General features: G+C 55.4%; 62 protein-coding genes and 1 pseudogene. 13 read left to right on the top strand and 50 right to left on the bottom strand.

Going from position 1 to position 55,321, the window contains the following annotated elements:
• The first annotated feature begins 557 nt into the window (after positions 1 to 557).
• The 5 genes from AWM69_RS10495 (at position 558) to AWM69_RS10475 (ending at position 5,723) form a co-directional block, all read left to right on the top strand.
• The gene (locus AWM69_RS10495) at positions 558 to 758 is read left to right on the top strand and encodes a hypothetical protein (protein ID WP_169889003.1); all 201 of its coding nucleotides are present in this window, start codon (positions 558 to 560) and stop codon (positions 756 to 758) included.
• A 10-nt stretch (positions 759 to 768) separates the two neighbouring features.
• Positions 769 to 1,692, top strand: coding sequence for an efflux RND transporter periplasmic adaptor subunit (locus tag AWM69_RS10490; RefSeq protein WP_218726661.1), 924 nt, complete (start codon positions 769 to 771; stop codon positions 1,690 to 1,692).
• A gap of 60 nt (positions 1,693 to 1,752) precedes the next feature.
• Positions 1,753 to 3,762 (top strand): FUSC family protein, encoded by a 2,010-nt coding sequence (locus tag AWM69_RS10485; RefSeq protein ID WP_169889001.1) that lies wholly within the window; start codon positions 1,753 to 1,755, stop codon positions 3,760 to 3,762.
• Between the two features lie 29 nt (positions 3,763 to 3,791).
• The gene (locus AWM69_RS10480; protein ID WP_169888999.1) at positions 3,792 to 4,736 is read left to right on the top strand and encodes a LysR family transcriptional regulator; all 945 of its coding nucleotides are present in this window, start codon (positions 3,792 to 3,794) and stop codon (positions 4,734 to 4,736) included.
• A 69-nt stretch (positions 4,737 to 4,805) separates the two neighbouring features.
• Complete coding sequence (locus AWM69_RS10475) at positions 4,806 to 5,723, top strand: LysR family transcriptional regulator (RefSeq protein WP_218726660.1); 918 nt, start codon at positions 4,806 to 4,808, stop codon at positions 5,721 to 5,723.
• A 305-nt stretch (positions 5,724 to 6,028) separates the two neighbouring features.
• On the opposite strand, the gene AWM69_RS10470 is transcribed toward AWM69_RS10475, so the two are convergent.
• From AWM69_RS10470 to AWM69_RS10420, 11 genes are all read right to left on the bottom strand, one after another.
• Entirely contained in the window at positions 6,029 to 6,793 is a 765-nt protein-coding gene (locus AWM69_RS10470; protein ID WP_218726659.1) for a glucose 1-dehydrogenase, read from the bottom strand.
• A gap of 286 nt (positions 6,794 to 7,079) precedes the next feature.
• Positions 7,080 to 8,012 (bottom strand): LysR family transcriptional regulator, encoded by a 933-nt coding sequence (locus tag AWM69_RS10465; protein WP_169888993.1) that lies wholly within the window; start codon positions 8,010 to 8,012, stop codon positions 7,080 to 7,082.
• A gap of 95 nt (positions 8,013 to 8,107) precedes the next feature.
• On the bottom strand, positions 8,108 to 10,030 hold the full coding sequence (locus AWM69_RS10460) for an NAD(P)/FAD-dependent oxidoreductase (protein WP_218726658.1): 1,923 nt from the start codon (positions 10,028 to 10,030) through the stop codon (positions 8,108 to 8,110).
• Between the two features lie 52 nt (positions 10,031 to 10,082).
• Complete coding sequence (locus tag AWM69_RS10455; RefSeq protein ID WP_169888989.1) at positions 10,083 to 10,997, bottom strand: alpha/beta hydrolase; 915 nt, start codon at positions 10,995 to 10,997, stop codon at positions 10,083 to 10,085.
• Positions 10,994 to 11,377 carry a Rieske 2Fe-2S domain-containing protein gene (locus tag AWM69_RS10450; protein WP_169888987.1) on the bottom strand — a complete coding sequence of 128 codons (384 nt, stop codon included), beginning with the start codon at positions 11,375 to 11,377 and terminating at the stop codon, positions 10,994 to 10,996. Before AWM69_RS10450 ends, AWM69_RS10455 begins: the two co-directional genes overlap by 4 nt.
• Positions 11,378 to 11,380: 3 nt before the next feature.
• A complete protein-coding gene (locus AWM69_RS10445; protein ID WP_169888985.1) occupies positions 11,381 to 11,692 on the bottom strand; it encodes a YciI family protein in 312 nt (103 codons plus the stop codon).
• Positions 11,689 to 12,564 (bottom strand): dioxygenase, encoded by an 876-nt coding sequence (locus AWM69_RS10440; protein ID WP_169888983.1) that lies wholly within the window; start codon positions 12,562 to 12,564, stop codon positions 11,689 to 11,691. The genes AWM69_RS10445 and AWM69_RS10440 overlap by 4 nt, the downstream gene beginning before the upstream one ends.
• Before the next feature lie 43 nt (positions 12,565 to 12,607).
• Positions 12,608 to 13,675: a maleylacetate reductase gene (locus AWM69_RS10435; RefSeq protein ID WP_169888981.1), complete on the bottom strand. Its 1,068-nt coding sequence runs from the start codon at positions 13,673 to 13,675 to the stop codon at positions 12,608 to 12,610.
• Between the two features lie 9 nt (positions 13,676 to 13,684).
• The gene (locus AWM69_RS10430) at positions 13,685 to 15,148 is read right to left on the bottom strand and encodes an aldehyde dehydrogenase family protein (protein ID WP_169888979.1); all 1,464 of its coding nucleotides are present in this window, start codon (positions 15,146 to 15,148) and stop codon (positions 13,685 to 13,687) included.
• Between the two features lie 91 nt (positions 15,149 to 15,239).
• Positions 15,240 to 16,265 carry a hydroxyquinol 1,2-dioxygenase gene (locus AWM69_RS10425; protein ID WP_218726657.1) on the bottom strand — a complete coding sequence of 342 codons (1,026 nt, stop codon included), beginning with the start codon at positions 16,263 to 16,265 and terminating at the stop codon, positions 15,240 to 15,242.
• Positions 16,266 to 16,312: 47 nt separating this feature from the next.
• On the bottom strand, positions 16,313 to 16,810 hold the full coding sequence (locus tag AWM69_RS10420; RefSeq protein ID WP_169888977.1) for a hydroxyquinol 1,2-dioxygenase: 498 nt from the start codon (positions 16,808 to 16,810) through the stop codon (positions 16,313 to 16,315).
• Between the two features lie 280 nt (positions 16,811 to 17,090).
• Here AWM69_RS10420 and AWM69_RS10415 point away from each other — a divergent pair, with 280 nt between their 5' ends.
• Both AWM69_RS10415 and AWM69_RS10410 read left to right on the top strand, forming a co-directional pair.
• A complete protein-coding gene (locus AWM69_RS10415; RefSeq protein ID WP_169888976.1) occupies positions 17,091 to 18,434 on the top strand; it encodes an outer membrane beta-barrel protein in 1,344 nt (447 codons plus the stop codon).
• A 902-nt stretch (positions 18,435 to 19,336) separates the two neighbouring features.
• On the top strand, positions 19,337 to 20,125 hold the full coding sequence (locus AWM69_RS10410) for a hypothetical protein (RefSeq protein ID WP_218726656.1): 789 nt from the start codon (positions 19,337 to 19,339) through the stop codon (positions 20,123 to 20,125).
• Positions 20,126 to 20,292: 167 nt separating this feature from the next.
• Here AWM69_RS10410 and AWM69_RS10405 read toward each other — a convergent pair whose 3' ends face one another.
• A complete protein-coding gene (locus AWM69_RS10405) occupies positions 20,293 to 20,796 on the bottom strand; it encodes a DUF2514 family protein (protein WP_218726655.1) in 504 nt (167 codons plus the stop codon).
• A complete protein-coding gene (locus AWM69_RS10400; RefSeq protein WP_218726654.1) occupies positions 20,793 to 21,461 on the bottom strand; it encodes a glycoside hydrolase family 19 protein in 669 nt (222 codons plus the stop codon). The genes AWM69_RS10405 and AWM69_RS10400 overlap by 4 nt, the downstream gene beginning before the upstream one ends.
• Before the next feature lie 128 nt (positions 21,462 to 21,589).
• Here AWM69_RS10400 and AWM69_RS10395 point away from each other — a divergent pair, with 128 nt between their 5' ends.
• Entirely contained in the window at positions 21,590 to 21,748 is a 159-nt protein-coding gene (locus tag AWM69_RS10395; RefSeq protein WP_218726653.1) for a hypothetical protein, read from the top strand.
• Between the two features lie 59 nt (positions 21,749 to 21,807).
• On the opposite strand, the gene AWM69_RS10390 is transcribed toward AWM69_RS10395, so the two are convergent.
• The 10 genes from AWM69_RS10390 to AWM69_RS10350 all read right to left on the bottom strand — a co-directional run bounded on the left by AWM69_RS10390 (position 21,808) and on the right by AWM69_RS10350 (position 34,811).
• Complete coding sequence (locus AWM69_RS10390; protein WP_218726652.1) at positions 21,808 to 23,016, bottom strand: tetratricopeptide repeat protein; 1,209 nt, start codon at positions 23,014 to 23,016, stop codon at positions 21,808 to 21,810.
• 139 nt (positions 23,017 to 23,155) lie between these two features.
• Entirely contained in the window at positions 23,156 to 23,971 is an 816-nt protein-coding gene (locus AWM69_RS10385; RefSeq protein WP_218726651.1) for a hypothetical protein, read from the bottom strand.
• A 17-nt stretch (positions 23,972 to 23,988) separates the two neighbouring features.
• On the bottom strand, positions 23,989 to 25,926 hold the full coding sequence (locus AWM69_RS10380) for a hypothetical protein (protein WP_218726650.1): 1,938 nt from the start codon (positions 25,924 to 25,926) through the stop codon (positions 23,989 to 23,991).
• Between the two features lie 73 nt (positions 25,927 to 25,999).
• Positions 26,000 to 26,476 (bottom strand): hypothetical protein, encoded by a 477-nt coding sequence (locus tag AWM69_RS10375; RefSeq protein ID WP_218726649.1) that lies wholly within the window; start codon positions 26,474 to 26,476, stop codon positions 26,000 to 26,002.
• Entirely contained in the window at positions 26,476 to 29,544 is a 3,069-nt protein-coding gene (locus tag AWM69_RS10370; RefSeq protein ID WP_218726648.1) for a host specificity factor TipJ family phage tail protein, read from the bottom strand. The genes AWM69_RS10375 and AWM69_RS10370 overlap by 1 nt, the downstream gene beginning before the upstream one ends.
• Positions 29,483 to 29,917: a hypothetical protein gene (locus AWM69_RS23035; protein ID WP_306299233.1), complete on the bottom strand. Its 435-nt coding sequence runs from the start codon at positions 29,915 to 29,917 to the stop codon at positions 29,483 to 29,485. The genes AWM69_RS10370 and AWM69_RS23035 overlap by 62 nt, the downstream gene beginning before the upstream one ends.
• A gap of 2 nt (positions 29,918 to 29,919) precedes the next feature.
• The gene (locus AWM69_RS10365; protein WP_218726647.1) at positions 29,920 to 30,399 is read right to left on the bottom strand and encodes a DUF1833 family protein; all 480 of its coding nucleotides are present in this window, start codon (positions 30,397 to 30,399) and stop codon (positions 29,920 to 29,922) included.
• A 10-nt stretch (positions 30,400 to 30,409) separates the two neighbouring features.
• Positions 30,410 to 34,027 carry a phage tail length tape measure family protein gene (locus AWM69_RS10360; protein WP_218726645.1) on the bottom strand — a complete coding sequence of 1,206 codons (3,618 nt, stop codon included), beginning with the start codon at positions 34,025 to 34,027 and terminating at the stop codon, positions 30,410 to 30,412.
• Between the two features lie 72 nt (positions 34,028 to 34,099).
• Complete coding sequence (locus tag AWM69_RS10355; RefSeq protein WP_218726644.1) at positions 34,100 to 34,444, bottom strand: hypothetical protein; 345 nt, start codon at positions 34,442 to 34,444, stop codon at positions 34,100 to 34,102.
• Between the two features lie 85 nt (positions 34,445 to 34,529).
• Positions 34,530 to 34,811, bottom strand: a complete 282-nt coding sequence (locus AWM69_RS10350; protein WP_218726642.1) for a DUF4236 domain-containing protein — start codon at positions 34,809 to 34,811, stop codon at positions 34,530 to 34,532.
• A gap of 154 nt (positions 34,812 to 34,965) precedes the next feature.
• Here AWM69_RS10350 and AWM69_RS10345 point away from each other — a divergent pair, with 154 nt between their 5' ends.
• On the top strand, positions 34,966 to 35,226 hold the full coding sequence (locus AWM69_RS10345; protein ID WP_218726640.1) for a protein L: 261 nt from the start codon (positions 34,966 to 34,968) through the stop codon (positions 35,224 to 35,226).
• Positions 35,227 to 35,360: 134 nt separating this feature from the next.
• Entirely contained in the window at positions 35,361 to 35,606 is a 246-nt protein-coding gene (locus tag AWM69_RS10340) for a hypothetical protein (protein WP_218726639.1), read from the top strand.
• A 345-nt stretch (positions 35,607 to 35,951) separates the two neighbouring features.
• On the opposite strand, the gene AWM69_RS10335 is transcribed toward AWM69_RS10340, so the two are convergent.
• The 14 genes and pseudogenes from AWM69_RS10335 to AWM69_RS10270 form a co-directional block, all read right to left on the bottom strand.
• Positions 35,952 to 36,434: a hypothetical protein gene (locus tag AWM69_RS10335; RefSeq protein WP_218726637.1), complete on the bottom strand. Its 483-nt coding sequence runs from the start codon at positions 36,432 to 36,434 to the stop codon at positions 35,952 to 35,954.
• An 80-nt stretch (positions 36,435 to 36,514) separates the two neighbouring features.
• The gene (locus tag AWM69_RS10330) at positions 36,515 to 37,678 is read right to left on the bottom strand and encodes a phage tail tube protein (RefSeq protein WP_218726635.1); all 1,164 of its coding nucleotides are present in this window, start codon (positions 37,676 to 37,678) and stop codon (positions 36,515 to 36,517) included.
• A gap of 64 nt (positions 37,679 to 37,742) precedes the next feature.
• Positions 37,743 to 38,144, bottom strand: coding sequence for a hypothetical protein (locus AWM69_RS10325; protein ID WP_218726634.1), 402 nt, complete (start codon positions 38,142 to 38,144; stop codon positions 37,743 to 37,745).
• A complete protein-coding gene (locus AWM69_RS10320; RefSeq protein WP_218726633.1) occupies positions 38,141 to 38,560 on the bottom strand; it encodes an HK97 gp10 family phage protein in 420 nt (139 codons plus the stop codon). Before AWM69_RS10320 ends, AWM69_RS10325 begins: the two co-directional genes overlap by 4 nt.
• Positions 38,560 to 38,916 (bottom strand): hypothetical protein, encoded by a 357-nt coding sequence (locus tag AWM69_RS10315; RefSeq protein ID WP_218726632.1) that lies wholly within the window; start codon positions 38,914 to 38,916, stop codon positions 38,560 to 38,562. The genes AWM69_RS10320 and AWM69_RS10315 overlap by 1 nt, the downstream gene beginning before the upstream one ends.
• A gap of 1 nt (position 38,917) precedes the next feature.
• A complete protein-coding gene (locus tag AWM69_RS10310) occupies positions 38,918 to 39,286 on the bottom strand; it encodes a hypothetical protein (RefSeq protein ID WP_218726631.1) in 369 nt (122 codons plus the stop codon).
• Positions 39,287 to 39,289: 3 nt separating this feature from the next.
• Positions 39,290 to 39,877 carry a hypothetical protein gene (locus AWM69_RS10305; RefSeq protein WP_218726630.1) on the bottom strand — a complete coding sequence of 196 codons (588 nt, stop codon included), beginning with the start codon at positions 39,875 to 39,877 and terminating at the stop codon, positions 39,290 to 39,292.
• A gap of 49 nt (positions 39,878 to 39,926) precedes the next feature.
• The gene (locus AWM69_RS10300) at positions 39,927 to 40,910 is read right to left on the bottom strand and encodes a major capsid protein (protein ID WP_218726629.1); all 984 of its coding nucleotides are present in this window, start codon (positions 40,908 to 40,910) and stop codon (positions 39,927 to 39,929) included.
• Positions 40,911 to 41,046: 136 nt separating this feature from the next.
• The gene (locus AWM69_RS10295) at positions 41,047 to 41,832 is read right to left on the bottom strand and encodes a DUF6651 domain-containing protein (protein WP_218726628.1); all 786 of its coding nucleotides are present in this window, start codon (positions 41,830 to 41,832) and stop codon (positions 41,047 to 41,049) included.
• Positions 41,833 to 42,033: 201 nt separating this feature from the next.
• Positions 42,034 to 43,146 (bottom strand): hypothetical protein, encoded by a 1,113-nt coding sequence (locus tag AWM69_RS10290; protein WP_218726627.1) that lies wholly within the window; start codon positions 43,144 to 43,146, stop codon positions 42,034 to 42,036.
• Positions 43,147 to 44,520: a DUF4055 domain-containing protein gene (locus AWM69_RS10285; RefSeq protein WP_218726626.1), complete on the bottom strand. Its 1,374-nt coding sequence runs from the start codon at positions 44,518 to 44,520 to the stop codon at positions 43,147 to 43,149.
• Between the two features lie 2 nt (positions 44,521 to 44,522).
• Entirely contained in the window at positions 44,523 to 45,848 is a 1,326-nt protein-coding gene (locus AWM69_RS10280) for a terminase (protein WP_256930277.1), read from the bottom strand.
• The gene (locus AWM69_RS10275; protein ID WP_218726625.1) at positions 45,817 to 46,293 is read right to left on the bottom strand and encodes a DUF2280 domain-containing protein; all 477 of its coding nucleotides are present in this window, start codon (positions 46,291 to 46,293) and stop codon (positions 45,817 to 45,819) included. The genes AWM69_RS10280 and AWM69_RS10275 overlap by 32 nt, the downstream gene beginning before the upstream one ends.
• Positions 46,294 to 46,324: 31 nt before the next feature.
• Positions 46,325 to 46,948, bottom strand: a pseudogene (locus tag AWM69_RS10270) (putative metallopeptidase).
• A gap of 73 nt (positions 46,949 to 47,021) precedes the next feature.
• Between AWM69_RS10270 and AWM69_RS10265 the strand changes: the two are divergent.
• Positions 47,022 to 47,210, top strand: a complete 189-nt coding sequence (locus AWM69_RS10265) for a hypothetical protein (RefSeq protein ID WP_218726623.1) — start codon at positions 47,022 to 47,024, stop codon at positions 47,208 to 47,210.
• A 30-nt stretch (positions 47,211 to 47,240) separates the two neighbouring features.
• Here AWM69_RS10265 and AWM69_RS10260 read toward each other — a convergent pair whose 3' ends face one another.
• The 13 genes from AWM69_RS10260 to AWM69_RS10200 form a co-directional block, all read right to left on the bottom strand.
• A complete protein-coding gene (locus AWM69_RS10260) occupies positions 47,241 to 47,495 on the bottom strand; it encodes a hypothetical protein (RefSeq protein WP_218726621.1) in 255 nt (84 codons plus the stop codon).
• 51 nt (positions 47,496 to 47,546) lie between these two features.
• Entirely contained in the window at positions 47,547 to 47,870 is a 324-nt protein-coding gene (locus AWM69_RS10255) for a phage holin family protein (RefSeq protein WP_095025706.1), read from the bottom strand.
• 390 nt (positions 47,871 to 48,260) lie between these two features.
• Positions 48,261 to 48,470, bottom strand: a complete 210-nt coding sequence (locus AWM69_RS10250; RefSeq protein ID WP_169870599.1) for a hypothetical protein — start codon at positions 48,468 to 48,470, stop codon at positions 48,261 to 48,263.
• A gap of 277 nt (positions 48,471 to 48,747) precedes the next feature.
• The gene (locus tag AWM69_RS10245) at positions 48,748 to 49,008 is read right to left on the bottom strand and encodes a hypothetical protein (RefSeq protein ID WP_218726620.1); all 261 of its coding nucleotides are present in this window, start codon (positions 49,006 to 49,008) and stop codon (positions 48,748 to 48,750) included.
• A 93-nt stretch (positions 49,009 to 49,101) separates the two neighbouring features.
• Positions 49,102 to 49,470 carry a hypothetical protein gene (locus AWM69_RS10240; RefSeq protein ID WP_218726618.1) on the bottom strand — a complete coding sequence of 123 codons (369 nt, stop codon included), beginning with the start codon at positions 49,468 to 49,470 and terminating at the stop codon, positions 49,102 to 49,104.
• Between the two features lie 176 nt (positions 49,471 to 49,646).
• Positions 49,647 to 50,228 (bottom strand): hypothetical protein, encoded by a 582-nt coding sequence (locus AWM69_RS10235; protein WP_218726616.1) that lies wholly within the window; start codon positions 50,226 to 50,228, stop codon positions 49,647 to 49,649.
• Positions 50,225 to 50,800, bottom strand: a complete 576-nt coding sequence (locus tag AWM69_RS10230) for a recombination protein NinG (protein ID WP_218726614.1) — start codon at positions 50,798 to 50,800, stop codon at positions 50,225 to 50,227. Before AWM69_RS10230 ends, AWM69_RS10235 begins: the two co-directional genes overlap by 4 nt.
• Complete coding sequence (locus AWM69_RS10225; RefSeq protein WP_095021065.1) at positions 50,797 to 51,267, bottom strand: hypothetical protein; 471 nt, start codon at positions 51,265 to 51,267, stop codon at positions 50,797 to 50,799. The genes AWM69_RS10230 and AWM69_RS10225 overlap by 4 nt, the downstream gene beginning before the upstream one ends.
• Positions 51,268 to 51,291: 24 nt before the next feature.
• The gene (locus AWM69_RS10220; protein ID WP_203008571.1) at positions 51,292 to 51,507 is read right to left on the bottom strand and encodes a TraR/DksA C4-type zinc finger protein; all 216 of its coding nucleotides are present in this window, start codon (positions 51,505 to 51,507) and stop codon (positions 51,292 to 51,294) included.
• Entirely contained in the window at positions 51,507 to 52,250 is a 744-nt protein-coding gene (locus AWM69_RS10215) for a replication protein P (protein ID WP_218726612.1), read from the bottom strand. Before AWM69_RS10215 ends, AWM69_RS10220 begins: the two co-directional genes overlap by 1 nt.
• The gene (locus AWM69_RS10210; RefSeq protein WP_218726610.1) at positions 52,247 to 53,101 is read right to left on the bottom strand and encodes a replication protein; all 855 of its coding nucleotides are present in this window, start codon (positions 53,099 to 53,101) and stop codon (positions 52,247 to 52,249) included. The genes AWM69_RS10215 and AWM69_RS10210 overlap by 4 nt, the downstream gene beginning before the upstream one ends.
• 169 nt (positions 53,102 to 53,270) lie before the next feature.
• Positions 53,271 to 53,684, bottom strand: a complete 414-nt coding sequence (locus AWM69_RS10205; protein WP_256930276.1) for a phage regulatory CII family protein — start codon at positions 53,682 to 53,684, stop codon at positions 53,271 to 53,273.
• Positions 53,685 to 53,820: 136 nt separating this feature from the next.
• Positions 53,821 to 54,066, bottom strand: a complete 246-nt coding sequence (locus AWM69_RS10200) for a YdaS family helix-turn-helix protein (RefSeq protein WP_218726607.1) — start codon at positions 54,064 to 54,066, stop codon at positions 53,821 to 53,823.
• A 98-nt stretch (positions 54,067 to 54,164) separates the two neighbouring features.
• Between AWM69_RS10200 and AWM69_RS10195 the strand changes: the two genes are divergently transcribed.
• Positions 54,165 to 54,881: a LexA family transcriptional regulator gene (locus tag AWM69_RS10195; RefSeq protein ID WP_218726605.1), complete on the top strand. Its 717-nt coding sequence runs from the start codon at positions 54,165 to 54,167 to the stop codon at positions 54,879 to 54,881.
• 65 nt (positions 54,882 to 54,946) lie between these two features.
• A complete protein-coding gene (locus AWM69_RS10190; RefSeq protein ID WP_218726603.1) occupies positions 54,947 to 55,174 on the top strand; it encodes a hypothetical protein in 228 nt (75 codons plus the stop codon).
• Positions 55,175 to 55,321 lie beyond the last annotated feature (147 nt).

Here is a 55,321-nt window from a genome sequence, read left to right as displayed (position 1 = left end):
ATAGCGCACGACCGGCTTTGTACCAGACTACGTCTGACTGGCGCCTCAGGCGGCGCCTCTCGACATTCTGACAGATCGCAGGATATCTCCGGCTGCGCCGAGCATGCCACTACCCCTCAGAGTCCCGGCTCGTTCGATCATTAAACTAGCCTTCCGCGCTCTTGCCACTTGATTTGACCTTCCCCGAAAGTCTCAGACCTGCCCATCAAGCACATAACCTCCTCCAAGCGGTCCGCACCATTTGGGCAGCTCGGGTGACTCTGATAACTATCGCTGCGCGTTCAGTTTGAAGGGCCCTGTTCATCACCAACGTCGATAGACCTGGGCCATATGCGGGGTTCTTACGCACGCGTACCCCTCGGACGACAGGATGCCCATTCCGTCATTGTCTCGCATCGCGGAATACTGTATCGTTATACGAGATGGTCAAATCCTGCTCCTTTCCGCGCAAATGCTTTCGAGGCAAACCGTGTTCTTGGATGGCGGCTGGTTGGCAGAAGCCCGGAAATAGGATCAGCCAGTTCTGCTTATGCAGCCAAACGAGAGGATCACGTGTCATGCCCCTGCACGAAGTGAGTTTTCAGGGATTACTCTTTAGCCCGTTATTCCTGATGGTGCTGATTGCCGTTGCCTTGACCAGTTTTACCGCCCGAGTCGTGGACCGAATCATCCCGTACTCCATGCAGCGCAATGAAAGCCTCATGTGCATGCTGATGTTCATGCTCATTCTCGCCGGGCTGGTGCGTTTTACTTTCTGAGAGACGAAAAATGAAAAGAGCTGCAAACGTTGCCATGACGTTGGTTCTGATTGGCGCCATTGTCGTATGCATAAGTTATGTATGGGACAACTACATGTATACACCTTGGACCCGTGACGGCCGTGTCCGCGCGGAAGTGGTTAATATTGCGCCTGACGTTTCTGGCTGGGTTGACGAACTGCATGCAGAAAATGCACGTAAAGTTAATTCAGGTGACATCTTGTTTACCGTGGATCGAGCGAGATACCAAGTTGCGGCGGAATTGGCACAGGCTGAAATGGAAAGCGCCAAAGTCGCTTGGGACCGAGCGACGAACGTGTACAAGCGGCGGCTACAAATGAGTAAAGATGCGGTAAGCCGAGAAGAAGTTGATACCTTACGTCTGGACATGCTGGAGAAGCAGGCTAACTACAAACAGTCTGTTGCCAAGCTTGATAGCGCAAAGCTTGATCTAGCCCGGACCGCTTATAGCTCTCCTGCTACGGGCAGAATTATCAATCTTGAAATGGAAAAAGGTGATTATGTAAACCGAGGGGTAAATCGCCTGGCGCTAGTCAAGGACGGTAGTTACTACGTCACGGGGTACTTCGAAGAAACTAAAATTCCGGGGATTCGTATCGGTGACAAAGTTGAGATTTGGCTGATGGCCGGAACGATGAAGCTCACCGGTCATGTTGAGTCCATCGATAGCGGTATCTCCAACAGCAACAGCACCCCTGGAAACCAGATGCTTCCAGAGGTTGAGGCAACCTTTGCTTGGGTGCGGTTGGCCCAGCGCATTCCGGTCAACGTCAAAATCGACAGTGTTCCCGAGGGGGTACACCTGAGTTCCGGCATGTCGGCAACCTTGAAGGTGACAGTGCCGGATGCCGAGCAACGTGATCGTCGTTCCGCATTGCACGCCATGGCTGAAGACATTCAATCAGTATTTTAATCTGGCGCTGTCACCGCAGTGCAATAGACGCAGTACTTAAGTTTAGTAGAGGAAATTTCAATGGCTCCCTCCGCGCTGGATTCATATCTTCTTGGCAACAAAATTGCTGTGAAGACGGGAATAAAAATCAGCATTTCGATTTGGGGAGCACTGTTTATTGCACTGCTTATGAACTTTGAACATCCTGTCTGGGCAATGATCACGGGGATGGTTTCATTCTTTGCCCCTGATCATGCTCAAGTGCTGAAAAAGTGTTTATTCCAGTGTTTTAGTACAATCATCGGGGGGATATTAGGCGTCATTCTGATGGGCTTTGTCGGCCAAAGTCCGCTAATCGCAGCATTATCAGTGGCGCTCATCCTGTTTGCTGTTTCCGCTCTCTCATACCACACTCGAGATGCCAACGTCACGTTTTGCTGCGCCATATTTTCTGTGACTATCTGCATCATGGTGATGGTCACAGTTACGCTGACCCCTACTAGTGAAGAGATCTACGCAATTTTTGTTGACCGCATCGGTACTATTATCGCGGGCATCGTTTGGGCGGCATTCGTTAGTGCATGCGTGTGGCCGGTATTCAGTTCTGATTTATTGCGCCAGTCATCCGGGCGTCTAATGAAATCAGTCCTCTCCCTCAACATGAAGTTTACACTGGATCCGCAAGAGCTGAGGACACGCTCTTCGGCAATATACAGCGGCATCATTGAGAACGCTGATCTGGCTGATCATTGTGACTTCGAAGGTGCGTGGGGACGCCGGGGCGCCAACGTAGCGCGAGAGATCAACAAACTGGCAATTCAAATCGCGTCCGAGTCGTACACGCTGCATATGCTTTCGCCGTTGGAGCGCCAGCCTATTGCTTGGGAGCTGGATGTGCTCGAGCATCTTGTCGATCAGCTTATGCAGCAGCCAATTCCAAGCGATGGCGTGATCCTGGAAATGCAAAATTTCGCAACAGAGGTTCGCGAACACGCCGCGAGACTGGCAATAGAAGACAGCGAACTCAGCATGTTGCTTTCTAAAATAAGTGAATTGGCCGCGCTGCTCGGCACCATCAATAAACTATACGTCAGCTTGATGCGGTCAGAAAAAGTCAGTGCTGAAGGTGTCCGTGTACGTCGGCATCGGCAAGTAACAAATTGTCTCATCACTGGCCTCAGGACTTCGGTTCTATTTTTGTCAGGGTTTGCTTTCTGGTACGCCACTGACTGGACGTACGGTTTCTTGCTGTGTGTTGTACCCATCGTGTTCAGCATAATGCTAGGGAAGCTGCCCCATCCTGAGAAGATTCTTAAGAACGTCGCGATCGGGCTTTTCGTTGCGATTCCTGTCGGCATGGCTGTTAACAGCTTGCTTGCCCAAGCGCCAAGCGCAATTGAGATCCTTGTGCTGACCGCGGGATTTGTAATGTTTTTCGGACTGATGGGCTTATCTAGCTTGATGAGCTTCGCCTACAGCCTTGGATTCAATATCTCGTTTATGGTGCTCCTGCTACCCATGAACGTGCAGGAAATAGATATAGGGTTTGCCATAGAGCGCTCCGTCAGTATGGGACTCGGCACGATAGCCTTGGCATTTCTCTATCTATGGCTGCCTCGCAAGCGAGTGCTGAAAAATCCGGATCACGTCTCTGCTGTCTTTGAACACGATCTGGCACGCTACCTCTCTGATAGCGACGTAGACCGTTCCTCCACTGTCGGGCTGGCAGACCGTGTTGGCCTCGTCATAGACAAGATGGTTTATATCTCGATATATGAAGCGCCTGAAAAAAAGGCTGAGCTCATTGAACAAGCAGGCCGCGCTATATTTCTTATGAGTCAAGTGCGCCATGTCACTTCATTCGCGCAGAACTTTGACTTGGACAACGCTGGTGCCAACGGGCTTTCGGCTTGGCGTGCAGAGCTCCTTTCAAACTACACCAACGCCACTAATAATGAAGAGTTTCCTCTGGACCAACAGTTGGGCCGCGCGCTGCAGGTTACTAACCCTTTTGCTGACGAGTCCCTAAACCAAAATCTGCGTGCGCATTTCGGCGCAATGGATCGGCTGACGCGACGCATTTTTGCTTGAGCTTGGGTCGGACTTGTTGAGGAGTGGAAATGGACCGGTTACACGCAATGCAAGCGTTTACCTCTGTGGTGGAACACGGAGGCTTTGGCAAGGCATCAGTCACCATGGGGGTCGCCACTGCAACTGTCTCCCGTTTGATCCAGCAATTGGAAAATCAGTTGGGCGTTACGTTGCTAAATCGTACGACCAGACAACTCAGCATGACCCCTGATGGCTTGCATTATTACGAGTCCTGCAAGCGCATACTGGGGGATCTCGCGATGGCGGAAGCGACACTTCCAGGCGCTACGAAAACGCCGCACGGTAGATTGCGAATAGATATCTCCCATGGACTTGCGCGTCATGTGATCTTGCCGGCAATCGGGACTTTCACTGCTCAATATCCGCAGATTCAATTGGCCGTAGGGTTAGACGACCGAGTTGTCGATCTCCTTCAGGAAAATATCGACTGTGTTATCCGAACCGGTATTCCCGCGAATTCATCGGTCCTGGTTGCACGCACAGTCGCATCCTTCGAATGGGTAACGTGCGCGACCCCCGAATACCTGCGTTCCAATGGCACGCCCACACGACTAAGTGATTTGGCGATGCACAGAGCAGTTGGGTACTTTTACCCTCAATCAACTAAAAACATGGAGTGGACTTTTCTTTCAGACGGTAATGCGGTCAACGTTCAAATGGATGATTCGATTTCCGTTAATGAAACGGCTGCTTATGTGAAATGTGCTCTCAACCACTTAGGTCTGATCAGAGTCGCCAGTTATCTCGTCGAGGAACACCTTCAAAGCGGTAGATTGGTAGCTGTATTGGCCCAGTTTAATGCTCCCAGTATTCCGGTATCAGTCGTATACCCAAAAGGGAATCGCACATCGCTTCCTGTACGCGCATTCGTCGATTGGACGCTGAAACTTTTCGCTAAACGAGCTGAGCAACTTGAAACGGCCTGCCAGCGAGGTATTGGAAAAGCTGGGTAGGATCGAGGCCCTCATCCAGGCGCTTTACCTCAAGTCGTTTTTTCACGCTCAGATAATTGGGGTTCTCAATTGAATCGTAGCGAACTGCGTAAAGCCGACCTTCGGTTGTTGGTTATGTTCGAAGCAATCATGTTGGATCGTAACCTAACGCGGACTGCTCAGAGGCTTTCCATGACGCAGCCGGCCGTCAGCACAGCGCTCAAGCGTTTGCGTGAGACCTTCAATGACAAGCTTTTGGTCCGCGTGAAAGAGCAAATGCAACCAACCTCACGAGCTGAGGAAATCTTCAGGTATTTGGTGCCCGCGCTGGATGAGCTATCGACTGCGCTACGCCAGACTTACTCATTTGTGCCCAGCCTGAGCCAGACGACTTTTCGAATTGGTCTTTCGGACGATGTTGAGTTAGAACTGCTTCCGGCACTGCTAAGCGCCTTAAGAGCGGAGGCACCTGAAGTAAAGGTAATGATACAGCCTGTGAACTATCTACGAATCTCGGAAATGCTAGAGGGTGGCGAAATCACGGTCGGTATCACCCGTACAGGAGAACTGCCCACCAACACCAGACGCAAGGTGCTACGTACCATACGTGGTCGGGTACTGCGTGCGGATCAATCAGCGAGCCCGTTGACGCTGGACGAATACTGCGCACGTCCACACGTTCAGGTATCTCACAGTGCAAAGATGAGAGGGGTTGCTGATGAATGGCTCAAGCAGATCGGGAGGGAACGGCGTGTTGTCGTGTCAGTCCCCCAGTTTGGTTATTTGCCTTCCATCTTGGCCGGCACAGACCTCTTGGCCATCTGCCCAGAGTACGCAGCACAGGCGATGTCTAACATCGGTGGTCTTTATGCTGAAGATATGCCGTTTGAAACACCTGCACTTGAACTATCGATGGTGTGGCTCAAGACGACTGACTCCGACCCTGCCGAACGCTGGCTCCGATCCAGACTCCAGCAATATATGGGAGTAGAGGAACCTTTTATATAAAAACAGCGCCTTGGCCAGGCATTGTAAAAAAAACCGCTACCTGGTCTAAATCGTCCAAGTAGCGGCCCAAGTGGGGGATGGTCAGAGCGTAGTATCTGACCTCCCAGATTTTACTGAATGCGTGGGGCTGTTACAGCACCAGGAACGGATTAGAGAATTGATAAAACCGAAATAATCAGCAGGCCGTCACTTTCCCATAATTGCGCTTATGACTGATTAGCGCCGCGCATGTGGATAGGGGCCGCCCCTTTCCTGGTCAGTATGATTGCGGAACAGCGACGACCGCTGTAGCGACGCTGGGATTGCTAGTGACTCGTCTGGCCACCATCAATGATGAAGACCTGGCCGGTCGCGAACGTTGCCATAGGCGAACACAGGTAGAGAACCGTGTTAGCCAATTCCTCCGGTGTTCCCGGACGCCCCATAAGAGGCCCAGCAAGCACCTCGTCACGCATGTCGGGATCAGCCAGCCATCGCGTGGTCATTGGCGTCTCTACGAGACCTGGTGCCAGTGCGTTAACACGGATGCCAGACTTGGCATAGTCGACCGCCGCGGCCTTTGTCAGCCCTATGACGGCATGCTTCGCAGCAACGTACGGAGCCATACCAGGATCGGCAATCACACCCGCGACTGATGCTGTATTCACAATAACTCCGCCGCCAGCCTTCAGCATATGTTCGATCTGATACTTGAGACAAAGGAAGACGCCCTTCACGTCGACAGCCATCACTCGGTCATACACCTCTTCTTCCTGCTCAGCCAGGGGCAGCGTCGGCGGCAGAATACCTGCATTGTTGAACGCACAATGCAATCCTCCATAGGTCTTCACTGTGGCTTCGACTAACGCACGAACTTGCGAGGCGTCAGCTACATTGGTTTTCATGAAAAGCCCCTCACCGCCAGCGGCCTTAATCAGTTCGATGGTCGCTGCGCCTTCGTCGCTGACATCGCCCACCACTACTTTCGCACCTCGCTTTGCAAAAGCTAATGCAGTTGCGCGGCCGATTCCGGTGCTCCCTCCAGTAATCAAGATGACCTGATCCGTAAAATCTAGAAGCTCATCGTTCATGCTCGTCCAGTCCCCATTCGGTGATGAAGTATTTGCGGTGAATCTCTACAGGCTCGCGAATCTCATTGCTACGACCAGATCGCCTTTTTGGACAATCTTTTAGTCCCGCAATGCAGTTCAGCGTACCATAATACGGAACGATAATGACGAACACCTGAATCACTTCCGTCGTCGACACAGGCATTGAGTGAGGCTGTAGCGACATACAGCGCAAAGCGGCCAGCCTATGATTCGGCACCGCTGTGAGCAGTGCCTGCAGGCTTCAACATAGGCTTTGGGTCTACCCTCATTCAATGATGATCCCGCGATCGCGCAATGAACGGTCCCACTGAGGAATCTCGCCGATGTGCTCGATCAGAAAGTCGATTAGCGTCCGGACCCGCAAGGCGCGACGTTGGGTTTCGGGGTACACGGCGGCGAAGTCGAAAGACGACAAGCGATAGTCGGTAAGAATTTGCACCAGCTGTCCGCTGATCAACTCTTTGTTGGCAACCAGGGTCGGCAAGCAAGTGATGCCGGCACCGCTCAGGGCGTAGTCACGCAACAGATGGATGGAGCTGGAGCGCACACGGCCGTGCAAGGTCAAGTCGATACACTCCTCACCCCGGGTGAATTGCCAGCGATTGCGTGACGGATAGCCACCGAACAGGGCCAGATGATGACTCTTGAGGTCCAGGGGATGCTCGGGGGCGCCATGCTCTTCCAGATACTGCGGTGAAGCACAGAACACCCGATGCACGCTGAACAGCTTACGTACCACTAGGCGTTCGGCGAGTGGCGGGAACATCTGGAAGGCAATATCGAAGCCTTCCTCAATCGGATCGACCACCCGATCATTGACCACAATGTCGAATTCGATCTCGGGATACATCGTGGTGAATTGAGCCAGCATTGGCCCCAAGTGGTCGACCGCGAACCCTTGCAATACTTGGACGCGCAGTTGACCGGTGAGATTTGAGCGCTGATGGCGCATCTTTTCAGTGAGGCCGTGAAAGCCGGCGACCATGTCGGCGCACTCCTGAAAGTACGCCTCGCCTATATCGGACAGGCGCACATGGCGAGTGCTGCGATGGAACAGCGGCGAGTTGATGAAGGTTTCCAGCTGCTGCACGCGATGGGTAATGACTGAGCGGGTGACGCCTAATTGCTCCGCCGCCTTGGCGAAACTACCCGTTTGCGCCACGCGCACGAAGGCTTCGGTAATGAGCAGACGATCCATGATCTCTTCTCTTTTTGTAATTATCGGCCGGACAACGCAAGCACAGCCTGAAGTTGCATGATATGGCTGTGACTGGGATCCGGCCAGCGCAAGGATCAGGAAAGATGGTAATCAGTCGGTTCGACGGCATGGGTACGCCGCCAGAACTCGACTGCGGTGAAGGGGAAGTTCTGAGTGACTCGGCCCTTGCTGTTCTTGTACCAGCTGTTGACCTTGGAGAAACCCCAGGCCCGCAAGGCGTTACCTTCATCCACACGCTGGTTGTAGCTCTCGAACACCGGTGTTTTTATCTCCATGCTCTGGTGGCCGCCTTCAAGCAACAGCCGCACGGCATCGACGATGTAGCTCGCGGTCATCTCGGAAAATTGAATGATAGTGCTGTACACGACCAGCCCGGTGTTGGGGCCATACATACAGAACATATTGGGAAACTGCGGCACGGTGATGCCCAGATAAGCCCGTGCGTCGTCCCCCTTCCAGACCTCGTGCAAGGCCACGCCATCTCGACCGGTAATATTGATCGGCATGAGGAACTTGGAGGCGTGGAAACCCGTTCCGTAGACGATCAGGTCGAACTCGTGCTCGGTGCCATCCACGCAGCAGATGCCCTTGGGAGTGATCGCCTCGATAGGCTGGCGAATCATGCTGACGTTGTCTCGCTTGAGCGTCGATATCCAAGTGCCGTTGTCGCGTACGATGCGCTTGCCGCCAACGGGCGAGTCGGGGATCAATACATCGCGCAGGTCCGGACGGTCAGCGAACTGCGGCTCCATCCAGGCGCTGATGTCCTGACGCAACCGGTCATTGCGTGCAGATACTGCGAGCTCGGTCGGCGGATAGTCGACATCGACCATCACATCCTCGAGGAACCCGACACTCTGCGGCATCGCCATCGCGGTCCGGTACCACAGGCTGTAATGGGGAACGTGGGCGAGCAGCCATTTACAGCTCTCAGAGATCTTCTCGTGCAGATCCGGGGTAGGTAGCAGCCAATTGGTGGTGCGTGCAAAGACCTTCAGGTCAGCCGCGGTTTGTGCCAACTGAGGGATGAACTGCGTGGCGCTGGCACCCGTGCCGATCACACCGACACGTTTGCCGCTCCAGTCGACACTATGGTCCCATTGTGCCGAGTGAAACATCGGGCCCTTGAAGGTCTCGATACCCGGGATCGTCGGGATCATCGGGCGGTTCAACTGCCCGACGGCGAAGACCACCACGTTGCTGTCGAGCCGAGTCTGGCCGTCGCTGTCGCGGCACAGCAGCTGCCAACGTTGAGTGGCATCATCCCAATGGGCGTCGCTGACCTCGGTGTTGAAGCGAATGTGCTCGTACAGACCATGCTCACGGGCAACCGCTTGCATATAGGCAAACACCCGCGGGGCGGTAGCGAAGCAGTCATCCCAGATGCCGCGGGCAAAGGAGAAGCTGTACCAGAAGCTGTTGATATCGACCCGGCAGCCGGGGTAGGTGTTGTCGCGCCAAGTGCCACCGACATCGGTACCTTTTTCATAGATCACGAAAGGCACGCCAGCCTGCTTGAAACGCAACGCCGCGATCATGCCACTCTCGCCCGCACCGATGATCACCACCTTGAAGTCGCGGCCCCGAGCGACATGATCCTTGTGCCAGCGCGGTGCGCGCAAATCCTCTTCGGCGGTGATTGCTTCCTCGGCGATCAAAGGCAGATAGGGCTCGACGACCGGCCCCATCAGCCAGGTACCTGCTACATGGAGCTGATCGCTGTTGGGACGCCCCGGCACAGGGCGGCCACTGTCGCGAAAAGCGAGCAGCCGTTGCAGGCAGAATTCGCGAACCTGGGCTTCGGTTTCGGAAGCCATGCCGCTGGTCGCGACACCCATCGTGATGACAGGCTTCCAGCAGGGTTTGAGGACATTAAGGTCTCCCGTCAGGTGCGCGACGGTCATCAGCAAGGTTGGAATATCGGCGCTCTGCAGGTGGCTGCGCAGGGTTTCATCGTCACAATCAAGGGAGGGCACAGTGGTATTGAAGGCGCTCATGGTAAACCTCTTGTTATTTTTGTCGGGGGTGTTTCGATCGGTATCGCAAGGGTCAAACCGGTTGCAGCCAGGGCTCGATCTGATCGCCGAGCCAATCCAGCGCAATGCCACTCGCACGCAACGAAGGCAAGGTCAAGAAGCCGTGCATTTGCCCGCTGAAACAGTGCTCGCTCACCGTGACACCGGCCTGCTCCAGGCGCTCGGCGTAGGCTTGGCCCTCGTCACGCAGCACATCGAATTCGGCGGTCAGCACTACCGCTGGTGCCACCCCGCGCAGGTCCTCGGCTGCCATCGGCGAGGCGGCGACCTGTCGGCGTTGGCTGGCATCCGGCAGGTAATGCCCCCAGAACCAGCGCATGTCTTCGCGGCTCAGCAGCAATTGGCGTTGTGGGTCGAGATAAGCCGGGCCGTCAAGATCGGCCTGTGTGACGGGATAGATCAACACCTGCAGGGCCCAGTGCAAATCGCCGCGCTGGGCCGCACGCTGGGCCAACACCGCCGCCAGGTTGCCGCCGGCGCTATCACCGGCGACGATCAGTGGGCCGTTGGCACCAGCCAGCTCGGACCGATGCTCAACCAGCCACCGAGCGGCGCACTCGACATCATCAAGCGCCGCCGGAAAAGGAAACTCCGGGGCCAAGCGATAATCGACCAACACCACGGTGCACTGAGTGCGCTGCGCCAACTGACGAGCGAAGTAGTCGAAGTCGTCCAACCCACCGACGACCCAACCACCGCCGTGCAGATAAAGAATGGCGCCGCGCACTGAGGCACTCGGGGTCAGCACGCGCATGCGCGCCGTGCCAGATTGCACTTCTTCTACATTCTGCATGGCCGGCCCAACGACCTTGGGCCGCAGACCCACGATGAGTCCTCGCGCCTGCACGGGGTCCAGCAGGTGGAACGGCTTCGCGCCGCTGTCAGCCAGTTGTGCAAGCAACTGGGCCGTCTCGACATCAAGCGTCATGGCTGATTCTCCGGTGATGAATGCACCCGCTCGGGCGCGTTGTGAACCTCGGCCAACCACAAGTGGCCACCCTGCTGATACACCGCGACGCTATCAAGGCGGGCACCTTGGCAGGGACCATCGATGCAGTGGCCATCATCGAAACGAAACATCGCCGAATGGTGCGCACACATCAGCAGTTGCCCCTGATAGGTACTGAACGTGCCGGGCTGATAGTCCAGCGGGATGGAAAAATGTGGGCAGCGGTTGTGATAGACCCACACTTGTGCGCCCCGCCGCACGGCCACCAAGGCGGTAAGCTGGCCCTTGAGCGTTGCCTGCAGCCCGAGCGCACCGCCCTCGCGAACTTGATCGACAGCGCATAGCGCAACGGCAGTCACGGCTCACGATTCCATCTGCGGATTGCCCAGGCCCCACCGCCAGGGCCGGATCTCGACGCGCTCGAACAGCCCGGCTCGAACGTACGGATCATCGGCAAAAAAAGCCTCTGTCTCGCTAAGGCTGCCGGCCTCGACCACCAGCAAGGTGCCATTCATCACGCCTGCGCCGCCGCTCAGCGTCGGCCCGCCCAGGCGCACCACCACATGATGCGGATGAGGCTCGCGCAGATACTGACGATGCTGCGGGCGGATCTCGTGGCGCAGTGGCTCGAGGTCAGGTTTGTCGGTGGCGAAAATGGCGAAAAACTGACTCATGCCTGGGCCTCCAGAATGAAATCGAAGTGCGCATGATGAAAGTCCGTGCCGATGTCGAACATAGCGGCCAAGGGATCGCCACCACTGCGTGGTTGATACACCACACGCAGCGAGTCCTTGACGCCGAACACTGCATCCGAATCGATATAGGGATCGTCGTCGTTGAACACATGCGTGACCAGGCGGCGATGGCCGGGCGCGTCGAGCATGAAATGCAAGTGCGCAGGCCGCCACGGATGGCGACCCGCCGCCTGTAGCAACTCGCCCACCGGGCCGTCGGTAGGGATCGGGTAGCTGACTGGCACCACGCTGCGAATCGCATAGCGACCCTGATCATCCGCGCGGTAGCGGCCACGCAGGTTGCCGTGCGGCTGGGTGACATCCTGGCCCGAGTACTGGCCGTTTTCTGCGGTTTGCCAGACGTCCAGGGTGGCTCCCGGCAGCGGGTTGCCGTGAGGGTCGCGAACATAACCGGTAATCAGTGAAGCGCTGCCAGGTATCAGCGCCATGTTTTCACCGTATTCACGATCGGGCATGCCGGCGATATAGAACGGCCCGAAGACCGTGCTTTCGGTGGCCTGGACACCATTGCGGTGCTCAATGGCGTCCACCAGCATCGACAGCCCCAGCACATCGGAAAGCAGGATGAATTCCTGACGAACCACGTCGTCGCACTTTTGCCCGGTAGCGGTCAGGAACTGGATCGCCTTGAACCACTCAGCTTCACTCAGCTCGACCTCGCGAGCAAATTGGTGCAGATGCCCTACCAGCTTCTGCAGCAAGAAGCGCAGACGTGCATCCGGTGTGTGGGCAAAACTGTTAACGGCACGGGCAGTAATTTCACGTTCGGAAGCTATGTCTGGATGGCTCATTTTTATAATCTCATCAGGCAGTCGTTGATCAGCGCAAACACCTTCAGGCCGGCGCTTGGCCTTTTAAGGCGCGGGTCAGCAGCGCCTCGATGGCATCCTGCTCGAACGACCGCGGATTGTAGTAAGGGCTGGCGCAGGCAATGCGCGCAGCTTCAGCCGGGCCGTGCTCGGGAAAACCGACCTCGGCCAGGGCCAAGGGAATGCCCAGGCGACGATTCAAGGCGTACAGCAAAGGCCCGACCTCATCCGCTTGCTCGCCACCCAGAGCCCGCGCGGCGCGGCGCAACGGCTCGGCAGCGGCGTCGCGGTTGTAGTGTGCGGCGTGGGGCAGGACGATGGCGTGCGCCTGGGCGTGCGGCAGGTTGAAGCTGCCGCCAAGGGTGTGGCAGAGCTTGTGATGGATCGCCATGCCTACTGAGCCCAGGCAGATCCCGGCCAGCCAGGCACCCTGCAGCGCCTGACCACGGGCCTCGATGTTGTGCGGATCATCGACGATTTTCGGCAGCGATTGCGCCAGGGCGCGAATCGACTCTTCAGCCATCAAAGAGATCACCGGATTGGCATCTTCGGCATACAACGCTTCAATCGCGTGGGCCATGGCGTTCATGCCGGAGCAGGCCGACATCCCTACCGGCAGGGTCAGGGTCAGCTGTGGATCGTAGATCACGGTCCTGGGCAAGACCCGTGGATCACGTCCGGTCTTTTTCAGGCGATTTTCGGTCAGGCCGTAGATCGGCGTCATCTCAGAGCCGGCATAGGTAGTAGGCACAGCCAGGATCGGCAAGCCACTCTCCATGGCAATGGCCTTGCCCAGGCCGATGGTCGATCCGCCGCCCACCGCGACGCAGCAATCAGCTTCGCGGCGCACGGCTTCCTCACGGGCTGCCTGAGCAGTTTCCAATGGCACGTGCATCACTGCCTTGGGATAGACACCGGCGCTACGATCACCTAATAAACGGGCAACCTGTTCGCCCAGTTCCTGCTGCTCAGGGGTGGTGAGGATTAGCGCGCGACGCGCACCGAGGCGCTGGATTTCTTCGCTCAAAGTGGCGAGTTTACCGGGGCCGAAAATCACTCGGGTGGCGGTGCCTTGATAGATAAAAGAACTCATGGGGCCGCCTCAGCGTGGGTAATGGGGGAGTATCTTGGCGTCGACGTTGACCCAGACCGAGCGTGCCTCGGTGTAGTCATGAATGGCGTCGAATCCCATCTCCCGGCCATAACCGGATTGACCCAGGCCACCGAACGGGCTGCCGGGGCTAACGCGCTTGTAGCAGTTGATCCAGCACATGCCGACGTTGATCTGCTCTGCCATGCGATGGGCACGCTGCAGGTCGCGGGTCCATAGACCGCTGCCAAGGCCATAGTCGGTGCCGTTGGCGATTGCCAGGGCTTCTTCTTCGGTCTTGAAACGCAGGACTGTCACGAACGGGCCGAAGACTTCTTCCTGAGCGACACGATCACCGGGGCTGGCCTCGACCACGGTCGGCTCGACGTAGAAACCGGACGCCAAGGCAGGGTCACTCGGCGCTTTGCCTCCGGCGAGAACGCGGCCACCCTGCTGGCGGGCGATGTCGACGAACGCCAACACACGATCGCGGTGCAGCGCCGAAGTCAGCGGACCCATTTCGGTCTTGGAATCCAGCGGATCGCCCAGGCGAATCGAACGCGCCAAGGTAATGAAGCGTTCGAGGAACTCGTCGGCGATGCTGTCTTGCAACAGCAACCGCGAGCCGGCGATGCAGGCCTGGCCTTGGTTATGGAAGATTGCCCAGGCAGCGCCATTTACAGCCGCATCGAGATTGGCATCCTCGAAAACGATATTGGCGCCCTTCCCCCCGAGTTCCAGCTGCACACGTTTGAGATTGCCCTGAGAGGCTTCGACGATGCGACGGCCAGTGGAGGTAGAGCCGGTGAAGGCGATCTTGCCGACATCGGGATGCTCAGCCAGGCGTTGTCCGGCGGTGTGCCCGTAACCTGGAACAATGTTCACCACGCCATCCGGGAAGCCGACTTCTTTCATCAGCTCGGCGATCCGCAGTGTGGACAAAGGCGTCAGCTCAGACGGTTTGAGCACCACGGTGTTACCCGCAGCCAGCGCCGGGCCCATCTTCCAGCTGGTGAACATCAACGGGAAATTCCACGGCACGATCTGCCCTACCACGCCGATCGGCTTGCGCTGCACATAGTTGAGAAAGCCTGCGTCAACCGGGATCACCTTGCCCTCGATCTTGTCGGCGATACCTCCGAAATAGCGAAAGCACGCCGCGGTGCGCGGCACGTCGAGCATCCGCGAGTCGCGCACTGGGTGCCCGGTGTCCAGCGACTCCAGGCGCGCCAGTTCATCGGTACAGGCTTCGATCCGGTCGGCTAGTTTGAGCAACAAGCGGCCGCGCTCTGCGCCAGGGGTCGCAGCCCAGGCGGGGAACGCTCGCTTCGCTGCTGCCACAGCGAGATCGACATCCTCTGCCTGCGCGGCGGCAATACGGGTGATCACTTCGCCATTGGCCGGGTTGACGACATCAATTTGGCCACCTTCCAAAGCGGGAACGAACTGACCATCAATAAACAATTGGTTTTGCATGAGCAAAGGCTCCCTGCAGCGCCCATCAAGGCACTGTTGAATATTCGAATGGAATGCGGACGGCCCAGCCTGGATCGCCGGACCGCGAGAATCAGAACTCGACGGGGTACGGCTTCAACTCGCCGCTTTCATATCGCTGAGGCAGATTGGGCGTGGCGTTCTCCCAGACCAGCAACATTGAACGCTTGGTCGAGTAGCCTTGGTGGCGAATATCAGCGGGCATCGCGCAGATGTCACCGGCGCGCATGGTGATCCGTGCACGGGGATTACCATCGTCCTTGTCACCGATGTCCCAGATGATCTCGTCACTGAGCTGCAAAAACCACTCGATGCGGTCGTTGCCATGCACGATTGGCAGAACGAACTCTTCGGTGGTCGGGCAAAACAGGCTGGTGCGGCACACCGAAGTCACCGACGGGTTCCAGCTCACGTCGGAACGCGATAGGTACTTGTACAGGCTGAACGCATGCAACTCGCCCTCGAACCCCTCTGCAGCGTGGACCTCAGGCTCGTCCTGGCCGACATCGGCAAATTGGCGGTTGACCGGCAGGTCGTTGCGCAATGGAGAATCACCTTCGAGGCCCGGCATACGCCGAGTGGCCACGCGAAAGCGCTCGATGGCTTGGATGTTATCGCCGTTCTTGCGACCAAACGCCGTGCCAGTTTCCGAAGGCGCGGCGAAGGGGTCGAAGCCGGCGTTGGTCCAGTCGCGCAGGATTGCCCTGAAGGTCGCCATGATCAATGGCGTCTCGAATTGCTCGGTGTAGTCGACACCTGCCGCCTTGAGCACTCCATTGAAGGTGCCAGCGTACATATCGACCTTGCCATAGTGATTGCGGGTACCAAAGACATGGTCGAAGTTCACCCAGCCGTAGAAAAAGCCCCAGGCCACATCGCGCATGACCGAACGCAGAAAAGCGTCCGCCGGGATCAGGTGAGAACGTTGCTCGCCTTTGGCGGGCCATTCGATACGAGCAAAGTATTCGTCACGCGAAAGCTTGAAGGCACCCAGCTCAAAGGCCTTGTAGCCCGTGACAGGATGAGCGGCGCTGGCAGCCACTAAATCGTCGGCAAAGGAAAGCGCATTTTCGGTTTCAACCGCTTCGAGCATAGCCATGATTGGCTCCTGTTATTTTTGGAGTGATGTCGAGGTCAGAACACGGATCATTTCAAGCAGATGTCAGCCCACTTTTCGACGCTTAGCGGACCCTGCACCGTTTGCTGCAACAGCACGCAAGCACTGCTGGCTTCAAAGCGATAGGCACAGCCGGTCGGCAGCAGCGCTTGATGCCCGCGGTTGAGCAGCACGTAGCCCATTGGTTTGCCTATCGGCAGTTCACCGGCCAACTGAGTACCGTCACCAAGCGCTGGTGTTTCGTCGAGTTTGAGAAAATCTATGCGGATACTGCCGTCCACCGAGATCACGAATTCATCGTGGGAGCAGGTGTACCAAGGAGAAGTACCTTCGGCGCGAATGGTCTCGATGACATAGCCGAGATTGAGGCCTACGACGACTTTCTCGTAGGGAGCAGATTGCGCAGCGACTTCGAAAATATTGGAAAAGGCATAGTGGCTTTTTTTGCCGGTGACCAACTCGATGGAGCCTTTGGTGTAGTGCTCCAACGAACCGAAAACAGTCTTGAATGCAGGTTGAGTACTCATCGTCTTAGCCCTGTTTTATTGTTGTGTTTGAGTGGCTGAACGTTAAGGCGCGCACCTTGCCCGAACAAGGCCAATCTCGGCGAAATGACTGTTCGCAAAACGCGAACAAAGTTCTATGAATGCCTGCGCAAAGCGTCGCTCTTGCCAGGGTTGTTCGCGTTTCATGAAAAGTCTATTCGCCGAGATTGGCCTTGTGGGCCGGCGCCTCTGAACTTACCGTTTCGCAAACAAGCGGGTACCCATCCCCTTGAGCAAACAATAAAAATAAGGTCAAAGCCCCATGCGCAAGCCCCTCGCCTCTCTGTGCGCGATGTTATCGTGCACGCTCTGTGCTGCCTCGCCCTCGCAACCTGGAGAAGGCGATCTAGCCACCTGGTTGATTCCCGAACTTGAACGCGACACCGGCGTAAGAATCTACGGCGTCATTGATGCCGGATACTCGCGCAACAACACGTCCACTCGCACTGAACGCAGCGGTGGGTTAACCAACTTGCCAGTGGCGGGCTACGCCGATGAGAAGTTCGAACTGGCGTTTTTTAATCTGTTTATTGAAAAGCCGCTCAACAGCCGTTACTTGCCCCGTGCGACCCCGCTGCCAGGGCCACAGGCCCAAGACTATTCATTCGGCTTCACGCTCGGCATGCTGTACGGCCGTGATGGCCAGTTCGCCAGAACCACCGGCTGGGACGAGCATTGGGGCGTTAACGAGCCTGGTGCGTCAGACTCAGCCAACGCCCAGCGTCGTCGGCAGAACTTCTATGCCTTCCCCGACATGTTCGCCACTGCCTATCTGCCTTACGGCACCGGTGTAAGCATCATGGCGGGAATTTTCGGGCCAGGGATCGGCTATGAGATTCCGCCGAATATCAGGAACGCGCGCAACGCCTTCGCAACGAAGACCTACGCATTTGTGACCGAACCCGGCACGGTCAGCGGTGTGGTCCTGGGCACAAGGATGCTCGATACTCAATCCAGTCTCCTAGGCGGTGAACTGGGTATTGTCCAAGGGCTGAACAACCTGCGTGATAACAATGATCGAAAATCAGTGCTGGGCGCTTTACGCTGGCGAACGGCTGATATGCGAGGGTGGATAGATTATGAATTCATCGCAGGGGACGCACAGAACAGCTCTTCGGATGATATTCAGGCACCAACCTACCGCCTCATTTCATCTAGGAGCCAGTTTAAACAGCAGCACTCGTTGAATGGATGGGCTGCTCTGGATAAACACTGGTCCATCGGTGGTGAGGTCGTATATGGCCGCCAAGACGGCGACGGTAAGCCAGGCACCGTTGACATCGTCACAGGACCTGGCTTTTCCGGCGCACATTGGTGGGGCGTCAATAGTTCATTGACCTATCAATATTCCCCGGAGCTCGCTTATTCCGCCAGGGCAGAACACTTCAGCGATCCTCAGGGCTTTGCTTTGTTCCCGGTATCTGTAGCGCGAGGATCATTCAACGGTATGACTGTCGGCTTGCGTTATGAAGCCACGCGTAACTTGTCACTGCGACCAGAGATCAGGTATGACTGGTTTACCGGAAATGCTGATGACCAACCTTTTGGCAATGGCAGAAATCGCCAACAAGCGACGGCCACAGTGCAGGCGCTTTATTATTTTTGATTGCTAATTGAACACGGGCGCGGATCTCTCAACAGTGTTGAAGTTATTCTTCTGGGTATTAGCGCCAATCACAGTAACAGTCTTGAGAGAATTAGGCGTCAAAGCCCACTTCCTGTAAGACCACCATTGGCTTGTCAATCAGCGACTTGAGTAACGGCAACTAATTGCGGTAAGACCCTAATTCACGGCTTGCTTTGTAGCAGGCGAAGTCGTCACAAACCAATTTACCTCTCCTGGCTTCAGCTCCGAAACGAAAGCGGTGATTCCACTCAGAGCCAGTCGTTTTGTGGGGGTAATACCACATGAAATAAAAAGGGGTCGCGAGATAAAAATCTCGCAACCCCTTGAATTATATGGTCGGGACGGAGTGATTCGAACACTCGACCCCTAGCACCCCATGCCCGCAGTGGCATTGCAAACCCTTTAAACATGGCCGCTATCTCTGGTGCTCGCTGCAATCGAATAGCCATAGATGCGGATAGGTGCGTAGAGAGTCACGCAAAAGTCACGCACGCTTTTTCGTCCCTCCCCCGGCGTCCTGCCGAACGAACACAATCCCTACTGACAAGCACTAACCGCTGCAACCAACTCCCGCTCGTAGCCGATCCGCTGACGGCGCTCAGCCTCCCATCCGGAGGCGCCCGACAACATTCCCTTCGCGACTACCCGAAGATTGCTTTTTGCCTTATATTGCCGCGCCACGTTTTGCGAGCAACAGAAACGTGGCGCAGGTCTGGCTGCAGCATTTCTGGGCAAGCAGGCGGGTTGCACAAAGGCGTCTAAATAGCTGTGTCACGTTTGCGCGCTACTACTCAGCGTGAAGCGTCAATCCAGCTTGACCCATCCATGAACTTTTCGACCGGGAAAGGTCTGCGCGACAGGATTAAAAATTGAATCTACAAATGGATTTTGAGGTCAAGCTACCCTTAGCTTTCTACTACGAAAGCAAAACACCGCTACCGATTCCTGATGTTATTAAAGCTCTGTCGGCGCTAGATCGCATGAGCGCAGCTATGCCAGCTTTCTTCTCATCACTCAGCGGCGCGAAGATTCAATCATGCGAACTGCTAGTGGAGAAGGTAGAGTCAGGAAGCCTCAAGGAATACTTGAATTTAGTGCTTAAATGCCTAAATCAGGCGGAGAAAGACAAGCTAGAGAAATGGCTGATGACTACGAAATTGGGTACAGGACTTAGGTACACCGCTATTGCAGGCGTTGCTTCGGCAGCGTTTATCGTCCTAGCTTCGAGCGCGATGACTCTTGTCGATAAAGCGATAGGGAACAATGCTCCCAGCATTCAGGCTACCAACAGTGTAGTTATGGTTGCGGGTCAAGATATGTTCAATTCCTCTCCCCAAGAGCTGAACAAAGCGATTGAAGCTGCGCTTTCTACGGATAGAAAACGCGTAGCAACCGCCGCGTTAGATTTTGTGAAGCCGGCAGCAGGTCAGAATGGCGGTGCAATCTATGCGGGCGATGACAAGAGCAGCTCGCTGGTGATCAGCCACGCAGCATCTAGAGATGCGCCAGACAAAGCTGTTTTCTCAGCAACCCCCCAAGAATTAAAATATGCCAATGTGGATGTAGATATCAGAAGTCTGAATCGGGATAGCGACAAGTCTGGATGGGTCGCCCGCATTCCAACAATTGCGAGCAAGAAAAAACTTCCATGTATTTCGAGCCTGGATTAGACAACTCGAAAGCGCGAGCAAATCAGATCATCAAAGCCGATATCACTGTCTCATATGATCCGGACCCGCAAACGGGAGCGTTGGTGCCGAAGCATTTTACTGTCACCGCGATCCACTAATAAAAACGATGCCGGAATAGCGGCATCGCTTTAACTGCTATTGCCCACTCAGGGCTCCCCAGCTACTGCGTCATAGCTGGCTTCACAGGCAAATCCGGCCCGACGACTTTCTGTAAGCGCTGCCGCCAACTCTCCCGCATATCCATCAGCTTCTGATCGCAACTCGGCGAGCAGATTGGCAAGGTCTTCGATTGTCTTGCCTCGCTCGGTAAGGCGGGTATTGAGGGTGGTTCTGTCGGCAAGTAGTTGTCCGATTTGGTCGCGCAGCCGGTTACTGTCAGCGCGCTGCAAATCAATAAGAGCATCATCCTTCTGTTTCTGGTCAGCAGCATCGGTTCGTACCTTTTCAATGTCACGTTGGCGTTGCTGCTCGAGCACGCGGGCGTCCTCGCTGGCTTTGGTCGCAGCAGTGGCTATGCCAGTTTTGTAATCGGCGAATTCCTTGCGGACGTCGGCCAGTTGCTTGCCATAGCGCCAGGCGTCCACTTTCCATGTGGCAAAACAAGCAATGGCCAGCAGCACCACAAGGCCCAGCCAGCGCGCCGGGCTCATGCCAGCACCTTCAGCGCCCGGCCGTAGATTGCCTGGCGATCGGCCAACCCCGTCAGCCCACCGTTCACGCGCCGGGTGATGGTTTCACTATCGCCCTTGTCGGCCAGCGAGTTCAGCCCGTTGCTGGACCAGAACCACGCGGCAGCCATGCAGGCGTTCTGTGGCTTCTCCAGCAGTTCAGGCTGTATGAGCAGGTCCAGACCCAGCGCTTCGCCGCACAACTGGTAGTTGGTCTTGCCGGTGAGCTGGATCAGGCCGCGCCCGCGATACTTCCAGCCATCGCCCGGGGCGGTGTTGCCCATGCGTCCGGCGTACACGTTGTTGGCGATCTGCTCAGGCTTTCCGGCAAGACTCAGGCACAAAGTGTTGGGTTTGTTGCGCTGTCTGTCCTTGACCAGCACGTTGACGTAGCCGCCCTTGCCGTCCGGCTCGGCGTAGCGATTGGGCCAGGTGTTGGCCAGCCCGTCAGCGCTGTAGTTCAGGTTCTCCACCAGGCGCGTCAACTGGCCAGACTCATGGCCGACCTGAGCGATAAAGGCCGCTACGCGCTTCACACCAACGATCTGGTAGCGGTTCATGGCGGCGTTTAAAGCGGACACAAAAACGCCGGCTGATTTGCCGGCGTTCGGGAGAATCTGCAGCAATTGCTGCGTGGTTATGGGCATTACTTTCTCCAGGTGAAAAAAAACGTACTCGGCGGGCTCTTGAGAACAGCTATGAGGACTTGCATGGCGGATCCTAGAAAGGATAATATGTCAAGGAATAATAGCCTACCGCCACCATGGACATAATCATGTTAATTCAAGCTCTGCAAACACCAGAAGAAAACGAACCAGAAGGACTAAATCTGCTTAGTCTTGATAACTATTCGATTGATAATGTTGAGCGAGACGCAGATATATTTGAAGTCATCAAAGATGGCGGAATTGAACCTATTCCAGTAGTAGAGTAACCGTGCTTGGCGGCAGGGGGCGATTGATCGCCCCCAAAACAACATACCTTTTTCCTGCATCACTTCCGCAATTTAATCCCCCTAATTTCATTTACAGTTTTTATGAACCCAGCGTTACCCTTATTTAAGCTCAAAGCCTTCTCACAACTTACCAAAGCAAGATCCAGCAAACCAACCTCCATATATGTCAGACTAAGATTGTGATATGGAAATGGATTCATGGGAGTTATGCTAATAGCTTTTTTTAGATGGTGCTCAGCTTCTTCATACCTCTTCAACTTACGAAGTACAACGCCAAGTAAGTTATGTGCCTCGTACTGAAAATCATCGAGCTCGACCGAGACGTTTAGACATTCAAATGCTTTTTCTAGCATTCCATTTCTATAGTATGCTTCGCCGAGCCTCAGTACATACAGAGAGCTTTCTCCGTGTTTATAGGCAAGAGATATCAAGTAGTCCAAGCAGGCCTGATAGTTTTTCTCTCGCTTAAGATTGAGCGATATCCAGAGATCCTTCACAAGCTCTGGGCTCTCCAAAACCGCACCACTCCTACCGCCGGGAGCAGTCAGGCCAGCGCCCGTGATAGAGGCATCGACTACATGCCCTATCCCAAATTCATGGTCGAACGCTTGCACCCCCGGATGCTCTGTGCCACGAACAGTGGAAACATTGACGTTATTCAAGCTCATCAGAGACATCGCATTAATAAGATCGACTTCGTCAGACTCACTCGCAATTACATCGTATGCGCAGTCTGAGTTTTCAATATAATAGGAAAGATCCGAAAAACTTAACTTCGCCTGTTTATTCTTGTGCTGAGCACTACGACTACCAGGAAGATCAAGAATAACCTCCGGCCCAAATGCGATGCATTTATCCGCACCTCCAACAGCTGCGTATAGGATTGCTCCATACGCCCCCATTGAAGTTCCGAAAGTCATCACATAGCCGTTACCTACGTGCCGGGCGACCTCTACAATTTTCTTAGCGGCCTCAATGAAATTATCATCAAAACCCTCAATACCGTTGAGGTACCAGTTGTTGCCACAATCATTAACAAACACCATGTTCGATTCTGACTTGGCAATTGCCTTGTATGGCTTAAATTTACCAGGAGCTGTGTTAACTGATGAAAAAGTAATTACCGTAGGAAGATGTTTCCCGCGAACAAGCACCTTACAAAAGTCACCAAGAAACACCTCCTCTTCTCCGCCAGCTTGTATCCTAGCAAAAAACTCTTCGTTGATTTCTTCCTGTACAAATATCATGAGGCGCCCTTGCCAAAAATCGATAGTGTGGCAAAGTTTACATGAGGTCGAGCAAAATTAGAATTTGCTTATTTAAGTAACGATTTCTTCATGTTTGTCTGGGCTCTTTTGCAAACGCTAACACCGCCCAGGCGGAATATCAGCTAATGATGTATTCAGCCTTCAGTACCGCTATCAGGTCAGAAATTTGCGTTCTGGCCAGCGCATTGGTAAGAAGCGACCCCTCAAAAAGGTATAGGTCGCCAATCTTCGATGCGCGCAAGCTGGCCGTCGCGTTCACGTGTGCACCGATCTCGAAGTAGCCACCAGTGCCAGGCGTATGTGCCACTGTCTTGGTTGCTGTCGCGAAAGTCTTCGCCTGGTTGACAGCCAGAGAAACCACTTTGGTCGTATCGTTGTAGTCGACCAGCAATACAGCCCAGGTCGTTTCAGGCTTCGGCACAGACACAAATGGGCTAGCAGTGTTAGATCCTCGAGCAGCAAAGATATTTGGAGGGCTCCCTGAGGTGCCATAGTACTGAGCTGCTGAGGCCACCAAAGCATCCGCCGCCGTCATGCTGCTGAGGAAGATTGGCGCCGCTGATGGCGAACCTGACGCTACGTCGGCAGCAGCCACGCTGACAACCATCACCGCCGTGTAGGATGCTGTCGCGCTCCCAGCCGGAAGGCCTAGACCGGCAGCCTGTACCGACGAGAGTCCCAACGCCTTCTTTCCAGCCACCTCACTGATTGCAAGCGCGGTTACTAGGCCTTTCGGCACCAATGGGGCGCCAGTGGCCTGGCATCGACCTGATACACCGCCGCCAGGTAATGCGGTCAAGGATCTCGCACTAACCATATGCTTGAGCCCTGGAATTTTCGCAGCGATCAAGTCTGATGCGGTCATATCAATCCGCTCAGCCGACGCGCCGGCAGCCGCTGTGACGCCCGGGAGAATAACGATTTGTCCGTACATTTTAACCTCTCCAATTATCAAAGTGATTCGACGAGGATCCGCTGGTGGCAGGCCCAGTTGTATATCTGCTGTCCGTAGCCATCCAAGTCGGCAGAACTATCGCGAAGACAGGACCGGGGCCCAGTCACCGGACCGCCGGCAGCCGACGCGGTGCCGATATCCGCAATTCCAATCTTCGGATTAGCCCCCGTTGGCAATACGCTCAATGTCAAAACCAGCGTGTTATCACCGATCAACTTCACGTTCGAAATTGATGCGGTGGCACCATCGTCAATCCAGCGAATGCCTAGGTTTCCAGGGTCGGAAACATTGAGTTTATCGATTACAAGCGCCCCCTGAGGCGTATGGAATTTTAGGGTCACTTTAAGCCCGGACCGTTTTGCTGAAATGCAGTGCGTAGGTAGCCACGACTCGCCATTAATGATCGCCTTTGCTGCTCGCCGATGCATGGCGCCGAGTCGCATTGAATTCTCAGCTGGGAGATGAATTCCGTCGGAACTGGTTTGCGCCCAGTATTTTGGACCGGCACATACGAATCGGTCCGGATAATCCAATGCTGCCTGAAGTTGTTCCAAGGGAACATTCGACTCGACACCGCCGTACGCAGTCCAATTGCTGATCTGATCAAGCAGAATCGGCACACTCTGAGATAGAGGGCTGATCGCCTGGATGTCCGCCTGGTAGTCAGATTGGAGTTGGATTAAGCGGTCCAGGTATACACCTGCAGCCGCATCCCTGTCGTTTTCACCTTGAATCCAACTCACAAATGGAACGCGATACTGTTTTCCCAAAGCATCACATTCGGCTTTAGCCGCAGTCACCGCAGTAATGGAGTTCCTGTAATAGAGGCTTCCCTTCCAAAGGCTGGTAATTCCGCGCCCGCCCCGGCCATGGACGCTGGTGAGTAACGCTGCATTAGTCGGCAAGCTGCGCGTACGATTGAGTTCCGCTGACATTTGCACAGCGGGAGTTTCAAGCGCTTTTGCAACCAGCGGCTTGAAGGGCGCTACCATGCTTGAGAGTAGCGTGTCGTCCTCATTTGTCAGGCGCACACCGTCTTTGAGAGTCAGAAGGCGGTTTGCTGTAGGTGGCTGCAGCGTCGTAACCGGCGAGGTGTAACCCATCTGAAGTGACTGGCCATTGCATACGATATGCAGAATCTGGTTTGCAAATCCGGCCAAAGACCCTGGTGATGGAAGATCATCAACCTTCACCGAAGTCGAGCCGCTACGGTGAATGTATGTGACTTGCCCACCTGACACTTGAGGTGAAAAATTATCCCCAGTTGATGTCACCTGGTATGGAGTACTCCCGACAAGTACGAACACGTCTTGTCCACCAATTGGACCTTCGGTGTAAGCCAGCGGAATCGTAGAGGGCTGCTTGAAAATTACGACCTCTCCACTCCATTTGATACCGATCAGAACAACCTTTTGCGAGTCGATAATCGCCCACGCATAATCACCAAGTTGGGAAAGTCCTGGCAACTTGTCCAAGATTGCGTGCGCTACACCGTCCTCTCGAACTCCGAGGATAGGAGACAAGTTCTTATCCGTAACCGCCCATGGGTACTTGGCCGATAGAGTTCGTGCTGGCGAAAGATCTAGAGCAGCCTGAGCTGTCTCAGTGGCAATTTTTGCCCCCGTCGCATTCGGATATCGATCTACTTCCCATGGAACGCCCGCGTCGTTCCGATAGAGAATGAGGTACTCATCACTCTCGGCAGAAACGACACTGAAATGTGCGCCAGAAGGAGTACCTGCTAAGCCCAAAGCGACGGTTTTGTAAATCATTGCCCCGGACATCTGCACAGCAAGATCTGCAACAGCCTTCGCGTTTGTCGGGCGCATCACTCCATCGCCCACATCCATCATCTTGATTTCATCGGTCAGCATCAACTCATTGGCTATATCGATTGTTGCCGACAGTCGGGCAAGATCCGCTGCTCCGCTCATATTTACTCCAGGCGAAAAAAAGCCCACTCAGTGGTGGGCTATAGAATTGAAAAGTGATCTGTGGATCGAGCGGTTAAGACGCGCCGGGCCAAGACTTCGTGTACCAGCGCTCCAGCAGGCTGCGGAGCTGCGCATTCATGACGCCGATGTCCATGCCGGCGAGCAGGTCAGTAAGTTCGGCCTCGCTGATGATTGGCAACTTGAACAATTCAATCACTGCAGTGAAGCGCCACATGTCGACACCAACAAGAACCGGACCTTGGTAAATGTCCGTGAATTGGGACTTTGTCAGCTCAAGACCGAGTGGGCTCTTAATCGGACATAGGAACCAATCAACCGCATTGATTTCATGCTCGTACCAGGCCATGAATATCTTGGCTTGAGTAGCAGTCATCAGCCAAGAAACTGCCACTTGAGCCGGGGTGCTTCGCCAGGTGCGACGACGTCGCGATCGCCCGGTAACCATTTTCGTGCTGGCCACCGGGCTGATCTGCGTTAATCCGTAGCCCTCTCTTAACGGCAATGGAAGGCCTTCTGGGTATATGAGCATCAGGCAGCCTCTGGCGCAGTAGCGTTGTCGTATGTGTAGACCCGAGAGTCGTAAGGCATGCCCTTCATAGCCACCCCGCCATTCGAGGGATCGGCAGAAGTCACCAGCACCGGGTAGGCCCATTTGTCAGAAGGACCAAACAAGAGGTGAGGCGGCTCAAGATCCACGCTGTCAGTAGCCGGATCAAAGTCGAGCTCCTCGACCCTGATGCGGAACTCGTCAATCTGAGAGGCCTGATACGGCCCGGACAATGTGCCGTCCAGTCGCCTGATACCTACTTTGTGATTGCCGCCCGCAGACCAGTCCAATGGCTCTGATGATTCCAGCACAACACCTTCAGGAACCGTCTCGACGCCCAGCAGAATGGCACTCTGACAAAGCCCAGGCGTGTCGCTGGCCACAGCGCAGAAGCTCAGATAGCCAGAGTTACGGCCATCCAACTCTGTCGACCAACTGTACGTGTCTTGCCTAAACAGCTGATGCCCTCGGCGGCGCATGCCCCACTGGTAGGCTCGGTCCTTATCCGATACGCCTGGCAGCTTGAGCTTTTCGACCTTTATCCCTTGGTCGCCTGGCCATCGACATTCAACCGTCTCCCAGGACCAGCTCTCGCTGGAGAAGTATTCAACGTCCACGCCGTCATAATCGTTGATCGAGTTGAGCGGCCCGCTGATCACCAGTGATTTGGTCATGTTCTGCGGTGAATATGTTTGGGTCTTAGGCCCATATTCGCGCTCGAACACTGCACGCGGAACATCCCGCACCGGTTTGATCTTTCCGTTCGCGATGGTCAGTTCAGCCCAGCCGCACGCCAGGGCGTTGTTGATCACCTCCTTGGCGGTCAATGTGTCATCGATGCTCTGATCGTAGAACTGCCCGGCTGCATGACACTCCTCATGCAAGAGGTCGAACTCTGGCAGGTTGATATCCGTGTCCGTGTACCCCAAAGTCTTCAAGACGTTTAGCACGAACGGGACAATATCCCGGGTTGGTTGCGCAGGCTGCCACGCTCCGACGCTACGCATCGGCAGGATCCGCGTTGCTTCAAGACCGATATTGCTTTCCGATTGCGCAGACAACCGATCCCCGCCGCGAACCCGCAGCGATATTACGGTCATGCCCGGGTAGCTGGTTGGCCGGGTTTGCCGAAGTCCGCGAAGCGCCGTCCATGTGATGTCGTTGTTGGTCTCGTTCTCGCGCTCACCCTGCTGGATGAAACGCTTCTTGAGTCGTACTTCTGGGCGCATTGGATAGGGCAATGTAACGCGGTTGGTGAACCCAACAGCATCCATTGACCCACTGCTGTGCGTCTTATCGATGACGGTCCACGCCCCCGCGAGCTCCATATCGCGGTACTCAAGCGTGTGGAAGGAGCTGACCTGATAGATCTGCCCTTCTCGCCCGAGGCCGAATATTCCCTTATTACCCTCTACCGTCCACTCAATCTCGGTGACTTTCTCACCCTCATCACATACCGCAAAAGGCCCGCGGTAACCTCCCTGAAGGTTGGATTGATCCAGGCTGATGACACCGCTAACGGTCTCTGTGACATTGAAGCCCGGCCACGCCGCATCTACTGCGCCTGACGAGGTCAGACGATCAAGCGTAATCGTGGATGCTCCAAAGGCCGTGATGCGATAGCGCAGGCCTCGAGGGCCGATAGACGCCAACCCAGTACCAATCGCCAAGCCATTTACCGGTGAGCCGCCCTCATAATCCAGCGTCATTTGCGCCGGCTGCTCGGGTGAACCACTGGTGGCCGCAGACCCCGTCGAACCGGTCGGGCTTGTTCCAAGGATCTCGGAAGCATCCGATGACACCAGCGGAAGCCCGGTGAACGTCGACGCCTCGGTGATCAACAGCACTCCGGACGAGGCACTGGCAATGAATGGCGCCGCTCCTTTGGCCGTATTGAAGGCAGAGACCAGGCCTGCAAGGTCAGACGCGGCTGTGCTCAGCGTGACCGAGTACGGCGTTGCCCCGCGACTGATGGTAAAAGTCAGAGGCGTAACATCGAAGTCATACCGCGCTGGAGCACTTGAGCCGAGAATTGTCGACGCAGTACCAGCAGAGGGTGGAACCTCAGGCGAATACGGCGAGTAGCTGTTGACGATGTAATTGCCGGCATTCGTCCCAGCGACCTCAATTTCCATCCCTACTGTCGGGTTGAGCATCTCCAGCGGGCCCTGAACGATATCCCGCCCGGCGCCACCATCAATGACCGTGTATTCGTATGGGGAAACGACCCGAATGATTAAACCCGCATCCCAGTTATCCGGGAACGATGCAGCGCCGGCAGGAATCGAGATCGCATCTCCTGCGAATCGATAAGCCGATGCGGTGGCAGAGCGCGCCAGATCCGTGGTAACGGTCAGGTCTAGCCCTGCCGAACCGCTGGAGCTTGCCCCTACCTCCTTAACGTTGCACCAAAGCATTGAAGCAGGGTCGTTAGACAGATCCTCACCAGGCTGATAAATCGACCATGTCGCATCAGCGCCGAGCGAAACCAGAGGTGTGCCACCAACCTTGATAGTGTTCACCGGTATGTCATAGCTACCCCACCCGACATACAGGAGCATCTCCACCCATTGCTCTCTGGGGCCAGCGAAGTAGTGCCGCGGTTCTGCCAAGTAAGACGGGAAAGTCCTTTGCCGTCCGGCAATTTCACGAATGGTGTCTCCAAGCTTCACCTTGTTGCCCTTGGCGCTGGCATCGTCGAGCGGGTTACCTTGGGCGGTCGGGTTCGATGGCATACCCGGCATCTTCGGCGCCATCATTTTCATGACGGCTTTCGCGCCTGCGAACAGGGCGTAAGTAATGCTGAACGGGTCAGTGCCCTTCGGCTCGCGGTAGATGTCGACTTGGTCAGATGGCTTAAATTGGACCTTGTGCCAGAGCCGAGACTCAATGATTTCGTCGTTAAGGATGATGCTGATCGGTGGTGATTCCAGGCGCTGGTAGCTGGGCGATTGCTCGATGAGCCATTGCTCCAGCGTCATGCGGCGATCAGTCCGATACGTGGCCATCGGCGCCGAATCGGCCATCTTGTTCGGGAAAAATTGGATCACGGTAGAAGACCACCCTTGGAAAATCAGATTCAAACTCTCGGACGGTGCGGATTCTTGCTCCGCCCGGGTTCGTGTCCAGCACCTTCAGCCGACCATCAGCCTCGACCACTACTCCCACGTGTAGGCAGAGCCCACCACGGAACACCGCTGCGATGGCGCCCACCTCTGGCAAGCACACCTCCATCCCTTGCCTTAGGTCGTGGTATGCGTGCGTGTTCTCACGCAATCGGTCTTTGCCTACGGCGCCCAAGCTGGGCAGCAGTGGTAAGCCCAGCAGTTGATGGCGCACCGCAATACACAGCCCCCAGCAATCGTAGGCAGCAGGACCCCGGCCGCCATCCCGGTAAGGAGCGGATAAGAATTTGTTGAGCATGGTTAGATGTACCGAAGACCAGGTGCGATCAAGTTCGTTAGCTTCCCACGCGGGTAGCCCGTGTTGAGCAGGTCGAAAAACCCGCAAGAAAACGTCGCTGTGTTGTCTGCGTACTCACGGTTGAGCACCGTCAAGTGGTAGATCGAGGTCGGAAAGCTCAGGTCGCTTTCGAGGTACTCCCGGTGAGTCATGTAAATCTTCTTTCCGGCAACCCTGTACCCTTCGATGATCTTCTGGACATCACCCATGGTGTTGTCCAGCTCGATGTTCAGGCTTTGATAGCCGCTGTTATCACTCTTCGGCAGCGCCTCATCCATGGCGGTACCGGGAAAGGTCAGCGTCCTGCCGTCCTCCGTGACGCACGTCCATTCATCGAAACCCTGCGAGAAGAGCATTGAATCAGGCTCACCTTCTGCCCGGGCTTCGATGGTCTTGATGATCATGTCGCCGCCAGAGGCGTAGCATTGTTCGATTGGATTCATCTACCGCCCCCTATCCGACACTACGCCGAAGTCCATAGGTAGCCTCCATCGTGTCTGAGGTTTCGTTACCCCCGGCCCGGATCTGTGCCGCAAACAGGCTCAGGTATTCAGTGCCATCGGAGTTCCTTCCGCGCTCGACCTGGCCAGCTTTGTCTGGGTTTTCGATGAGGTTTACAGTCAATTGAGTGGTTGCTGAAACACCAGAGGCCTTGCTTGCAGATACACCTACAGCACCTGATCGCGCCGCACCGATTGGTGTGACGTTGCCCTTACGCAGCGATTCAACAGCTGCTACACCCCCGAACCGGCTGATATCCGCCTGGCTCCAAACGACCTCGCCCTTGTGCACCATGCCCGCCGGCTCGTTAACTCCCCCAGAGCCTGTATAGCCGCCAGATGAAAAGCCTTTGATCATTGCGTATGCAGCAATCAAGGCTGTACCACCTACAACCGCAGCGGCACCGAATGAACCGATGGAAGCAACGAGAGCAGCTGGCAGCCAAGAGGCGATGGTTGTAGCCGCGGCCGAAACGTTGGCTGCCAGAGTGGTTGCGATTGCCGCGAGTGTCGAGCTTGTGCTGGCTGCGTCAGTAGCCAATTTTGCGGTTGTTTTGATGCCTTCGGAGGTCACGACTGCGCTGGTTTCTGCGGTAATACCCGCCATTTTCAAAGCATGCACCACCACCCACTTTGCAGTGATGTCAGATAGAGCCTGGAGCACAGAGCTGCCCATGGTCGAGCCAAGGTTGACGAAAGCATCACCGAGGCTTGTGGTTCCCTTGATCAGGCCTTGGATCTGGTCAGAAATTGATGTGGTTGTGCTGCCCAGCATCTGAGCTGTCGCATCTTGGGTTTGCTGGTTGTAGTCAGTGGCGATGTCGAAATAGTTCTGCCAGGCACTTGAAGCACCGGCTAGCCAGTTGTTTTGCGCGGCATCCTGCTGGTTGTAATTGTCTTGCTGCATCAGCAGCCGCTTAGCAAGGCCCTCCTGAACAATGGCATTCTCTTTCGCATATAGGTCAGGGGAAATGCGCTTTGTGTTGAATTGCTCCAACAGAGCTGCTGATTGGCGGGCGTAGTCCTTCTGGATTGCCAGATCTTCTTTGAGGCGGGCCCGGGCTTTGTCACCCAGACCGATACCTGCAATGTTCGCGTCCAGCCCATCCTGAGCCGTGGCAAGGCGACTGTCTTGATTCGCCTGGAAAGCCGACAGTTTCGCTACTTCCTCAGCAGCGGTCTTGCGCAGCTCGTTTTCCCGCTCAAGTCCAGCGTTGCGCTTAAGTTGAGCAGTGATGAGATCCTGATTGGCTACCAGTGATTTCTGGTCAGCCGTTAAGGTCTTCTTGCCCTTGATATCAGCAAGTTCCTGCTCCCACTTGATCAGGGCCTGGCCTGATGCACCGAGCTTGTCGACTTCACCCTTCTGCAGGCCGATAAGGCTATTTTGCTGCTGAAGAACCGCGTATTGCTGCCGCGCCTGGTCGAGCATCTTTTGGCCGGCGTCTTCAGTGTAGGGCTTTGTGGCAGGTGTCTTCGCGTCCTTGTAGGAAGGGTTGTCGCGGATTGCCTTTAGTGCCGCCGCCTCCTGCTCATTCGTGATTTTGTATCCAGCGAGCCGAGACTTATTAATTTCATCCTGCGCATCTTTGAGAGCCTTGTCTCTCTTCTGGGACTTGGAAGCACGGGCTTCGATGCTTTGTTGAAATTTCTCGTAGGCAGCCAGCCCCTCACGCTGAACTCTCACAGCTTCACCTTCGGCTGCGGCCCGCTCCCTTGCTGCATTGTTTATATTGTTGACCTCGTCGATTTGAGCCTGAAGAGCTTTTATCTGTGCTTGGGCATCAGCATCCTCATACCCGCTACCCAGTGTCGATTTAAGGTAGTTGATCTTCTGCTGGATTTTGGTGACGTCAGGCCCGGACACATCCTGGCGGCCAATATCAAAAATCGCATCCCATGCCGATTTTGCTGAGCTCGTTACGTCATCCCAAGCCTTCTCGATAAAGCCAAGGTTCTTCTTGATCTTCTCCGATCTTGTGTCCAAGGCTGTCGAATAAGCATCTTCAGCGATAACCGCCGCAGCCTGCTTGTCGCCCTGCTGCTCAAGCGCGCGAACCTGCTCATAGACAGAAGCAGTAAGAAATCCGTATTTCTCGTTCAGTGCGGCAATAGCCTTTGTTGGGCTGTCCGCGATTTTCTCGAACTCGGCTATGGTCTCGCGAATTGCTTTCCCAGTGGCGTCCTCCATCTGCAGCGCAGTGGTGGATATCATTTCGAATTGCGCAACGGGAATCTTGGCCGACTCTGCAAGCATGGCGAGTGCAGCAGCCGCATCCGCAACAGTAGTGGTCGAGCTACCAACTCGCTTCGCCATAGCTCCAAGATCGGCAGCTGTGGTTCCTGCGTAGTTCCCCGTTAGGATCAGAGCGTTGTTGTAAGCGTCTGCCTCCTTGCTGCCTTTGTTGTATGCATAAATCAAAAGACCGATAGCTGCAGCCGCAGCGGTCACAGCCCCGACCATGGCAAGCATGCTGATACCAGCCCCGCTAGCTCCGGCTCCCAAAGCAGCCGCTGCTTCTTTGGCATTCTTTGCGGCATCGGTAGCAGTGTTTGCGCTATCTGCCATACCGCCTAGGCCGTCAGCTGCGGCTTCAGAACCTTCCGCGACGGCATTTTGCTGAGATGCCAGCTCCCCAAGAGCGGCTCCGGCACCAGCAATTCCCGCGCTACTGCCTGCGACCGAAGAGAAGAAGCCTTTGACTTTGCCACCAAGCACATCAACGGTGTTGCCAATACCGCCAAACGAGTCCTTGATCTGCCCGCCTTGCTGAAGCAATACCAGCAGAGGATTTTGCCCGGCAGCCAGGCTAGTGAAGATGTCCGTGAACTGCATTGGGAGTTGGCGCAGCGCCGCCTCGGTTTGCCTGGCGCTGATGCCCGTTTTCGACAGTCCCTCGTCAAAGGCGGACAAACCTTGGCGAGTGCTATCGAGACGCGTCGAATAGTCCTTAAATGTCTCCGTGTCGAGCAGACCAGCCTTGTGAAATTGCCCGAGCTTGCTCTGCATATCATCGAGGCGACCCAGTGCAGCCACTGCCGGATTGATCTTGCCGAGCAGCTCGCCCAGTTCTTTCGCCTGAAGGTCGGTGGCGACCGAGGCATTTCTAGTAGATACCGCGGCTTTGTCGGTTGAGCCAACCAGAGCATCCGATTCAGCCCGCAGACGAGCAGCGAGAGACGAAAGGCTTCTAACCTTGTCGCTGGCCGCGTCGAAGGAGACAGATGCTGCAGAGGTGCTGGCAGACAATGCCTCAACGTAATCGCTGGCCTGCAGGGAGTTAGTTGCCATGGCAAGCAATCGAGCACTCGCCTCGGCGTAGCTTTCCGAGCTGCTGGTGGTTGATTTGGCAGATCCATCTGCCGATTTTCCCAGTTGACCAAGGCTTTCTCCCGCCTTCGATGCCGTTTTTCCGACACCATCAATCCCAGCCCCAGCCTTATCCATGGCAGGCTTGACGCGAACACCCGCATCTTCAAGCGCTCCAAGCGCCTTACGCACGTCAGCCGCTTTCTGCTCAGCGTCCCGGCTGTCAATCTCAAGGACAAGGCGAGATTTATGCTCAGCCATAGTTTTCTCCGGGCGTAAAAAAACCACCCGAAGGCGGTTTCTGTGAAATTGCTCTGACTTTTTAATCCCTTATTAAAGGCACTCGCGAACTGCGGCTTCAATCGCTGTTCGGCCTACACCAGGCATCCATGCAACCCGCTGAAAAAAATCTACCCTACTACCTGAAGATGTCGTGTTGATTTCTAAAAGCTCATCAGCTAACTGAAACTCTCCGATGACTAGACGGTAGCCGCTTACTGTTTCTGACATTGATGTTGCAGATCTAGCGTCCTGCCAGCGCGGAAGCACACACAAAGCATATTGTTTTGGCTCTTTCTTCGAAGCGGCGCTCAGAGTTGGCTTCTTTGCTTTCAAATCGCCTGGAGACACGCATCCCGCCAGCAGCCCCAGAGCCAGCGCCCCTATCAAAATTCGCATGTCACTCCCTCAATTTAATTTGGCTGGACTTTAGCATTGAGAACAGAATGCAAAAAGCCCAGTGCGAGGGCTGGGCTTTTCGTGGTCAGCTGAAGATCCACCATAGGAAGACTGCAATCACCAACCAAGTCAGAGCGTGCGCCCACATTGGCACCGGCGCTGCTTCGACCGCTCCCTTCTTCCCCTGCCTATAGAGTTTGGATGCCGATAAGCCGGAACCCAGTAGGCTGGTAGTGATGCGTGTGCCGCGCTTGCTGAGGTTGGCGGTTAAACCCTTGCCGCCCACCGAGGTGCTGACACCACTTTTGCTGAGGTTGATCCGCACACCTGGTGCAATCTTGAAGCTCTTTCGAAAGCGCAGCGCCATGTGTCGACTCATAAAGGAGAGCAATTAGCCATCATCCAGTAAAGAGGTTGCACATACCATCCTGTTCACTCATCCAGCGTGGACGGAATGACAGTGGCAGGAGCCGGCTCTGAAATAGTAGCCTTGTGCCTTCATGACATAAGGGAAGCTAGACATGGCGCAATATGCCTCTGACACTAAAAAGTACTTAAGCGAAACGACTGAGCCGAATGCTGACCACTGGAAGAAGATGTATGGGGTCGGCACTACGGTACCTGTTTCAGGAATTTATCGATGCATGGGTTGCGGCGATGAAATCACCTCAAACAAAAATGATCCGTTTCCTCCTCAAAACAAACACCAGCATGCAGATCAAAAAGCCGAAATATGGTGGGAGCTGATCGTTAAAACTCAGACCACCGGATCTGGCCGTTAGAACACCAACAGCCCAGTCCTTCGCCTGCAAGCCCAGGACTGGGACTGGGACAGTGCCAAGTTCGGTGCCCTTTATTGAGCACAGGGAACTATCTAAACCCCTTCGATCAGCCCTATATATGCAGGATCAATACGATGAAAGAAGAAGTAGAAGCTGCCGAGACAGTCTCCGACCTTATTGCACGAACACCAATAGGTCAGCCTGTAAGAGTTGAGTTTTCAGGAAATCCGACTCCTATTGTCGTTACATTCAAATTCACAGGCGGCTGGATTGTCGAGCAGAAGCTCAGTCCTGGGATGCCCCTGGAGTTCATTCGCGGGGAAGACAAATATCTCGAAAATATTCGTATCGACATTTTGTCGTACGAAGGTCTTAAGTGATAATTCGATACCGCTCATATTTCGGATAGAAACACTGATCATACGTACTCCTGTGGGCTGGGCTCCGTTGGTTTCGGCGCTCTTCCTTAGCTGAAGGGCGTCAACCCTCCCCCTCTTCAGCCAAACAGATCGCGTCCAGCGCAAACACTACCTCGTCTACATGCCGCCGAGGCAACGGCGACGGGTGAGCCTCCAACCAATCTGATATTTCCCTGGCTGATAGCGGCAGCGGGAATGCACCGGCCATCGTCGAAAGGAATCGGCGACCACGACAGATATTGCGGAAAGTATTCAACAAGTAGCCGGTAATCGTATCGGTGGCCGGCTCTTCGGGAACAGCTATCTTCAGGCGCTGATAGATGAGCTTTCGTTTTTCGCTGCCCGACCAGTCTTTTTCCCACTCGAACCGGTCGATGGCTTTTTTACCGTTTCGGCCAGTTCCTCTTCCTTGTCGGCAGTCACGACAGCACCTCCACGAAGAGTAAACAGCAAGAAGTCGACATTGGACTCAAGCAGCTGGGCGGCGGCGGTTGGCGAGTATTTCAGCTCGCTGCCCTCCTCGTCCTGCACACCCTTCCAGTCCTTGACGATGAAGTGGCCCAGCAGCATTGCGTGGTTCTGCAGGTCGGTCAGCTCGCCTTCGACGACGCCAACTTGTCCTTCGCCAAAGCGCGCGTCGTTGCGCTGAATACGGCGGTTGTGACGCTCCAGGGCTACGCGGTATTCAATATTGTCCGTGCCAGCCAGCAGTACTTTCGTGTCTGCATCAAAATCCACCCACTTCTCGCCATCCTGAGTGGATTCTTTCTTCTTCAGCTTGAGAGCCATGATGATTACTCCAACGCCATGCCATAAAAGGACCGCCCCGGCAGGCGTAAACACCGGAGCGGCCAAGGTCTTGCAATCGATTAAGCGGTAACGGTGATGGTCGACGTCGCGGTCTTCGTTGGGTCGGATACGCTCGTAGCGGTAATCACCGCAGAGCCGGCCGAGACACCCGTGACCAGGCCTGAACTGCTCACTGTCGCCACACCAGGAGTCGCACTGCTCCATGTGACGTTCTGCGCTGCTTCAACCGGAAGCGCTGAGGCAGTCAGCTGCCGTGTTGCGGCGACTGCGATCGAAGCAGTCGTTGGCGCAACAGAAACGCTGGTGACTGCCGCAAATGGAACCCGAGTGATGGTCGGGCTGATCTTGGCCACGGTGTAGTTGAGCGACACTTCGACCAAGTCTCGCTTGCCTCCGCTTGGCAGCTCCCCATCGACCTCCACTGCTGGGAAATCAAAGATGTACTTGTTGCCCAGGCTGTCAGTAATCGGGAACTGAATGGCCACCGGCACGCGAGTGAACGTGTTCTTCCAGATTTCCCATGCCCGAGCTGACCATGCCAGCGTGATACTCCCTGTGATGGCTGCTTCGGTGGCGATTTGTGCGCCCGGACCGAGCTTGTCGCTGCCAATGCATCGCTGCGCCTGAAGGCTGTTGTCCAGGTTGATCGTCATGGCCGATACGCAGGCCGAACCCTCCAGCGAGGCACCATCGACAAGAATGGTGCCAACGTTGTTTTGGCTCAGGAATGGAGTGGTGGTCGGATCGGCCGGAGCTGCAACGAGTGGCGCATCGCTGTCGGCGTAGTCCAGGCACGCCATATTGAAGGTAGCGGTGATCTTGCCGTCAGCCGGGATGTCCAGAGCAAAAGTCGATACATGAGCGCCCTTGAACAGGCTGTAAACACCCACGTCGGTGTAGCCCTTAGCAATGCTGAAGGTGTGACGAACATCGCCAACAGTCAGCACGTTAGCGGTCCATACACCGTAAAAGGCAGCCTCAAGCAGCTCGTCAAAAGAGCCATACGAGAACTCGGCCGCCAGATCGCCAGCGATATCGACGCTGGTGGCCACCGAGCCCTGGCTTACACGAGATGCGGTGATCTCGTCGCTGACCACGGTGTTAACCGTAGGCGTCAGCGCGTTGCCTGTAAGTCGCAGCGTGTTCCAAGTGCCGGTTGTTGGGGTAATACCTGGTGTCACTTCGGGGATGATGTGACTAACAATCTTTGCGCCGGAGCTCATTCTTTCCACCTTTTTTTGGGTATAAAAAAACCCGCTCAAGGCGGGTGGGATGGGTGCTGCTGGATCAGCCGGCGCGGAACCGGATGTTCACGTTGATCTGGTAAAAGCCGTTGCCGTCATCACCGACTACGACCTGACTGGCCTCCATGCACTCAAGATCACCAGCACTCCAATATCCAAAGTGAGCCTCAAGTGCATCGGTTAGGTCATTGAGAGATTTCATGCCAGAGCGCGGTCTTGCAAAACACTGGAAGACAATCTGCCCCGGCTTGCGGCTATGCGGCCTGTCAGCCATTCCGGCAAAGAACGCTGTTGCGTGTTGGATGGTCATGCGGCACCACAACCCAGTCAGCGGAGGAGCGAATACTGCGCCAATAGCGTTCTGGTAATCGATCCTTGCACGCTCAATGCCGTTGAAGGTTCCAGTTCGAGCCGTGATGGCTGTGCGAATCTCTTCGTAGGTCATCGGTAAACCTCAGAGACGCTGATGAAAGCCAGTTCGTATAGACCGTCTGGAGCTTGGCCGGAGTGACCCCGCTCAAGTTCCTCAGCATAGGGAAGATTCGTTTGAATAAAGACCTGCGTATATGGCTCGAGCCCGGTAAGTGTTGCTTCTCCCCTGCTCTTTGTTTCTGACCCGCTCGGGTCGACTTTAGTAGTCACAGTGTAAACCGGCGTGCCGATGCTGACGATGTGGCTCCCGCGGAAGCGACCACCCACGTAGCCTGGCGGCGGCAGGTCTTTCCATAGATCAGGGTTGCCCACGGGAGATCGCTCGATCACTTCATTTAGCAGCGCCAAAGCGATGGTTCGTACGCGACGGCTTACCTCCTCGTCTATCTGATCCGCAAAGACTGAGGGGGGAATACTCCAGCCAGCCATTACACAGCCCTCAATTGGACTTCGTAATGAGCTCCAGCCGGATCAGTGGAAACATTCAGCACATCGAAACCGTTGATCTTGTGGCCGACCTGCGGCGTTCCAGTGACCTCATTGGTCAACGCGATCAGTAGCTGGTCGGTGGACTTGATGTTGATCCCATCCACAAGCCGAACTTCGTAGGCATCGAAGACGCCACGCCCGCTGTACTCGATCACGATCTCGCCAGTGGTTTCTTCCGTCACCGGATCAACCGTGCCGGGCAGTGTGATACCACCCGAGAATGTCTTCACCGCATCAGCCAGGTCAGTATCGAAAGCCTCAGCCATATCGGCCTGAATATCCTCACGCAATCCCATATCAGCCCCTTACCAGTTTTATCTGGTTAGTCGATATCCAAGGCCTGATCAGTGCCAAGGCGAAAGCCTCGCCTGCCGTCATAGCCCTTGAACCCTCGGAAAACGTCTTGCTGGTACTGACGCTCCCGGCCTTGACTGATGTTCCAACGACTTCGCGAGCTTGGGCGCCATACAACGACCCTGATGCAGCCTCCCTAGCAATCTCGGCCCCAGCCTGGATGATTGCGTCAGGTGTCGGAGTGCACACCTCGCGCACTCGCTCAGTGAGCCAGGTGTTCGCCATCAGCACCGCGCGAGGCTTCTTGTCTTCGGTCGTCCACTCGACACCCAGCAGGCTATCGACCTGTGCGACGGTGATGAAGTCGGTCATGGGTTATTCCTTGGGCAGTTCAGCCACCAGCTTTTCAAGTGCATCTTTCGAGGCATTGGCGCGATAGCTGACCTTGGCTGCATCGAGTGCGGCCTTGAGAGCTTCGATCTCAGCACTGTCATCAACAGACTTACTCGCCGCAGCTTTGAGGCTAGTAACTTCGCCACGCAGGCTTTCGTTTTCAGTAGAAAGGCTGTCACGCTCAGCCTTTATTCCGGCGATACCTTGATGAATGCCGCTCAGGGCATCAAAAAGGCGAATCGGCAGCTCTCCGGCTTCCGGGTGCTCCAGTGGAGTCAGGCCTTCGGTGGACTCGATCAGCACACGGATAGCATCGCTCTCAGCCTGCAGCTTGCCAATCAGCTCTTTCTGATCCAGAGATGCCTGACCGGTGCCGACTACCAGCGGACTCTCGGGCTCGCTCCGCGCCACCGTCTTTACTGTTACCGTCGGAACATCCTCGGCAGCATCGTCACGGATTGCGGTCACGTTCGCATCGATGATGCGCAGACCGGCTTCCCGGGCCAACACCTTCACGTCTTCCTGGTACCGATGAAACGGTCCAGGTAGATACCAAATCTTATTGCTCATGTCGCATCCTCACAGAGCCGAGTGCATAACCCGGCTCCGCATCAAGGGGTTACTTAGCCGCGTCGCCGATGGTGATAACACCAGCGGTGTGCTTGTTCGACGTAGCGTTCTTGTCCCAGTTGGAACCGGTAGCCAGGCCCGCGTCACTCGGCGACTTACCACCGCTTACCTCATCCCAGGTGTAGCCCTTTAGGCCTAGGCCGAACGAGTAGTCCACCTGCATCGTGGTTTCGATGCGCTGGTTGCCGTTGGAGGTTTCGATGTTGCTGACAAGATCCGAGCCATCGAACACGCTGGCTGCACCCTCGGTCAGAGACAGCACCTTCAGCTTCGCCGGAGCTGCTGGATCAACTACCGCAGCGGACGACAGTGCCGGGGCATCTGTAACAATCACCGCCTTGCCGAGAATGTCGACCACACGCACACTCTGCGCCTGGAACAACTGACCAGCGTTAGCCAAGTTGGCACCGATCAACTTGTGGAAGGTCACGCCGTTCATGATCTGCGCCACCAGGTTGCCGCTGTGGTCGCCGAATTTGCCGTGAGCTTCGTTGATTGCAACGTAACTGATGCCAGCTGTAGCCGACACATCGTTAACCACCTCGGCGTTGTTGCTGATCGCAGCGACCAGAGCGGCAATGGCAGTATTCAGCTGGTCAGCCATCAGGGCTTCAGCAAAGTTGCGAGAAGCAACCTCGACGCCTTCGGCAGTCGGCTTATTCAACCAAGTCAGCTGTGAAGGCTCGAAGCGAACCGGACCGAAGCCGCCCGCAACTTTTACGCTGGAATGCTTCAGCTGAGTCAGGTCGGTCGGAGTAGCGGCGCCATTGGCAGAGTAACGATCTACGCGGCGCTGAGCAGAGTGAATGGCGGCGAAAAAAGACTCCTGTAAGAAGTCACCATCAAAGCCCTCAGTGGTGAGCCGGATCGCACCAGCACTGGCCGCGTTGAATTTTTCCACCATCTGCGCCAGCGTCTCGATGGTCGCCGGCATGATGTATTTGTTGAAGACCTGCATTTGCGTGAGGGACATGTGCTTTCCTTTCTGGGATTTGCTCGGATGAGCAGGGTTTTATTGAGTTGAGGCGTCCGCCTCGTGCGCCGAATCTCATCCGAGATGCCAGCAGGCAAAGCAGCCCTTTAGAGCCACTCCGTATTGGGTAGTGGGTTTATGCCCCGCCACTGAGCTCAGGGAATCGACTGGCAATCGCACTTGAACGCTCTTGCCGGGTGCCGCCCAGATTCCCTTTAGTTTGATTCGAAGGATCACCCTTACCGTTCGGTGCACCTCCGCCGGTGCCGCCCGAGCTTTTCAGGATCTTGTCCTTGTTCGGATACTGGCTCACGTACACCTCAATCGCCTCCTCGAAGTCAGCGTGTTCGCCATGACGTACCGCCGAGAACAATGGGTTGCCATTGCCATCCATAGGCACCAGCTTGCCGTTCTCAACCTTCAGTCTGTCGGCGAAAACCTTCTGTGCGATGTCTGCAGGGATGGCCAGCTTCTCGGCAATGAACTTGGAGCTGGCGAAGCTGTTGCCGATAACGTGATCGTTCAAGCTTTGCGTCAGTTGGGAGTTCTGCTCTGCCAGGACGCGTTTCTCTTCAGCGGCTGTTCGAGTGGCCGCCTCAACAGACTCTCGAGCCGACTTAGCCGCTGCATCTTTGATTTCTTGAACCTTGCCGGCGGTGATCAGCTCACCGTCCTTGATGTTCTTTACGGTAGCCAGAGCGGCCAAGGCTGCGGGACCGTCTTCAATACCCTCAAAGGCTTTGAGCTTGCCCTCGGCGACTTCCTTTGCTTCGCGGTGCGCCTTGGCCTCGCCATTCAGGCGTCCAATAGTGGCCACGGTCGTAGCGGCGTCGTGCGGAAGCTCGCGCCCATCCTCCATTACATAGACAGGCTTGCCGTCCTGAACAACAACATGACCTTGCTCGTCTAATTTCAATTTCAAAATTTGCTCCTAGGCCATCCGGCCAACGAATACGGCATCCGCCGCGGCGCCCCGTCCATCCGAACAGCGGGCATAAAAAAGCCCCAGCAGATGCCGAGGCTTGAATTTGTGGCAACAAAAAACCCGCACGCAGCGGGCCTCTACAGGTTTGGTGTTACTTACTCAGCACAACCTGCTATCCACCCATAAGACAGGGATTAGTCATATCCCTGCCTTGGCAAAGGACGCTGCATCTCGTTCGCGTAGCTGATCGAGCGTGAGAAATTTCCCGCGGTCGTTATAGAACTGATCGTGGGTAAGCCCGCCTTCACGCAGCAATTTTCCACGATTAGGGCCAAGTATCTGATCTTGTCGTGCTGCGCTCTGCTCTATCAACCACTCACCGTAGGTGGTCGATTTCGGAACTTGTCCATCCATACTGGCGCGCGTGCTTTCAGGCAAACCCTTGGACAGCCGTAGCTCTTCGTAACCCTTGAGTATCGGCGTTGAAGTGCTCCGGCAGCACCAGTGAATTCGACCGGGCCCAGCTTTCCATGGAACCTTGTGCCCAACAGGCTCGTGCGTGTCATTCGTGTACCGCAAGCGGTCGCGTAACCTGCAATCTACGGATGTCTTGTTGTCCAGAGTGCTAAGCCAGCTTACTTCGGCTATCAGATCATCATTGGCCCTGTAGAACGCATCGCGCGCGCCTTGAGCTGTGTGACTGATTGCTGTCCGCACAACAGACTCAATATCTTGCCGACTGCGATTCAGTAACCCGTCCGCGTAACCCTCAGACTTGATCCCCATTACGCGTCGAACGATCTGCTCAGTTGTCTGCCCCTCGACCATACCCATACGAACACCGTCACGAATACGTGCAGCTCGATTCACTTCAAGGTTGTCCAGCCATTCCTTGAGCAGTTTGCCCTGAAATGGTCTCGACATCGCAATCTGGCGGGTCTGATCCAGGGTCACGGAGCCTAGCGAGACAGTGACCCGCACTTGCTGTGGTATGACCTCAGTGAATAGTGCTTTCTGGTAGCCGATCTCATACTTGGCCAGATCAATGACCGACTCGACCATTGTTTCTTGGATGGCCGCGTAAATGGATTTATTGGTCTCCAGTACCGAGACCAACACGCTGTTCATATGCGTGACCGTGAATGACTCAACCCCTAGGCTCGCAATGGCCAAGATTAGCTGGGCTCGCAGTTCGGCATCAGCACTGTTGAGCAAAGCGATGATCTTACGGACCTCGGCATTGCTCAGGTGTAACAGATCTATCGCGTGGCCAATAGCAGCAGCCTGAAGCGCCTCGTTAACCGTCGGCATCTATATAGTCCCCAATCTCGGCCCCTGCGCCTCAATACGACCCAGCTCTTCAGACCAGTCCAGTTCGTCACTGATAACCCCGCGACGCTGCATCTCAGAGAACAGAGTCTCACTGCTCAGCAGCCCGGCGTTGGTCATACCTACGAGGCTTGGAATGCTGGTTTCAGGCGCATAGTCGACATCAAAGTTGCCCTTGATCTCTACGTGACCACCTTCCGGCAGGCTGCGGTAGTCCGCCATGAACTGAAGCACCAGGGCGATACAATCGGCAAAGTGATGAGCCATTCGCATCAGCGGGCTAGTCTCTTGGCTCGCGTCCTCTTGGGCTTGCGTGGCCGTCTTGGTGCCTGATTGATCCTTGCGCAGCAGCTTAGCGCCAGCCATGCGCATTTCATCGATCAGATCTTGTAAGGACTGACGCCCGGCCTCGATGGCCTTACCGCTATGCTCGACAAACTTCATGTCGGAATTCGTAGGCAGCACGGTAGCGGCCCCAGAACCCACAACTAGCTTGAACGGCAACAAGTTCCCGTTCCGATCATGGTTCTGAGTAGGCCCAATCACCGCCAGCATCGGTACGCGGGCAACATGAAGAATGTTGTCCTGATCGCTCTGGCCCTGCCAGTGCTTGATGTTGAGGTGTGCCAGCTCCATCAGAAGCGGCTTGCCCTGCATCAACCCCATTCGCTTGGAGTAGAACGTTACCAGTGGGATAACACTAAGGCTCGTCACCCCTTGATCATGGAGGACTGTTCCGTGCTGACTACGGCGGTATGTCTTCCAGGCCCCCGGCTCAAGCACTCGAACCTGCTCGACAGTAATAGAACCAAAATCACCATCAGGCTCAGTCACGAACTCGATATAGCGGACCTGCGTCAAATTAGCTCCGTCATCACGCCAGCCGAGTATCTGCATCGGATGAATCATGACGACGTACGGACGAAGGCCTGCCGCATCCTCCTCTGCCTTGGTGCGTATGCCCTCAGCTTTTGGATATTCAACCAGGGCATGGCACAACCCAAATGAAAGACCTGCGCGGAACCAGTTAACCGCCCAAGCGTTCAGGTCATTACCCTGGCGATCAATGTTGGATGCAAACGCTTGCAACTCAGGCGGAACGTCATCGCCTAGCTGAACCGGCTCTGCGAATACCCTGTCTGTCATTGAGCCGACCGTTTCCGAGTAAGCCGGAAACAGAGTGGCAACACGCAAACGCTCACTGTAGGCCTCCTCTTCTTCAGCCGGATGCTTGGGCAGTAGCGCCTTTCCAGACTTGCGCATCGCGAGCGTGCCGCCCATCAAGGGCTCAGTGATGGCCCATTCGGCGCGCATCCCTTGCATCGCATCAGATACGGCGAACGGGTCATTGCTCATGATTAGATTCTCAGCGGTTGCACGGTGGCGATGTTGTGGATGATCGGGAAGCGCTTGGCGATAAAGTAGCCGGCGGCGTCGTTCATGTGGTCGTGACCCTTTTTCGAGTCTTTGTCCGGCTCGCCTTTGTCGGTGTAGGTCTGACGCTCCAGGCACTGCACGAGCTGCGGGCACTGGTCAGGGTTGACCTTGAGGCGGCGCTCACCATAACTATTCAGGAACATGGCGTTCAGCGCATTGACCCGATCCTTCACGCCAGGGTTGGTCGAATCCACGATGACCGTGAATCCAGCCTTGCGCAGCAGTGACAAGTCAGACTCGCTGGCATTTTTGCTGCTGGTGTTCTGGCCACTGGCATCCGGATAGACGACGATGCCATGAGTGGGAAATCTAGCCTTGATCTTCTCGATCATGTCCGGCGTGTCGCGGACAGTGTGGAGCTCATCCAGGGCCAGAGGCAGACCATCGCGGATCACATAAACCACAGCGCTCATCTTCATGACGTTGAAGTCCATCCCGATATGCAGCGCTTCGCCTGGCTTAATTCGCTCATTGGTGCGGCACTCCTCACGGCTGAACGTGTAATACACGACGCCCGCATAGTTTTCGAAGCCGGCCTCATACTCTTGCCGAAACGTTCGAGGGTCCATCTTGCGACGGGCCGCATCCAACTCTTCAGCCGGGACATTGCCACCTTGCAGCGACGTGTACTGCCAACTCTTGTGGTCTGGCTCGCCACCTGGCTTGCCATCGAGATATGTGTCGTAGCAATGGTTGAAGCCTTTCGGCGTGCCAATGCGCAGCGCATGACCGCCCTTTCGCAGCCCTATACCCGGGATTGTGTACTGGCAGGTCGAAAGCATCGGCCGCAGGACTTCCTCCCAAGAAGCCCATGGGCAGTCTGCCCATTCGTCCACCAAGACGAAGAACAGACCGGAGCCCCGCAGGTTGTCATAGTTGTCTAGCCCGACCACACGCATGACGTGGCCTGATTTCAGGGTGATCGAGCATTCCGTCTCATTTGGCCGGTGAGAACGCCATGCTTCCGGGATGGCCTGTTTCAGGCGCCGCCAGAAAACGCGTTTGGCTTGTTTAAAGGTCGGCGCGCCGTACCAGATCTCATCCTCAACGCTCACACCCCACTCGGCAGCCAGTCTCGCAGCTCGGCGCATCTCGGCCTTGCCCAAGAACGTCTTGCCGAACCGGCGACCACACACCGCATCACGAAAGCGAGCTTCAGGCTGGAATCCCCAGCAGTAGATGTTCGCCTGCTTCGGCGTCAGCTTTACCGGAGGGTCATAGGTGCGGGGTAGTCGGGACATTTTCATCAGGCTCCAGGGTGTACTCAGCAACTGCGTGCTGCTGGTCCGCCTGGGAGCCCAGGGGTTTTTCGGGTTCGAGTCGGCGATTCACGTAAATGTCGCCTACCTCTTTGGCGGCCTGCTCATACAACTGAGCGGTCAACGCCAGATTGCGCATGTTCTCGGCCTTTTCAGCCATCCGGCCCAGGCCGCGCAATCGATATGCACGGTTGGCTATCGGGATCTCAGCCGTTTCTTCGCGGAAACGCTTTCGGGTGTCGTGGAACAGGGTCTGCCACTTGGCTGCCAAGTTCACCCCGGCACGTTTGGTTGGGTCGTGCTGCTCCACTTGCTGGCGGGTCACATCAACATCGAATTCTTGCTTCACCGCTTGTGAGACTTGCGTCGGAGTGTCGAAACACGCCAAAGCCTGAACGATGAAGGCTTTCACATCGCTTTTCAGGGCTGCCATATATTGGATTCCGTCTCATGCCTGTCTCATATCAGGCCAACTTGAGCAGACAGGTTCCGCAGGCCCTCGCAATATTCAATTTCCCCACCTCGGCGGGCTTGTTTGCAGCATCCACCAACGCCTGAACGTCAGGGCTCGCGCCATAGCGGCGGACCACCCCGACAAACTCCTCGACGTCATGGCCTTGCAGCTTGATCTTTGGTGCGCCGTCTTGCGTGAACGCAGGTTGGCCGTACTTGTCGGTCGCGTGAGCCAAGTGATAAAGCTCGTGCTCGATGAGAGCGCAGAAGTCGAGGTCGCTGCAATGGGCGCAGTAGTCAGCTGCCAGTGTGATGATGAAGGTCGGCACGTCGCCAAACCAATCACGCATCTGCTGCTCCATCCGGGCCTTCTGCCAACCACCGGCTCGGAACGCTACTTGTTCGGCCTGACCGAGGACTGTGCGGCCCTGCTTCTCGAAGCTGGACGACGCCCACATGACCTGGATGTCTGCATCCAGTTAGTGGGCATGGTCTGGGTTGTGAATGCTGCCGGTGCCGGCAAGGATCTCGGCTTGGAGCCACTCCCATACTTCTGGCGCAGGGGTCAGGTGGATGCCTAAGTAGGAAAGCTCGGACAACTCAAGCAATGACGATGAAGGGAATGGCCTGTCCATGTATGGCATCACACCTGTACTGTGGTCATTCCTTCGAAATGGAAGGAGCCCTATGCCAGAAAAGAGCCGACCCATGAATAAATTTGAAGTTGTGCCTGCACCACCAACCACAATAGGCGGGAAGCCGAACGGCGGCGAACGCATCGAAACCACAACTAAACGATTCAGGATTCGAAATAATCATACCCTTGCGGTACTGCCAAAGATCTACGATTCAGAAGAGAAGGCGAAGGCTGAGTGCGACCGGCTAGAAGCAGAGTAAGCTGTATTGCCGCACTCACCTGCGGCACACCTACCCTTCCGCGCCATCCAGCAACACATCAATCAGCTTCTGCTCACCCAGGCGCATAGCGCCCAAGCACTGCAAGTCGTCGCACTTAGGTCCCAGCCCGAATACGGTGACCTCGCCTTTTGGACCGATCAGGGTTAAGACGCCGACAGTGCAAGCGGGATGCTCCCCGGTATCGAGGTCATCAGCAATCTTGCGCAGGGTCTTGGCGGCGTCACGCCAGTCTTCGCGCTTGAACTCAAGAACCTTGATCGTCATTCAGCCTCCGGTGTCGCGACACAATTCGTTGAGTTGTAAAACGTGTCGCGGCTAAAGCTCGTCTGCTTTGCGTTCAGCCCAACGCTTGCCTAACTGCCGGGCCCACTCGACACCGAGCACGCCAATGAATCCGGCGGTGGCAAACGACCAAGCGATGCTGAAGCCGAACTCTTTAACCGTCAGGCCAACCACCATCACGATCAACGCGCCGAGTGTGGCCTCGATGAACTGACGCCAAGGGGTGGTCTCCTTTGCGTCGTATTGGATACGGAGCCAGGTCAACGCGAACGTCAGGACCATGGCGAGGCCGTTTTCTCTCAGGGCGGTCATTACCAACACCCAGAATGAAGGGTCTTTCTCTGGCATGTGTGGCATCTCGGGTTCCTCCCTTCTGGGAGTTAGGAATAAAAAAGCCCGCTCAATGGCGGGCTAGTGGCTCCGTGCTATCGTCGATACCCCTATAGCAAGACGATGGACAGAACCATGGCAAATTTTATTGTTACGTTTGAGTTCAAATCTGACGACACGCGCAAGGCTAGATACGATTCGTTCGTGAAAAAAATAAATGAACTGACCGCGCACAGGCACTGGGATGAGACCACATCCTTCTATTGCTTTGAGCTCGACACAACGGCCGATAGCCTCTGCTCAACTCTGTATATTGAAAGCGACTTTAATGCCACCAAAGACATGATGGTGATTATTGACATATCTAACAGACAGAAAGCCACCAAAGGACCTCTGGCCTGGCCTACTGTGCTCGAGTCATACCTTGGATTCTGATTTTTCAGCCATCTGCGTCTCAATCTCAGAAACCCTTGCCTCATAACGCGCAAGCGCTTTCTGATTGAGTTGCAGAGCTTCTGAAAACTGTTTTTCCCGAGCTGCAGCATCAGCATGCAGCTTGGTGACTTCGGCCAGCTTCGCCTCTTGCGCGATGACTGACTCAACAGCCTGGCGGTATTCGCTCTTCATGCAGGGCTCCAGATACGAAAAAGCCCCAGCGAATGCTGAGGCCCTGAATAGGTTTGCGGTCTTTCCCGCCGTCCGCCAAAGGCCATCGCAGCGTCGACACCCAATTGCATCGATCTCGCGGATCCAGTCTCGCGCCACCCTACAAGCGTGTGAGGTTAGGGTGCGCGGGCTGCCGGTGTACAGACGTCCCGATGGCTGCTCTAGCTGCAGTGGAACGGTTTTCTTTGGGCAATAAAAACCCGGCGCATATGTCCGGGTTATTCAAAGGCACTGCTCATTATCGATCGATGCGTACCTTGTACTGCGAGTCTTCGACCATGACGCATACAAGCGAAGGACTAAACACTTTGCTCAAGCCTAGAGTCAGATTCTCGCAAAGAGACTGAGCCTGGTCAGGAGTGTCATCGTCGAGCGGGAATGAGACCTCAAAAGGAAAATTGCTGAGAGGAGTCTCCGCGAACTCCGTTCTCGCCATTTTTTCCATCGAGGCAATCATTTTGGTGATTATTTCTTGCGTTCCTTGCGTTCCCGTATCCATGGGGACCTCCTATTGTGAAGCTCAAGGATGGCCCAGCAGGCTTTAAAACGCAAAACCCGGCGCTATGGCCGGGTTTCAATGTTCTGGTTTCTCTTACTGAGAAATCTGTCGGCTGTTGCGCCAGTAAAGGTACGCGAGACCAACGGGTGCTACGAAAATTGCCAATGACCAGCACATGGCCATAGTGAACACTTTAACCATCAGCATCAGGATGGCATTCACAAAAAACACGTTGTTTCCCATGATGTAGCCAACGACGCTTTCATAAACGAATCGCGAATACGGGTAAAGAATCGTACATACGATCGACATAAAAACCATACCCGATTTGCCTGTGAAGCCGGTAGGGCTGCTCGACATTAGCGAGAGGATCAAAGCTGCGAATATAGCTCCGAAAATAAACTGACGGACATAGTAGCTAGTTGTAAGACCGCCAAAGGTCTTCAAAAGAAACGAGTGCATAAATTCCCTTTAAGGTGTTGATTCCAGTGATCTTTAACGATATCACACCGCTGGCACCTCAAAAAGAACAACCCAGAAAATGCAAAAACCCGACGCAGAGGCCGGGTTTATTTGAGTAAGTTGCCATAGGCAAAATACTAACCATGGCGAAATGATGCCGTCAGCCGCACGGGAAGTCAAGCGGCCTCTTTCATCTGATAAATCACCGCGCCAATAGGGCTCAACGCCATGCGGTCGACATCCTCACAGCAATCAAATGTAAGCCGCACAACTGACTCCCAGTCACGCTCCCAGTTGAAAGACTCCAGGCGCACTCCGTACTCAGACAGTAACCATGCCCGGAACGCCTCAGGCTTGATCATCGGATCGTCGTTTGCCGATTGCCCACCCTGATGCATATACCGATACCGCCGCATCACACCCTTTACCACGTACTCCAACTTTTCCCGCTTTGCCGAAGTCATGCGCTTCGACTTCGACATCACCATGCCAAAGATCAAATCCTCTGCGGCTTCGCGTATGTCGTCGTCACGGTCAGCGGCGTACATGTAGTCACCGAACAGGCGGACCTGAGGATGAAGCTTGGCGATCGCCGATTGGATATGCCCGGCCAAGGCCCCGTGCACAGCGTGATCAGCTGTAGGCCCGCGCTGAGTGCCCTGCACGACCACGCCTAACTCAGCGGCATCAGAGGTCTGGCCCGGGGCCGGGTTGTAATTGCAGTCATGCCAAGCCTGACGTGCCGAGTCAATTCTCATGCTGCTGCCCTCTTCAGTTCTCTGGTCTTAGCCCGGTAGTCAGCCTTGATGGCCTTGATCTCTTCTACGGTGTACTTGCGGGCCGGATGCGGTCCTTCCAGCCAAGCCACCTTCTCAGCGCCGATAAGTTGTAGGAGCGAGATTCGGTAATTCACCAAGTTACCGGAGAGGTGCGTATTGCATGGGGCACACTGTTTCCACACGTTCAGTGGCTCAAAGCGCAGCTCTGGGTTCGCTCCTACAGAGCGCCAATGCCCTGCGTGATATTGGCCGTCATGGTGGCGACCGCAGCTCACGCATGGCAGATCGGCGTCGCGAAGACGCACCCACTCGTTGAACGCCTGTTGAGCCTCGCGCAAATGATCTGCCCTGCTCTTCAGCTTCTCCTTGCGGACCTTGATCTCTCGGCGCTCGACCTGAGCCAGCGACTTGCGAGCCTTCTGCTGATTCACATCCTTGGTGGCCAGCGCACAGGCTGGACTGCACACCGCCTGCCCGAGGCGCTGCGGAACGAACTTGATCGAGCACGTAGCGTTGCGGCACGTCTTTGGTTTGGGCTGCTTGGCAATCATGCAGCCTCCTTGCTCAGCAAGTCCGTGAACACCACACCCTTGGCCGTGAACTCCGCAGCGATACGATCGGTGTACGCCACGCCCTGAGCCCGATTGAACAAGCGGGTTACCGGGAATCCATCAGGCCCAAACAATGCGTTCCCGCCCATGAGATCCAGCTTTTCTTCGTAGGACAGGTGGCGCATGGTCCGGTACCAGGCGGCGCGGAAGTCTTCGTCCTCATTCAGCAGGATCTGCACGCCGAAGTGCAGCTTGCAGTACCGCCGGGCATCTTCCACGTCACCGATCTGGGTCATCTGAGCAATGCGCTGGTACAGAGCGAACCACAGCGCATTCTGATCGAGCGTACGGTCTTTACCCGGGCGCAAGGAGACCACCACGAACTTCTTCTCCCGGTACATGGTGGTAAGGCAGGTAATGGCTTCAGAGAGCTTGGCTTGGCAGTTCACGCTAATTTTGTCAGTCATAGCTTCACCCTCAATTTGGAATAATCAGCCACGGCGAACACCTCGCAATTTCAGTGCAGCCCGCTCTGCGCAGGTGATGCAATCCTGAACACCCGGTACCGCAGCGCGTCGCCCTTCTGAAATCACTTCGCCACACTCGCACTCATGAGCACTTTCGCCGCGGTAAACCACGCGAGCAGCAAGGGCTGAGGCCAGTTCTTTTTCAATACGCTCGTCTGCAAAATCGACGTCATCAGCCATCAGAAATTCTCCTTGCTGCGCTGTGGTTCGCGCTTGATGTTCAGTCGTGCCAGCAACTGGGCGCGTGCGGCCCCGCCAGCAGATGGGATGCCTTGGACTTCCAGAAGCTTGGCCTGCCGGAGATTGGCGTACTCCTCAGCTCGCTCCAGCTCCGTCTTCTGGCTGTCGTGGCCAATCCCAGTGAGGATCTTGCCGTCGAGCGGCTGATTGGCCTGGGCGCGGCGCAGCACGATTTCGTAGTTGCGCTCGAAACGCGTACGCATCGCCTTGTCTTCCTGCTTGGCTGCACGAAGATCAAAAAGCCCGGTCGCATTGGCCGCAATTCGCACCGCTTCGTGGCTGGCAGTGCCCATCAGGGCTTCCAACCACGCATCAGCTGCGGTAGGCATGCCGTAGGCCTCAGGGCCGGGTGTGCACCACTGGATGAACTGGCCGATGCTTGGCGCGAACGGTGATCCGCTTTTGCGGCATTGCTTGATGCCGAACTCAACCTGGTGGATGTCGCAGATACCGGCGTCCATGAAGCCCTTGGTCCAACTGCGCTGTGCAGAGCCGAGCGCCTTCTCGTCTGGCCATGCCGTTTTCCAAGCCGGGAAAATCGCCTTGAGCTGGCGGAAAATCTTCTCGACCACTTCTGCGGTCTGGTTGTCGACACTGCCAAGCTGCACGGGGGCCGGCACAGCCCCTTGACCAGCCCTCACAGCACTTGCGGCTGCAGGCATGACTGACTTGACGATTCTCATAGCTCGTCGCTCGTGTCGGTGCGCCATGCCTGGCTGTAGAAGTCAGGGCCAGCAGATGCGGTGGTTGGGGCTCGATCAGACTGAGCCAGTCGGTTAACAATCCAGCTGACCTTGAACCCCTGCCAGCCAGCAGCCAGCGCCTCAGTCATCGCGTCAGAGGCGGTGATACCCAGCTCGGCGCACTTGGTCAGCTCAGCGTTCAACGATCCCCATACGGTCTGGCTGACGGCGGCGCGCTTGGTTTTGCGCAGGGCCAGCCAGTCCACAAGCAGTTGATCAGGGATCTGGTGTGGGTTGTCGGCCAGCATCTGGACCATGCCGAACGGTGGCTTGCGGGCTGGCTTGCCTTCCACGACAGCAGGAGATTCAGCTGGGGGCGGATTAATCTCTTTCGAAGAAAGAGTTAATAGGGGGTTTTTCTTTGTATAAAGAAGGCAAGTTGCCGTTTTGGTCTCACTCGCATCAGGTCTCAGTGAGACGATATTGTCTGAGTGAGACGTTTTGGTCTCAGTGAGACGCTGTGCTTTTTCTTCGTAGAAAGACCATTCGCGAATGGGTGAAATGCCGATATCGCCACGGCTTCCGCCAATCCGGTAGATGATCCGGCGCTCGAGCAGATGACTGATCGCTTTCGAGGTCACGTCGCGGCGCATGTTGGTGAACTTGCCGATCTCGTCAGCGGTCAGGCGTTTGGTTTCGAGTTGATAGCCGATGGTCTGCCTGGCAATGGCCATGAGAACGCGCAGTTCGCGCGCTGGCAGCTCAACCGTAGCCAAAGCCTCCATGAGGCTATTGTCCATTCGGGTGAACCCCCTGCTGCTATTGAGCTGGACGATGTTGTCAGAGGTCATTGCGAGATCCCCTGAAAACGAAATTTAAAGCGCGACACGTTTTCAGAATCAGCAAAACGTGTCGCGACACTTGAAAGGGTATTGACGGGGATAAATTGTGGATTCATTATTACCTCGCAAGTTGTAGCAATGAGCCAGGCCACGAACCTGGCTTTTTTGTGCCTGTAATTCAGGCAGCCTTCAGCGACTCGCGCAGCACATGCAGCGCATCAATCACTTCTTGAATGATTCGGTCGCCCTGCACTTTCTCGCCTCGGCTAACAAAGCTGTCTGCAAGCGCATCGACGATGAAACGTGCAACATCTCCGTACTCGGCCGATACCGCGCTGAGCGATACAATGAGTGGTTTCGGGCTGGGCCTCTTGCGCTTAACCAGGTCGAAGCCGAAGCGATCTGCCCAAGCTACCAGCGGCCGAAAATCCCGAGTGAAAGCCATAATCCGGTCCAGCTCAGCCACGTTCATGTTGTGGCTGTCGTAGTCCGGATTGGCTTTCTGAGCCAGCAGCGTGCGAGACGTAAAGCTGGCGCCCTCCGCAATCTTTTTGGTGCCGTGCTCATCGACTACGTCGTAGATGGCTTGCATCAATACCTGCATGTAACACCTCGAAAACTGTTACGTGGCGCCCTGCCACTGGGTACGAGAAAATCTGCACAACATCCAACCGACGAAGACAGCAGCCGGCTTGCTCCTGCGCGCTCGGCTTAAAGAGAGAAATTGACTAAGCCGCTTTGCTGGCTGGACTTTTTGAAGTGCTTCGCAAATAAGCCCAATCAATATCTGGACGCATCTGCTCGCAAACCACAGAGCCGCTCGACTCTCGCTCGATACAGATGGATAGCCCGGCACTCGGACGCCGGTTGCCGTAAGCAACCTGCTTGAGCTGCCCAGCGCTGGTTCCGCACAGCGCAGCAAAACGATCCAGCTCATCTTTCTCGAGCGCCTTGATGTATTCGCGCAAATTCATATGTGCCTCCTAGAAGGCGCCAGATTAGCAACTGCTAATACAACAAACAATAGCAAACGGTAATTTACTGAATGCTAACGGAAAGCGATTATTGATTGATGGATATCAATGAACTCAGAATCAAAGCTCTGCGCCGAGTCATGGGGCAGGCAAGCCAAAAAGACTTTGCGAATGACTACGGGCTAGATGCTTCGTACCTTTCGCAGCTTTTGAATGGGCACAGAAAGCTTGGCGAAAAGGCTGCAGCTACGCTCGAAGGGAAGATTGGTTTGGCCTCTGGGACTCTCGTTTCTCCACCTGCCCAGCCGGCAGAAGAGCAAAATCTTAATGACGGAGAAAGCGGTCTCTCAATCATCGCTCCCCGGGAAAAAGCTTTAGGATCAAGCTTTATCATCATCCCCCAATATGATGTGCGAGCATCAATGGGACCTGGCCAGGTGGTACCCAAGGGATACGTTGAAACGGTGAGGAATATCACTGTCCGGAGTGAGTACTTGCGCGAGCAAGGCATTATTTATACCCACGCCGAAAACCTTGCTGTCATTACAGGTTTCGGCGAAAGCATGGGCGCTACATTTTCAAGTGGGGACCCATTAATTGTCGATAAAGGAATCACCGAGGTCGTGGTTGATGGCGTCTATGCCTTCACCTTGGACGGGATGCTTTTCATCAAGCGATTGCAGAGGCTACCCAAGATGATCCGCATGATTTCGGACAACGAGGCTTTCCCACCTTACGACATCAAGGGTGCCGAGCTCGAATCCTTGGTGGTACATGCCCGAGTATTGCTCGCCTGGAACGCCAGAAGGCTTTAACAGCTAAGCACCGCATCCTCGGCAGAGTGATCTGGCGCGGTGGCGACCTTTAGGAGCCCTCCTCCATGCCTCTCACCAAGCCCAACCAGCAGCTGCAACGAGACCTGAAAGCTGTAGTAATCCTCCTCGAGGAAACAGCCTTGGAACTCTTCAGTCTTGCCAAAGAGCGTGGAGATACAGAATTTATAGACGTCATGAGGGCTGTCGGAAAGCTGCATGGGCATGCAGATCGAATGAGTGCTTATGAGGACGAGGTGAAGGCAGGAGTCATCGTAAGAACAAAGACTGAGTGAACCGAGGAGAGCTCATGGATCTCAGCAAGCCCAAACAAGAACTACGCAACGACCTGAAAGAGGCTGCAGCCCTGCTCAAGTGGGCAATGACGAGAGTCACGCAGCTGTCTGAGGCTGGACTTGATAAGTGAATAGCCCCGGATTCTC

The organism is Pseudomonas sp. D1HM (assembly GCF_019266105.1).
GTDB classification, from domain to species: Bacteria; Pseudomonadota; Gammaproteobacteria; order Pseudomonadales; family Pseudomonadaceae; genus Aquipseudomonas; species Aquipseudomonas taetrolens.
Note: the sequence above shows the minus strand (reverse complement) of the source record. Positions and strands in the feature narration are given on the sequence as shown.

Coding starts and splice junctions, on each gene's coding strand:
- AWM69_RS10420 (WP_169888977.1), bottom strand. CDS start 16,810: ATGAGTACTCAACCTGCATTCAAGACTGTTTTCGGTTCGTTGGAGCAC.
- AWM69_RS10210 (WP_218726610.1), bottom strand. CDS start 53,101: ATGACCTCTGACAACATCGTCCAGCTCAATAGCAGCAGGGGGTTCACC.
- AWM69_RS10470 (WP_218726659.1), bottom strand. CDS start 6,793: ATGAACGATGAGCTTCTAGATTTTACGGATCAGGTCATCTTGATTACT.
- AWM69_RS10235 (WP_218726616.1), bottom strand. CDS start 50,228: ATGAGAATTGACTCGGCACGTCAGGCTTGGCATGACTGCAATTACAAC.
- AWM69_RS10315 (WP_218726632.1), bottom strand. CDS start 38,916: ATGGGATTGCGTGAGGATATTCAGGCCGATATGGCTGAGGCTTTCGAT.
- AWM69_RS10230 (WP_218726614.1), bottom strand. CDS start 50,800: ATGATTGCCAAGCAGCCCAAACCAAAGACGTGCCGCAACGCTACGTGC.
- AWM69_RS10205 (WP_256930276.1), bottom strand. CDS start 53,684: ATGCAAGCCATCTACGACGTAGTCGATGAGCACGGCACCAAAAAGATT.
- AWM69_RS10280 (WP_256930277.1), bottom strand. CDS start 45,848: ATGAAAATGTCCCGACTACCCCGCACCTATGACCCTCCGGTAAAGCTG.
- AWM69_RS10445 (WP_169888985.1), bottom strand. CDS start 11,692: ATGAGTCAGTTTTTCGCCATTTTCGCCACCGACAAACCTGACCTCGAG.
- AWM69_RS10325 (WP_218726634.1), bottom strand. CDS start 38,144: ATGACCTACGAAGAGATTCGCACAGCCATCACGGCTCGAACTGGAACC.
- AWM69_RS10220 (WP_203008571.1), bottom strand. CDS start 51,507: ATGGCTGATGACGTCGATTTTGCAGACGAGCGTATTGAAAAAGAACTG.
- AWM69_RS10380 (WP_218726650.1), bottom strand. CDS start 25,926: ATGAGCGGAGCAGCGGATCTTGCCCGACTGTCGGCAACAATCGATATA.
- AWM69_RS10480 (WP_169888999.1), top strand. CDS start 3,792: ATGGACCGGTTACACGCAATGCAAGCGTTTACCTCTGTGGTGGAACAC.
- AWM69_RS10355 (WP_218726644.1), bottom strand. CDS start 34,444: ATGCGAATTTTGATAGGGGCGCTGGCTCTGGGGCTGCTGGCGGGATGC.
- AWM69_RS10330 (WP_218726635.1), bottom strand. CDS start 37,678: ATGAGCTCCGGCGCAAAGATTGTTAGTCACATCATCCCCGAAGTGACA.
- AWM69_RS10305 (WP_218726630.1), bottom strand. CDS start 39,877: ATGAGCAATAAGATTTGGTATCTACCTGGACCGTTTCATCGGTACCAG.
- AWM69_RS10460 (WP_218726658.1), bottom strand. CDS start 10,030: ATGAGCGCCTTCAATACCACTGTGCCCTCCCTTGATTGTGACGATGAA.
- AWM69_RS10360 (WP_218726645.1), bottom strand. CDS start 34,027: ATGGCTGAGCATAAATCTCGCCTTGTCCTTGAGATTGACAGCCGGGAC.
- AWM69_RS10265 (WP_218726623.1), top strand. CDS start 47,022: ATGAATAAATTTGAAGTTGTGCCTGCACCACCAACCACAATAGGCGGG.
- AWM69_RS10440 (WP_169888983.1), bottom strand. CDS start 12,564: ATGAGCCATCCAGACATAGCTTCCGAACGTGAAATTACTGCCCGTGCC.
- AWM69_RS10250 (WP_169870599.1), bottom strand. CDS start 48,470: ATGAAGAGCGAATACCGCCAGGCTGTTGAGTCAGTCATCGCGCAAGAG.
- AWM69_RS10365 (WP_218726647.1), bottom strand. CDS start 30,399: ATGAATCCAATCGAACAATGCTACGCCTCTGGCGGCGACATGATCATC.
- AWM69_RS10485 (WP_169889001.1), top strand. CDS start 1,753: ATGGCTCCCTCCGCGCTGGATTCATATCTTCTTGGCAACAAAATTGCT.
- AWM69_RS10225 (WP_095021065.1), bottom strand. CDS start 51,267: ATGACTGACAAAATTAGCGTGAACTGCCAAGCCAAGCTCTCTGAAGCC.
- AWM69_RS10335 (WP_218726637.1), bottom strand. CDS start 36,434: ATGGCTCTCAAGCTGAAGAAGAAAGAATCCACTCAGGATGGCGAGAAG.
- AWM69_RS10415 (WP_169888976.1), top strand. CDS start 17,091: ATGCGCAAGCCCCTCGCCTCTCTGTGCGCGATGTTATCGTGCACGCTC.
- AWM69_RS10240 (WP_218726618.1), bottom strand. CDS start 49,470: ATGCACTCGTTTCTTTTGAAGACCTTTGGCGGTCTTACAACTAGCTAC.
- AWM69_RS10245 (WP_218726620.1), bottom strand. CDS start 49,008: ATGGATACGGGAACGCAAGGAACGCAAGAAATAATCACCAAAATGATT.
- AWM69_RS10435 (WP_169888981.1), bottom strand. CDS start 13,675: ATGAGTTCTTTTATCTATCAAGGCACCGCCACCCGAGTGATTTTCGGC.
- AWM69_RS10285 (WP_218726626.1), bottom strand. CDS start 44,520: ATGAGCAATGACCCGTTCGCCGTATCTGATGCGATGCAAGGGATGCGC.
- AWM69_RS10385 (WP_218726651.1), bottom strand. CDS start 23,971: ATGTACGGACAAATCGTTATTCTCCCGGGCGTCACAGCGGCTGCCGGC.
- AWM69_RS10260 (WP_218726621.1), bottom strand. CDS start 47,495: ATGACGATCAAGGTTCTTGAGTTCAAGCGCGAAGACTGGCGTGACGCC.
- AWM69_RS10400 (WP_218726654.1), bottom strand. CDS start 21,461: ATGCCCATAACCACGCAGCAATTGCTGCAGATTCTCCCGAACGCCGGC.
- AWM69_RS10200 (WP_218726607.1), bottom strand. CDS start 54,066: ATGAATTTGCGCGAATACATCAAGGCGCTCGAGAAAGATGAGCTGGAT.
- AWM69_RS10190 (WP_218726603.1), top strand. CDS start 54,947: ATGCCTCTCACCAAGCCCAACCAGCAGCTGCAACGAGACCTGAAAGCT.
- AWM69_RS10255 (WP_095025706.1), bottom strand. CDS start 47,870: ATGCCACACATGCCAGAGAAAGACCCTTCATTCTGGGTGTTGGTAATG.
- AWM69_RS10495 (WP_169889003.1), top strand. CDS start 558: ATGCCCCTGCACGAAGTGAGTTTTCAGGGATTACTCTTTAGCCCGTTA.
- AWM69_RS10375 (WP_218726649.1), bottom strand. CDS start 26,476: ATGCTCATATACCCAGAAGGCCTTCCATTGCCGTTAAGAGAGGGCTAC.
- AWM69_RS10455 (WP_169888989.1), bottom strand. CDS start 10,997: ATGACGCTTGATGTCGAGACGGCCCAGTTGCTTGCACAACTGGCTGAC.
- AWM69_RS10275 (WP_218726625.1), bottom strand. CDS start 46,293: ATGGCAGCCCTGAAAAGCGATGTGAAAGCCTTCATCGTTCAGGCTTTG.
- AWM69_RS10290 (WP_218726627.1), bottom strand. CDS start 43,146: ATGCCGACGGTTAACGAGGCGCTTCAGGCTGCTGCTATTGGCCACGCG.
- AWM69_RS10430 (WP_169888979.1), bottom strand. CDS start 15,148: ATGCAAAACCAATTGTTTATTGATGGTCAGTTCGTTCCCGCTTTGGAA.
- AWM69_RS10465 (WP_169888993.1), bottom strand. CDS start 8,012: ATGGATCGTCTGCTCATTACCGAAGCCTTCGTGCGCGTGGCGCAAACG.
- AWM69_RS10350 (WP_218726642.1), bottom strand. CDS start 34,811: ATGGCGCTGCGCTTTCGAAAGAGCTTCAAGATTGCACCAGGTGTGCGG.
- AWM69_RS10490 (WP_218726661.1), top strand. CDS start 769: ATGAAAAGAGCTGCAAACGTTGCCATGACGTTGGTTCTGATTGGCGCC.
- AWM69_RS10215 (WP_218726612.1), bottom strand. CDS start 52,250: ATGAGAATCGTCAAGTCAGTCATGCCTGCAGCCGCAAGTGCTGTGAGG.
- AWM69_RS10300 (WP_218726629.1), bottom strand. CDS start 40,910: ATGTCCCTCACGCAAATGCAGGTCTTCAACAAATACATCATGCCGGCG.
- AWM69_RS10195 (WP_218726605.1), top strand. CDS start 54,165: ATGGATATCAATGAACTCAGAATCAAAGCTCTGCGCCGAGTCATGGGG.
- AWM69_RS10390 (WP_218726652.1), bottom strand. CDS start 23,016: ATGATATTTGTACAGGAAGAAATCAACGAAGAGTTTTTTGCTAGGATA.
- AWM69_RS10405 (WP_218726655.1), bottom strand. CDS start 20,796: ATGAGCCCGGCGCGCTGGCTGGGCCTTGTGGTGCTGCTGGCCATTGCT.
- AWM69_RS10340 (WP_218726639.1), top strand. CDS start 35,361: ATGAAAGAAGAAGTAGAAGCTGCCGAGACAGTCTCCGACCTTATTGCA.
- AWM69_RS23035 (WP_306299233.1), bottom strand. CDS start 29,917: ATGCTCAACAAATTCTTATCCGCTCCTTACCGGGATGGCGGCCGGGGT.
- AWM69_RS10410 (WP_218726656.1), top strand. CDS start 19,337: ATGGATTTTGAGGTCAAGCTACCCTTAGCTTTCTACTACGAAAGCAAA.
- AWM69_RS10425 (WP_218726657.1), bottom strand. CDS start 16,265: ATGGCTATGCTCGAAGCGGTTGAAACCGAAAATGCGCTTTCCTTTGCC.
- AWM69_RS10345 (WP_218726640.1), top strand. CDS start 34,966: ATGGCGCAATATGCCTCTGACACTAAAAAGTACTTAAGCGAAACGACT.
- AWM69_RS10320 (WP_218726633.1), bottom strand. CDS start 38,560: ATGGCTGGCTGGAGTATTCCCCCCTCAGTCTTTGCGGATCAGATAGAC.
- AWM69_RS10395 (WP_218726653.1), top strand. CDS start 21,590: ATGTTAATTCAAGCTCTGCAAACACCAGAAGAAAACGAACCAGAAGGA.
- AWM69_RS10310 (WP_218726631.1), bottom strand. CDS start 39,286: ATGACCGACTTCATCACCGTCGCACAGGTCGATAGCCTGCTGGGTGTC.